Annotated in this window: 54 protein-coding genes and 2 tRNA genes (1 of these 56 cut by a window edge); 13 read left to right on the forward strand and 43 right to left on the reverse strand. The window is 63.2% G+C overall.

Annotated elements, in window-relative coordinates:
- Positions 1-161: 161 nt before the first annotated feature.
- From rplS to ABDB87_RS16030, 5 genes are all read right to left on the reverse strand, one after another.
- The gene (rplS, locus tag ABDB87_RS16010) at positions 162-527 is read right to left on the reverse strand and encodes a 50S ribosomal protein L19 (protein WP_345928890.1); all 366 of its coding nucleotides are present in this window, start codon (positions 525-527) and stop codon (positions 162-164) included.
- A gap of 77 nt (positions 528-604) precedes the next feature.
- Complete coding sequence (trmD, locus tag ABDB87_RS16015) at positions 605-1,381, reverse strand: tRNA (guanosine(37)-N1)-methyltransferase TrmD (protein WP_385917671.1); 777 nt, start codon at positions 1,379-1,381, stop codon at positions 605-607.
- Positions 1,381-1,890, reverse strand: coding sequence for a ribosome maturation factor RimM (rimM, locus tag ABDB87_RS16020; RefSeq protein ID WP_345929170.1), 510 nt, complete (start codon positions 1,888-1,890; stop codon positions 1,381-1,383). Before rimM ends, trmD begins: the two co-directional genes overlap by 1 nt.
- Before the next feature lie 13 nt (positions 1,891-1,903).
- Positions 1,904-2,155 carry a 30S ribosomal protein S16 gene (gene rpsP, locus ABDB87_RS16025; RefSeq protein ID WP_345928894.1) on the reverse strand — a complete coding sequence of 84 codons (252 nt, stop codon included), beginning with the start codon at positions 2,153-2,155 and terminating at the stop codon, positions 1,904-1,906.
- Between the two features lie 109 nt (positions 2,156-2,264).
- Positions 2,265-2,340 (reverse strand) — tRNA-Thr (locus tag ABDB87_RS16030).
- A gap of 147 nt (positions 2,341-2,487) precedes the next feature.
- On the opposite strand from ABDB87_RS16030, the gene ABDB87_RS16035 reads away from it, so the two are divergent.
- From ABDB87_RS16035 to ABDB87_RS16045, 3 genes are read left to right on the forward strand one after another with little or no spacing between them, the layout of a single operon-like run.
- Positions 2,488-4,047, forward strand: coding sequence for a hybrid sensor histidine kinase/response regulator (locus ABDB87_RS16035; protein WP_345928896.1), 1,560 nt, complete (start codon positions 2,488-2,490; stop codon positions 4,045-4,047).
- Positions 4,044-4,685, forward strand: coding sequence for a response regulator (locus ABDB87_RS16040; RefSeq protein ID WP_345928898.1), 642 nt, complete (start codon positions 4,044-4,046; stop codon positions 4,683-4,685). The genes ABDB87_RS16035 and ABDB87_RS16040 overlap by 4 nt, the downstream gene beginning before the upstream one ends.
- Positions 4,686-4,718: 33 nt before the next feature.
- The gene (locus ABDB87_RS16045) at positions 4,719-6,464 is read left to right on the forward strand and encodes a GGDEF domain-containing protein (protein WP_345928900.1); all 1,746 of its coding nucleotides are present in this window, start codon (positions 4,719-4,721) and stop codon (positions 6,462-6,464) included.
- Here ABDB87_RS16045 and ABDB87_RS16050 read toward each other — a convergent pair.
- From ABDB87_RS16050 to ABDB87_RS16065, 4 genes are read right to left on the reverse strand one after another with little or no spacing between them, the layout of a single operon-like run.
- The gene (locus tag ABDB87_RS16050; protein WP_345928902.1) at positions 6,461-6,766 is read right to left on the reverse strand and encodes a DUF167 domain-containing protein; all 306 of its coding nucleotides are present in this window, start codon (positions 6,764-6,766) and stop codon (positions 6,461-6,463) included. The two genes, ABDB87_RS16045 and ABDB87_RS16050, sit on opposite strands and share 4 nt — an antisense overlap.
- A gap of 5 nt (positions 6,767-6,771) precedes the next feature.
- Complete coding sequence (locus ABDB87_RS16055) at positions 6,772-7,305, reverse strand: YggT family protein (protein WP_345928904.1); 534 nt, start codon at positions 7,303-7,305, stop codon at positions 6,772-6,774.
- A gap of 10 nt (positions 7,306-7,315) precedes the next feature.
- Positions 7,316-8,128, reverse strand: coding sequence for a pyrroline-5-carboxylate reductase (gene proC / locus ABDB87_RS16060; protein ID WP_345928906.1), 813 nt, complete (start codon positions 8,126-8,128; stop codon positions 7,316-7,318).
- A 32-nt stretch (positions 8,129-8,160) separates the two neighbouring features.
- Positions 8,161-8,859 carry a YggS family pyridoxal phosphate-dependent enzyme gene (locus ABDB87_RS16065; protein ID WP_345928909.1) on the reverse strand — a complete coding sequence of 233 codons (699 nt, stop codon included), beginning with the start codon at positions 8,857-8,859 and terminating at the stop codon, positions 8,161-8,163.
- Positions 8,860-8,949: 90 nt separating this feature from the next.
- Between ABDB87_RS16065 and ABDB87_RS16070 the strand changes: the two genes are divergently transcribed.
- Positions 8,950-9,996 (forward strand): type IV pilus twitching motility protein PilT, encoded by a 1,047-nt coding sequence (locus tag ABDB87_RS16070; protein WP_345928911.1) that lies wholly within the window; start codon positions 8,950-8,952, stop codon positions 9,994-9,996.
- A gap of 53 nt (positions 9,997-10,049) precedes the next feature.
- The gene (locus ABDB87_RS16075) at positions 10,050-11,183 is read left to right on the forward strand and encodes a PilT/PilU family type 4a pilus ATPase (RefSeq protein ID WP_345928913.1); all 1,134 of its coding nucleotides are present in this window, start codon (positions 10,050-10,052) and stop codon (positions 11,181-11,183) included.
- Between the two features lie 244 nt (positions 11,184-11,427).
- On the opposite strand, the gene ABDB87_RS16080 is transcribed toward ABDB87_RS16075, so the two are convergent.
- From ABDB87_RS16080 to ABDB87_RS16090, 3 genes are read right to left on the reverse strand one after another with little or no spacing between them, the layout of a single operon-like run.
- Positions 11,428-12,570, reverse strand: coding sequence for a THUMP domain-containing class I SAM-dependent RNA methyltransferase (locus ABDB87_RS16080; RefSeq protein ID WP_345928915.1), 1,143 nt, complete (start codon positions 12,568-12,570; stop codon positions 11,428-11,430).
- Between the two features lie 5 nt (positions 12,571-12,575).
- Positions 12,576-13,013, reverse strand: coding sequence for a CopD family protein (locus tag ABDB87_RS16085; RefSeq protein ID WP_345928917.1), 438 nt, complete (start codon positions 13,011-13,013; stop codon positions 12,576-12,578).
- 1 nt (position 13,014) lies between these two features.
- On the reverse strand, positions 13,015-13,911 hold the full coding sequence (locus ABDB87_RS16090) for an NAD(P)H-binding protein (RefSeq protein ID WP_345928919.1): 897 nt from the start codon (positions 13,909-13,911) through the stop codon (positions 13,015-13,017).
- A gap of 119 nt (positions 13,912-14,030) precedes the next feature.
- Between ABDB87_RS16090 and ABDB87_RS16095 the strand changes: the two genes are divergently transcribed.
- Positions 14,031-15,065, forward strand: coding sequence for a CDP-6-deoxy-delta-3,4-glucoseen reductase (locus ABDB87_RS16095; protein WP_345928921.1), 1,035 nt, complete (start codon positions 14,031-14,033; stop codon positions 15,063-15,065).
- A gap of 42 nt (positions 15,066-15,107) precedes the next feature.
- On the forward strand, positions 15,108-16,247 hold the full coding sequence (locus tag ABDB87_RS16100) for an EAL and HDOD domain-containing protein (RefSeq protein ID WP_345928923.1): 1,140 nt from the start codon (positions 15,108-15,110) through the stop codon (positions 16,245-16,247).
- Between the two features lie 70 nt (positions 16,248-16,317).
- Here ABDB87_RS16100 and ABDB87_RS16105 read toward each other — a convergent pair whose 3' ends face one another.
- The 10 genes from ABDB87_RS16105 to ABDB87_RS16150 form a co-directional block, all read right to left on the reverse strand.
- Positions 16,318-17,760: a mannose-1-phosphate guanylyltransferase/mannose-6-phosphate isomerase gene (locus ABDB87_RS16105; protein WP_345928925.1), complete on the reverse strand. Its 1,443-nt coding sequence runs from the start codon at positions 17,758-17,760 to the stop codon at positions 16,318-16,320.
- Positions 17,761-17,799: 39 nt separating this feature from the next.
- Positions 17,800-18,816: a UDP-glucose 4-epimerase GalE gene (gene galE / locus ABDB87_RS16110; RefSeq protein ID WP_345928927.1), complete on the reverse strand. Its 1,017-nt coding sequence runs from the start codon at positions 18,814-18,816 to the stop codon at positions 17,800-17,802.
- A gap of 10 nt (positions 18,817-18,826) precedes the next feature.
- Entirely contained in the window at positions 18,827-19,375 is a 549-nt protein-coding gene (gene rfbC / locus ABDB87_RS16115) for a dTDP-4-dehydrorhamnose 3,5-epimerase (protein ID WP_345928929.1), read from the reverse strand.
- 23 nt (positions 19,376-19,398) lie between these two features.
- Complete coding sequence (locus ABDB87_RS16120) at positions 19,399-20,385, reverse strand: serine/threonine protein kinase (protein ID WP_345928931.1); 987 nt, start codon at positions 20,383-20,385, stop codon at positions 19,399-19,401.
- Positions 20,385-21,488 carry a nucleotidyltransferase family protein gene (locus ABDB87_RS16125; RefSeq protein WP_345928933.1) on the reverse strand — a complete coding sequence of 368 codons (1,104 nt, stop codon included), beginning with the start codon at positions 21,486-21,488 and terminating at the stop codon, positions 20,385-20,387. Before ABDB87_RS16125 ends, ABDB87_RS16120 begins: the two co-directional genes overlap by 1 nt.
- Before the next feature lie 80 nt (positions 21,489-21,568).
- The gene (rsmA, locus tag ABDB87_RS16130; protein WP_345928935.1) at positions 21,569-22,351 is read right to left on the reverse strand and encodes a 16S rRNA (adenine(1518)-N(6)/adenine(1519)-N(6))-dimethyltransferase RsmA; all 783 of its coding nucleotides are present in this window, start codon (positions 22,349-22,351) and stop codon (positions 21,569-21,571) included.
- Between the two features lie 16 nt (positions 22,352-22,367).
- Positions 22,368-23,267: a patatin-like phospholipase family protein gene (locus ABDB87_RS16135; protein ID WP_345928937.1), complete on the reverse strand. Its 900-nt coding sequence runs from the start codon at positions 23,265-23,267 to the stop codon at positions 22,368-22,370.
- A 7-nt stretch (positions 23,268-23,274) separates the two neighbouring features.
- Positions 23,275-24,267, reverse strand: coding sequence for a 4-hydroxythreonine-4-phosphate dehydrogenase PdxA (gene pdxA, locus ABDB87_RS16140; RefSeq protein ID WP_345928939.1), 993 nt, complete (start codon positions 24,265-24,267; stop codon positions 23,275-23,277).
- 14 nt (positions 24,268-24,281) lie between these two features.
- Complete coding sequence (locus tag ABDB87_RS16145) at positions 24,282-25,565, reverse strand: peptidylprolyl isomerase (protein WP_345928941.1); 1,284 nt, start codon at positions 25,563-25,565, stop codon at positions 24,282-24,284.
- Between the two features lie 38 nt (positions 25,566-25,603).
- The gene (locus tag ABDB87_RS16150; protein WP_345928942.1) at positions 25,604-28,066 is read right to left on the reverse strand and encodes an LPS-assembly protein LptD; all 2,463 of its coding nucleotides are present in this window, start codon (positions 28,064-28,066) and stop codon (positions 25,604-25,606) included.
- 110 nt (positions 28,067-28,176) lie between these two features.
- Between ABDB87_RS16150 and ABDB87_RS16155 the strand changes: the two genes are divergently transcribed.
- Both ABDB87_RS16155 and ABDB87_RS16160 read left to right on the forward strand, forming a co-directional pair.
- A complete protein-coding gene (locus tag ABDB87_RS16155) occupies positions 28,177-29,172 on the forward strand; it encodes an aminoglycoside phosphotransferase family protein (protein WP_345928943.1) in 996 nt (331 codons plus the stop codon).
- Positions 29,156-29,503, forward strand: a complete 348-nt coding sequence (locus ABDB87_RS16160) for a nucleotide pyrophosphohydrolase (protein WP_345928945.1) — start codon at positions 29,156-29,158, stop codon at positions 29,501-29,503. The genes ABDB87_RS16155 and ABDB87_RS16160 overlap by 17 nt, the downstream gene beginning before the upstream one ends.
- A gap of 37 nt (positions 29,504-29,540) precedes the next feature.
- Here ABDB87_RS16160 and rlmB read toward each other — a convergent pair whose 3' ends face one another.
- Positions 29,541-30,278, reverse strand: a complete 738-nt coding sequence (rlmB, locus tag ABDB87_RS16165; protein ID WP_345928947.1) for a 23S rRNA (guanosine(2251)-2'-O)-methyltransferase RlmB — start codon at positions 30,276-30,278, stop codon at positions 29,541-29,543.
- Complete coding sequence (rnr, locus tag ABDB87_RS16170; protein WP_345928949.1) at positions 30,271-32,979, reverse strand: ribonuclease R; 2,709 nt, start codon at positions 32,977-32,979, stop codon at positions 30,271-30,273. Before rnr ends, rlmB begins: the two co-directional genes overlap by 8 nt.
- 75 nt (positions 32,980-33,054) lie before the next feature.
- Between rnr and ABDB87_RS16175 the strand changes: the two genes are divergently transcribed.
- Positions 33,055-33,139, forward strand: a tRNA-Leu gene (locus ABDB87_RS16175).
- Positions 33,140-33,285: 146 nt separating this feature from the next.
- Here ABDB87_RS16175 and ABDB87_RS16180 read toward each other — a convergent pair.
- The 16 genes from ABDB87_RS16180 to ndk all read right to left on the reverse strand — a co-directional run bounded on the left by ABDB87_RS16180 (position 33,286) and on the right by ndk (position 48,751).
- Positions 33,286-34,596: an adenylosuccinate synthase gene (locus ABDB87_RS16180; protein ID WP_345928951.1), complete on the reverse strand. Its 1,311-nt coding sequence runs from the start codon at positions 34,594-34,596 to the stop codon at positions 33,286-33,288.
- 12 nt (positions 34,597-34,608) lie between these two features.
- On the reverse strand, positions 34,609-35,769 hold the full coding sequence (locus tag ABDB87_RS16185) for an ATP phosphoribosyltransferase regulatory subunit (RefSeq protein WP_345928953.1): 1,161 nt from the start codon (positions 35,767-35,769) through the stop codon (positions 34,609-34,611).
- A 7-nt stretch (positions 35,770-35,776) separates the two neighbouring features.
- Positions 35,777-35,962, reverse strand: a complete 186-nt coding sequence (locus ABDB87_RS16190; RefSeq protein ID WP_345928955.1) for a DUF2065 domain-containing protein — start codon at positions 35,960-35,962, stop codon at positions 35,777-35,779.
- Between the two features lies 1 nt (position 35,963).
- A complete protein-coding gene (gene hflC, locus ABDB87_RS16195; RefSeq protein WP_345928958.1) occupies positions 35,964-36,845 on the reverse strand; it encodes a protease modulator HflC in 882 nt (293 codons plus the stop codon).
- Positions 36,845-38,086, reverse strand: coding sequence for an FtsH protease activity modulator HflK (hflK, locus tag ABDB87_RS16200; protein ID WP_345928960.1), 1,242 nt, complete (start codon positions 38,084-38,086; stop codon positions 36,845-36,847). Before hflK ends, hflC begins: the two co-directional genes overlap by 1 nt.
- Positions 38,087-38,100: 14 nt before the next feature.
- Complete coding sequence (gene hflX, locus ABDB87_RS16205; protein ID WP_345928962.1) at positions 38,101-39,267, reverse strand: GTPase HflX; 1,167 nt, start codon at positions 39,265-39,267, stop codon at positions 38,101-38,103.
- A 106-nt stretch (positions 39,268-39,373) separates the two neighbouring features.
- On the reverse strand, positions 39,374-39,625 hold the full coding sequence (hfq, locus tag ABDB87_RS16210) for an RNA chaperone Hfq (RefSeq protein ID WP_345928964.1): 252 nt from the start codon (positions 39,623-39,625) through the stop codon (positions 39,374-39,376).
- A 94-nt stretch (positions 39,626-39,719) separates the two neighbouring features.
- The gene (gene der / locus ABDB87_RS16215) at positions 39,720-41,054 is read right to left on the reverse strand and encodes a ribosome biogenesis GTPase Der (RefSeq protein WP_345928966.1); all 1,335 of its coding nucleotides are present in this window, start codon (positions 41,052-41,054) and stop codon (positions 39,720-39,722) included.
- 20 nt (positions 41,055-41,074) lie between these two features.
- Positions 41,075-42,214, reverse strand: a complete 1,140-nt coding sequence (gene bamB, locus ABDB87_RS16220; protein ID WP_345928968.1) for an outer membrane protein assembly factor BamB — start codon at positions 42,212-42,214, stop codon at positions 41,075-41,077.
- Positions 42,211-42,858 carry a YfgM family protein gene (locus tag ABDB87_RS16225; RefSeq protein WP_345928970.1) on the reverse strand — a complete coding sequence of 216 codons (648 nt, stop codon included), beginning with the start codon at positions 42,856-42,858 and terminating at the stop codon, positions 42,211-42,213. The genes bamB and ABDB87_RS16225 overlap by 4 nt, the downstream gene beginning before the upstream one ends.
- A 34-nt stretch (positions 42,859-42,892) precedes the next feature.
- Entirely contained in the window at positions 42,893-44,182 is a 1,290-nt protein-coding gene (gene hisS, locus ABDB87_RS16230) for a histidine--tRNA ligase (protein WP_345928972.1), read from the reverse strand.
- 3 nt (positions 44,183-44,185) lie between these two features.
- Positions 44,186-45,430: a flavodoxin-dependent (E)-4-hydroxy-3-methylbut-2-enyl-diphosphate synthase gene (ispG, locus tag ABDB87_RS16235; protein ID WP_385917076.1), complete on the reverse strand. Its 1,245-nt coding sequence runs from the start codon at positions 45,428-45,430 to the stop codon at positions 44,186-44,188.
- Between the two features lie 10 nt (positions 45,431-45,440).
- The gene (locus ABDB87_RS16240; RefSeq protein WP_345928976.1) at positions 45,441-46,382 is read right to left on the reverse strand and encodes a helix-turn-helix domain-containing protein; all 942 of its coding nucleotides are present in this window, start codon (positions 46,380-46,382) and stop codon (positions 45,441-45,443) included.
- Positions 46,379-47,176 (reverse strand): type IV pilus biogenesis/stability protein PilW, encoded by a 798-nt coding sequence (gene pilW / locus ABDB87_RS16245; RefSeq protein WP_345928979.1) that lies wholly within the window; start codon positions 47,174-47,176, stop codon positions 46,379-46,381. The genes ABDB87_RS16240 and pilW overlap by 4 nt, the downstream gene beginning before the upstream one ends.
- Positions 47,177-47,187: 11 nt before the next feature.
- Positions 47,188-48,276 carry a dual-specificity RNA methyltransferase RlmN gene (gene rlmN, locus ABDB87_RS16250; RefSeq protein WP_345928981.1) on the reverse strand — a complete coding sequence of 363 codons (1,089 nt, stop codon included), beginning with the start codon at positions 48,274-48,276 and terminating at the stop codon, positions 47,188-47,190.
- Between the two features lie 49 nt (positions 48,277-48,325).
- On the reverse strand, positions 48,326-48,751 hold the full coding sequence (gene ndk, locus ABDB87_RS16255; RefSeq protein ID WP_345928983.1) for a nucleoside-diphosphate kinase: 426 nt from the start codon (positions 48,749-48,751) through the stop codon (positions 48,326-48,328).
- Positions 48,752-48,934: 183 nt separating this feature from the next.
- Here ndk and ABDB87_RS16260 point away from each other — a divergent pair, with 183 nt between their 5' ends.
- Positions 48,935-50,917 carry a sensor histidine kinase gene (locus ABDB87_RS16260; RefSeq protein ID WP_345928984.1) on the forward strand — a complete coding sequence of 661 codons (1,983 nt, stop codon included), beginning with the start codon at positions 48,935-48,937 and terminating at the stop codon, positions 50,915-50,917.
- 2 nt (positions 50,918-50,919) lie between these two features.
- Here ABDB87_RS16260 and tilS read toward each other — a convergent pair whose 3' ends face one another.
- From tilS to ABDB87_RS16275, 3 genes are all read right to left on the reverse strand, one after another.
- Positions 50,920-52,215, reverse strand: a complete 1,296-nt coding sequence (tilS, locus tag ABDB87_RS16265) for a tRNA lysidine(34) synthetase TilS (RefSeq protein WP_345928985.1) — start codon at positions 52,213-52,215, stop codon at positions 50,920-50,922.
- Between the two features lie 69 nt (positions 52,216-52,284).
- A complete protein-coding gene (locus ABDB87_RS16270; RefSeq protein ID WP_345928986.1) occupies positions 52,285-53,250 on the reverse strand; it encodes an acetyl-CoA carboxylase carboxyltransferase subunit alpha in 966 nt (321 codons plus the stop codon).
- Between the two features lie 123 nt (positions 53,251-53,373).
- A complete protein-coding gene (locus ABDB87_RS16275) occupies positions 53,374-54,810 on the reverse strand; it encodes a hypothetical protein (RefSeq protein ID WP_345928988.1) in 1,437 nt (478 codons plus the stop codon).
- A gap of 206 nt (positions 54,811-55,016) precedes the next feature.
- On the opposite strand from ABDB87_RS16275, the gene ABDB87_RS16280 reads away from it, so the two are divergent.
- Positions 55,017-55,811 carry a thymidylate synthase gene (locus ABDB87_RS16280; RefSeq protein ID WP_345928990.1) on the forward strand — a complete coding sequence of 265 codons (795 nt, stop codon included), beginning with the start codon at positions 55,017-55,019 and terminating at the stop codon, positions 55,809-55,811.
- A protein-coding gene (locus ABDB87_RS16285; protein ID WP_345928991.1) for a dihydrofolate reductase crosses the window boundary here: on the forward strand, positions 55,808-56,299 show its 5' portion. It continues 6 nt past the right edge of the window; 492 of the gene's 498 nt are visible here — the first part of the coding sequence; the start codon lies at positions 55,808-55,810; its stop codon lies off the right edge, out of view. Before ABDB87_RS16280 ends, ABDB87_RS16285 begins: the two co-directional genes overlap by 4 nt.

Raw genomic sequence — 56,299 nt, forward strand, 5'->3', positions numbered from 1 at the left:
CGAGCGCAGATCCCCTCGTGCCGTACGCATGACCAAAACCCACTACCCCATCAAGAAAAATGCCGCTCAGTCTTAACTGAGCGGCATTGCGTCAAAGCGGGGCCCTGTCACTATCGCCAGCTCCCACCCCCAAAACAGGCAGGCCGGAATGAATGCCTTCGTCAGGCCTTCTTGAAACTCAGCTTTTCCTTGATGCGTGCAGACTTGCCCGAACGCGAACGCAGGTAATACAGCTTGGCGCGACGCACATCACCACGACGCTTCAACTCGATGCTGGCAACCAGCGGCGAGTAGGTCTGGAATGTGCGCTCGACCCCCTCACCCGAGGAAATTTTGCGAACGATAAAAGAAGAGTTCAGGCCGCGATTGCGCTTGGCGATCACGACGCCTTCGTAAGCCTGCAGACGCTCACGGTTACCTTCCTTGACCTTCACCTGGACGATGACGGTATCACCAGGAGCAAACTCAGGGATAACCTTGCCGAGACGAGCAATTTCTTCTTGCTCGAGTTGTTGAATCAGGTTCATGCGTATCTCCATTCAAATATCAAAGGCCACATATCGGCCGCACGCGCAGAGCAGATCGCCACCTGATGCGCGCCTCTTCATTCCTCGCGAAAAGTCGCGAGTCTCGATTCCTGCCTGAACTCCTCAAGCAGCAATTTTTCTTCCTTGCTCAACACCCGTCCAGCCAAAAGATCCGGACGCTTCAGACTGGTCACTCCCAGCGCCTGCTTCAAGCGCCAGCGCCGGATGGCAGCATGATTACCCGAAAGAAGGACGGCGGGAACTTTTGCTCCGGCACGGTCCTCAGGCCTCGTATAGTGAGGATAGTCCAGCAACCCATCTACAAAAGAGTCCTCGACCGCAGAATCCGCGTCATTGAGGGCTCCTGGCAGCAGCCTGATGATGGCATCCATCATCAGCATTGCAGGAAGCTCTCCGCCAGAAACCACCAGATCCCCGACCGAAACCTCTTCATCGACGACTTCATCAAGCAGTCTCTGATCAACCCCCTCGTAGCGCCCACACAGCAACACGAGCGAAGGACATGCTGCCAGACGAACAACCGCTTCGTGATCGAGCGCCCGCCCCTGCGGCGACAGATAAATCACCCTGCTTGCCGGAGACTCGCGTCGAGCAGCACCAATCGCCCGGGACAAGGGATCTGCCAGCATGACCATTCCCGGACCGCCACCATAAGGACGATCATCCACCGACCGATGCAAATCCTCGGTAAAGTCCCTCGGATTCCAGCAGTGCAGAGACCACAAACCCCGCTCCGCAGCACGTCGCGATATTCCGAAATCACGCAAGGCCGCGAACATCTCGGGAAAAATCGTGATGACATCGAACCGCCGACAACCCTCAGGCGCTTCAATCACCAGTCTTGCTCCCAATCAACCCTTATCACCCCTAGGGAGAGATCAACCTCTTCCACATAGGCAGCAACAAAAGGGATCAAGCGCTCGGTCTCGCCATCCTGAATCTGGAGTACGGCATGCGCACCAGTCTCGATGAGCGCATCCACACGCCCCAAAGCCACACCGCCACGTCCGACGACCGCCAGCCCGACCAAATCGGTCCAGTAGTACTCATCCTTGGCCGTTTTCGGCAAGGCTTCACGAGGCGCCGCGAGGTACCAACCATCAACCGCCTCAGCGGCCGTCCGGTCAGAAATCTCCGAAAGGGCCAGCACGACACCCTTGCCATGAGGCCTTAATCCATTCGGACTGACGGCCCGCCAGTCTTCTGAAGACTGTGATTCGGGATTCCGCCCGATCCACCACTGCGGCATTCTGCGCCACGACAGCGGATCATCCCCGAGAGGCTGAACCTTCAGCCAGCCATGAATACCGAAAGGGGCGACAATGCGCCCCATCAAGATCATGGCCATCGAGCAATCAGGCTGCAGCCTTGGCGCCCTGCTTCACCAGACGGGCAACCGTCGGGGAAAGCTGCGCGCCGTTCTGTTGCCAATAAGCAAGGCGCTCGGCGTTCACGGACAGCGCAACTTCAGAACCGGAAGCAACCGGGTTGTAATAACCCACGCGCTCGATAAAGCGACCATCACGGCGGTTACGGGAATCGGCCGCAACGATGTTGAAGAACGGGCGCTTCTTAGCGCCGCCACGTGCAAGACGGATGACAACCATGTTCAGTATCCTGAAAAATCCGGTAGCAAATTACCGAAAACCGCGAATATTAGCCCAGCAAACGTCCTGGCACAAGAGCCAAGACCAGCAAGCGCAGTTCCGGAACGTTTGGTGCCGCTTATCTGAATCGAACAGATGACCTACCGCTTACAAGGCGGTTGCTCTACCAACTGAGCTAAAGCGGCATTCCGAGAGACTGACCGGGCAAATCGGGCATTTCAAACCCCCATCCCGCGATCAGGGCGCGCATTATACATCAGCTCCGAGGAACGACATCATTTCGGGCGTGTTATCGTGCGTCTGGTACGAATCCGCCTGCCATCGGAGACCCCATGCCCGTTGTACAGCGCCCTGCGTCACTGCAAGTCCTCCTTGTCGAGGACGACGAAAACGACGCTGCATTGCTTGAACACCATCTGACCAGAGAGGGCTATACCCTCGAAACCCGCCGTGTCTTCACCTTGCACGATCTGGATGCCGCGCTGCAGGAGAATCGCTGGGATGTCGTCATCTCCGACTATCTTCTGCCTGGCTTCACCGCTGCTGATGCACTGCACTCGGTCATCAGCCTCTGCGAGAACACGCCCTTCATTGTCGTCTCCGGCATGCTCGACGAAGAGACCGCCTGCCGGATGATGCAGGCCGGTGCCCAAGACTATCTGAGAAAGGATCGCCTGGATCGCCTGGCGCCGGTCATTGAGCGGGAGCGGCGCGAGGCCAGAATCCGCCAGGAACGTAGAGCTGCCCTGGAAGCGGTGAGTGCCAATGAGCTCCGCTTCCGCACGCTCTCCGCCAACATCCCCGGCGTACTCTTCCAGATGCGGCAGATCGGCCGCGGGGCGCCCAGCTTCCTGTTCGTGAGCGAAGCCAGCATGATGCTGATGGGCGTGCCGGCCGGAGAGCTCATGCGGAGACAGGACCCGGTACTGGACTTTGTTTTGCCCGACGACCGCAGCAGCCTCGAGTCCGCACTGCTTGACGCGGGCAGCCGTGGCGCCACCCTGAACTGGGAAGGTCGGATTCTTGCGTCTGGGGCGGACATCAAATGGGTCAACATGCGCTGCTCACCGCGAAGTCTGGACGAGGCCACGCTTCTGTGGGAAGGCGCGATGTGGAACATCACCCACAGCAAGGTCACGGAGGCCGAGCTCCGTGCTTCCCGTGCGCAACTGGCGGAACTCTCCGAGCACCTGCAGCGGGTCAAGGAAGAAGAGCGCGACCGCATTGCCCGCGATATCCATGACGTACTCGGCGGGACGCTCGTCGGCATCAAGATTTCGGCCAAGCTGCTCGCCGGCAAGCTGGGCAAGAACGAGCCCTTGCTGCTCGACCACATCGCAGACATCGAAACAATGCTCGACGACGCCATCAGCACCGCAGGCCGCGTCGCGCGCGAGTTGCGCCCGGGCATCCTGAAGGAGTTCGGCCTGGCAGCCGCCATTGAAAGCTACGCCGAAGACTACTCCCACCGCGTCGGCATCCCCTGCTCCGTCCTGTGCGCCGACTACGACATCGAAACCGGCGAAGACACCGCCCTGGCGCTCTTCCGCACCTATCAGGAAGCGCTGACGAACATCAGCAAGCACGCTGGCGCCAGCCATGTCGAAATCCGACTGATGCAGGAGGATGACGAGATCGTTCTGGAAATCAGCGACGACGGCCGCGGCCTGGCAGAGCAGGACCTGCGCAAGCCAAAGTCCTTCGGGCTGCGGAGCATACGGGAAAGACTCAACGGACTGGGAGGGCGTATGGAGTTGCAGAACCGCACGCCGCGTGGAACAACTGTCACGCTGCGAGCTCCTGCGCATCCCGCAGCATTGCAAGCCAAAGCCGAGCTCTCCCGTCTGCAGGCGGGGACAAACCGAAACCAGAATAACGGGCCAACGCAATGACCGACAAAATCCAGGTACTGATCGCAGACGACCACGCCATCATCCGGCAAGGGCTCAAGCAGATTCTCTCCGGCACCGAAGACCTTCAGGTCACGGGCGAGGCCGACGGCGGCGTGAAAGCGCTGCAACTGATCCGGGAGAACGACTATGACGTCGTTCTGATGGATGTCTCCATGCCGGACCGCAACGGGATCGACTCGCTCAAACTCATCAAGAAAGAGTTCCCAAAGCTGCCGGTACTCATGCTGAGCATGCATCCGGAAGAGCAATACGCGATCCGCGCCTTGCGGGCGGGCGCTGCGGGCTATCTCTCCAAGCAGGGAGCTCCGGAACAGCTCGTCGTCGCCATCCGGCAGGTCGCCTCCGGCAAGAAGTTCGTGAGCGCGGCGGTGGCTGAAGAACTGGCCAACTCGATCGGAGAGGATTTCGATCGCCCACCCCACGAAAAACTGTCGGACCGCGAATACCAGACGCTGTGCATGATCGCGTCGGGCAAGACACTGACCCAGATCGCCGAGCAGCTCAACCTGAGCGTCAAGACTGTCAGCGTCTATCGGGCTCGCCTGCTCGAAAAGATGAAGCTTCGCAACAATGCCGAGCTGACCCACTACGGCCTCAAGCACGGCCTCGTCGAATAGCGCCTCCACCCCTACCCCTCAGACAGCCTGAACATGGCAGAACCCACCAGTCCGTCAGAAATCGCGCGGGAAACCCTGAGGCGCCTCGCAATGCGCCGCATCCAGCCCACGCCGGAAAACTTCCGCGAGCTCTATCACGAAATCTCCGGCATCGCCGCGGAAGACCCGTTCCCCGAACGACAGCTGAAGCAGATTGCCACCGCCTTGCCGCGCGCCACCCCGGAGCAGCTGCGGATCGCGCGCCAGTTCGAAGCAGGCCTGACGGGTTGGAGCGACTTCCGCCAGCAACTCGTCGCCAGCCTTGGCGCCCGGGAAGAACTCCCCTGGAATGCGCTGATCAGGGACTTGCTCCAGCAGCTGGAAAGGCGCCAGCAAGGGCTCAACAGCGTCGTCAAGCAGGAAGCGCTATCCCGCGTGCTGGAAAGCAGCGTTGACCCCGAGCTTCTCCACACCCGACTGAGTGGCCTGATCAAGGGCTGGGCGCAGATTCCAGGCGCCATGAGTGCTCCGACCCCTCTTGACGACGAGGCCACGCCACCGGCGCAAGCGCCCACGGCCGCCGCAACAACGACGATCCCGACAGCAACGGACGCCTGGCGAAGTCTTCTGGCCGACACGCTGGACACGGCGATCGGCATGTTGCTCATCGACACGCCGGAGCTCGCAGGTGAAGCCAAGGCGCTGGGCAACATGCTGCGCAAGCCCGAGCCCGGCACCGAGCAGGCCTTCAGCGAACGCCTGAAACAGTTTTCCTACAAGGTCCAGTGGGTTGCGCAGGATCAGAGCTACATCCGCCAGGCCCTTCTGAACCTGCTTCAGCTCCTGATCGAAAACATCAGCGAACTGGTCGTGGAAGACAAGTACCTGCAGAACCAGATGTCGGTACTGCTCGAGCTTTTCCGCAAGCCGCTCGACAAGCATTCGCTCGAGGAGTTGGGCGAACGTCTGCGCGACGTGATTTTCAAGCAGGGCACCCTCAAACGCAGTCTGACCGACGCACAGGACAAGCTGCGCGAGATGCTCGAGCACTTCGTGCAGCGTCTGGGCGAGCTGGCTGACAGCACCAGCGACTACCACGCAAAGGTCAGCGTCTTTGCCGACCGGGTCGCATCCGCTTCAAGCCTGCCCGAGCTCTCCGGGCTCATTACTGAAATCGTCCGCGAAACACGCCAGATCGAATCGAAGGCACTCCACTCCCAGGAAGAACTGCAGAGCCTGCGCGCCGCGGTCGACCAGGCCAACCGTGAAATCGCACGCCTGGAAACCGAGCTTGAAACCGCCAGCGAACTCGTTCGTCACGATCCGCTGACCGGCGCACTCAATCGCAAGGGGCTTGACGAGATGATCGCGCGCGAACTGGCGCGCATGCAGCGACGCAAGACCCGTCTTTCCATCGCGCTGCTTGATGTCGATGATTTCAAGAAGCTCAACGATACCTTCGGCCACACCACCGGGGATGAAGCCCTCAAGCATCTGGCCCGGGTGATCCGCGAAAACATCCGGCCGCAGGACTCTTCCGGCCGCTATGGTGGCGAGGAATTCCTCATCCTGCTGCCGGACACCGGCCTCGAAGACGGCCTCTCCGCGCTGCGGCGCCTGCAGCGCGAGCTGACCCGCCGCTTCTTCCTGCATGACAACCAGAAGCTGCTGATCACCTTCAGTGCGGGCGTCGCAGAGGTCATGCCGGATGACCAGGAGGTCCAGCAAGTCATCGATCGGGCCGACAAAGCCATGTACCGGGCCAAGAAAGCCGGCAAGAACCGCGTAGAGGGCGGCTAGCGGGCGGCAGCCCGCAAACGGAGCAAGGCCGCGTCATCCAGCTGCTCGATCCGCAGGACTTTCTGCCGCGATGTCTCGCCGCTGAGCAGCGTCACCGCGCGCCGCGGTACACCGGTGAATTCCGCAATGAAGGCCAGCAGGCAGGCGTTTGCCTTGCCATCCACCGGCGGCGCGGCCAGCCTGACTTTCAATGCCTCGCCGTGCAGACCCGCAAAACCGGTCTGCCGCGCCCCCGGCTGCACATGCAGGCTCAGCGTCACGACGCCAGCGGCCTGCAGGCGGATTGCCGGCGAGTCGTCCATCCCGTTCAGGGTAGCCAGAACAGCAGAACCTGCAGGATCAGCAGCAGCACCAGAGGCGAGAGGTCGACATTCGCAATGGGCGGAACGACCCGGCGGATCGGCGCCAGGAAGGGGCGTGTGAAAGCATGGATCGGGCCGGCCAGCGGCGAATGTGGATTCACCCAGGACAGCACCGCCCCGATGATCACCACCCACATGAGCATCTGCAGAGCGGATTTCACCAGCCCGAGCAGCCCCAGCAACAGCGCGGCGGGCACAAGGTGCGCGGGGTTCGTCACCCCTGCCAAGAACTGCAGGATCAACACAACCGCCACCTGAATCAGCCAGGCAGGCAGCAAGGAGCAGAGATCAAGCCGACCGACGCCCGGCACGATCTTCTGGAACGGAATGACCGCCCAGTTGGTCGTGGCAAGCACGAACTGGCCGAGCTGGCCGACAAAGGAAATCCGCAGAAAGCGCATCACGGTGCGGATCAGCAGCAGCGCAGTGAAAAAGCTGGCGACGGCCTGCAGGATCAGGGCAAAGGTTCCACTCAGCATCGCGATCTCCTCAATCCTTGCCCAGCTGGTCGCCCAGCTCGGCACCACGTTTTGCCGCAGCGTCGAGCGCGCGTTCGATCAGCGGCAGAAATCCACCCTCGGCCATGCAGCCCAGCGCGGCTGCGGTTGTTCCGCCTTTGGAAGTCACCCGTTCGCGCAGGATCGCGGGCGACTCCGGGCTGGCGTCAGCCAGTGCGGAAGCCCCCACCAGCGTGCGAATGGCAAGCTTGCGCGCGACTTCCGCCGGCAGTCCGAGCTTCACGCCGCCCTGCTCGAGCGCCTCGATGAAATGGAAGACGTAGGCCGGCCCGCTGCCGGATACCGCCGTCACCGCATCGATCAGAGATTCATCGTCCACCCACACGCTCTCACCCACCGCCGCCAGGATCCGGCTGACCGTCTCGCGCTGCGCCGCGGACACCGCCGCGGCCGCAAACAGGCCGGTCATGCCCTGACCGATCAAGGCCGGGGTATTGGGCATGGCCCGCACCAGCAGGGCATGCCCGCCCAGCCAGCGTGAAAGATCCGCCAGGCGCAGGCCCGCGGCGATGCTGATCACCAGCTGCGCACCAAGCTGCCCTGCCACCGGGGCCAGTGCCTCGCGCATCTGCTGCGGTTTGACCGCCAGCACCAGAACGTCACAGGCCAGTGCAGTGGGGTCCAGTCCGGCCACGGCGCGTACGCCGAAGTCCTGAACGAGCCGCTCGCGCGCACTCTCGTAAATTTCCGCTACCTGGAGATCCCCCGCCTCAAAACCCTGCTTGAGGAGCCCGCCGATCAGGGCGGAAGCCATGTTGCCGCCGCCCAGGAATGTGATCTTCATGTTTGCCTTGATTGAAAGCGATTGATGGGATGTCAGACTGCCTGCCGCACTCGGGTACCGAAGATCGCCGAGCCGACGCGCACCATGGTCGAGCCCTCCTCGATGGCCAGCTCGAGGTCATCCGACATGCCCATCGACAGCATGTCGAGCGGCAGGCCGGTCATGGCGCGCAGGTCATCGCGCAGCTCGACCAGTTGCCGGAAGCGGCCACGCAGGCGCGCCTCGTCCGGCCCCGGCTCCGGAATGCACATCAGGCCCGCCAGTTCGATCCGCGGCAACGCGGCCACGGCCTGCGCCAGCGCGGGCAGCTCATCGGGCGCCACACCGCTCTTGCTCTCCTCGCCGCTGACGTTCACCTGCAGGCAGATCCGCAGTGGCGGCAGGTGCACGTCACGCTGTTCGGACAGGCGCTGAGCAATCTTCAGCCGGTCTACCGAGTGCACCCAGGCGAAATGGTTCGCGATGAGGCGGGTCTTGTTGCTCTGGATCGGCCCGATGAAATGCCACTCGATCGGAAGATCGCCCAGCTCGGCCATCTTGTCGATGGCTTCCTGGACATAATTTTCACCAAACGCGACCTGCCCGGCAGCATGCGCTTCGCGCACGGCCGCTGCGGGCCAGGTCTTGGAAACCGCAAGCAGCCGCACCGCATTGTGGTGCCGTCCGCATTTCCGCCCGGCGGCTTCGATGCGTGTGCTGACTGTGCGCAGGTTTTCAGCTATGCCGGGCATATAATCGATTCAACCTATCCGCCAGAATGGTCGAAAAGTATAACAGCCGCATCCCGCGGCCCCATCCCGAATCCGGAAAGCGAAGAACTCATGGAAATCACTGAACTGCTGGCCTTTTCCGTCAAGAACAAAGCGTCCGACCTTCACTTGTCCGCCGGCCTGCCGCCGATGATCCGCGTCAATGGTGACGTCCGCCGGATCAACCTGCCGCCGCTCGAGCACAAGGACGTGCACGCCATGGTGTATGACATCATGAATGACGGCCAGCGCAAGCAGTACGAGGAGTTCCTCGAATGCGACTTCTCTTTCGCCGTGCCCAACCTGGCGCGCTTCCGGGTCAATGCCTTCGTGCAGGAACGGGGCGCCGGCGCGGTCTTCCGGACCATTCCGTCCAAGGTGCTCTCGCTCGAAGACCTGAACTGCCCGAAAGTCTTCAAGGACATCTCCGAGCAACCGCGCGGCATCGTGCTCGTGACCGGTCCGACCGGCTCGGGCAAGTCGACCACGCTGGCGGCGATGATCGACTATATCAACGAGAACGAATACGGCCATATCCTCACGATCGAAGACCCGATCGAATTCGTGCACACGCCAAAGCGCTGCCTCATCAACCAGCGCGAAGTGCACCGCGACACCCACTCCTTCTCCAACGCGCTGCGCTCCGCGCTTCGTGAAGACCCGGACATCGTGCTGGTGGGCGAATTGCGCGACCTTGAAACCATCCGCCTCGCGATGACTGCGGCAGAAACCGGCCACCTGGTGTTCGGCACACTCCACACCTCGTCAGCCGCCAAGACCGTTGACCGCGTGGTCGACGTGTTCCCGGCCGAAGAAAAGGAAATGATCCGCGCGATGCTCTCGGAATCGCTGCGTGCGGTGATCTCGCAGACGCTGCTCAAGACCAAGGACGGTCAGGGGCGCGTCGCCGCACACGAAATCATGATCGGCACCCCCGCCATCCGTAACCTGATCCGGGAAAACAAGGTGGCGCAGATGTATTCCTCGATCCAGACGGGCCAGCAGTACGGCATGCAGACGCTCGACCAGAACCTTCAGGACCTGGTCCGCCGCAACATCGTATCGCCGGGCGAAGCACGCATTCGTGCAGCCAACAAGGATCTGTTCCCGGGCAACTGAGTTCAGCCCAACCACAACGCATGACGCCGGCCAGGCCGGCACAGGGAGACCGCATGGAACGCGATCAGGCGCTCAAGTTCGTTCAGGATCTGCTCAGGCTCATGGTGAGCAAGAAGGGCTCCGACCTTTTCATCACGGCCGGCTTTCCGCCCGCCATCAAGATCGACGGCAAGATCATCCCGCAGTCGAACCAGATCCTGTCGCCGCAGCACACCCAGGAAATCGCCCGGGCGGTGATGAACGACAAGCAGGCGGCGGAGTTCGAATCAACGAAGGAATGCAACTTCGCGATTTCGCCCTCCGGCATCGGCCGCTTCCGGATGAATGCCTTCGTGCAGCAGGGCCGCATCGGCATGGTGGCACGGACCATCGCAGCCCGCATTCCGACGCTCGACGAGCTGGGCCTGCCCCCGATCCTGCGGGACATCGCGATGTCCAAACGCGGTCTGGTGATTTTCGTCGGCGGTACCGGTACCGGTAAAACCACCTCGCTCGCGGCGCTGGTCGACTACCGCAACGAGCACACTTACGGCCACATCATTACCCTGGAAGACCCGATCGAGTACGTGCACAACCACAAGAACTGCGTGGTGACGCAACGCGAGGTCGGCCTCGACACCGAAACCTGGGAAGCCGGACTGAAAAACACGCTGCGGCAGGCGCCGGACGTGATCCTGATGGGCGAGATCCGCGACCGCGAGACCATGGACTACGGCATCGCCTTCGCCGAAACCGGCCACCTCTGTCTGGCCACGCTCCACGCCAACAGCGCCAACCAGGCCATTGACCGGATCATCAACTTCTTCCCGGAAGAGCGTCGGGCGCAACTGCTGATGGATCTGTCTCTGAACCTGCGCGGCATCGTCTCGCAGCGCCTGCTGCCGAAAAAGGAAAGCAAGGGGCGCGTGCCGGCCATCGAGGTGATGCTGAACTCACCGCTGATTGCCGATCTGATCTTCAAGGGCGAGGTGCACGAGCTGAAAGACGTAATGAAACGCTCCCGCGAAATCGGCATGCAGACTTTCGACCAGGCCCTGTTCGAACTCTACGAAGCCGGTCTCATCACCTTCGAAGACGCACTGCGCAATGCCGACTCGGTGAATGACCTGCGCCTGCAGATCAAGCTCAACAGCAAGCATTCCGACCGCGATCTGCTTGCAGGTGTCCAGAATCTCGACATCATCTAGAAATCACGAATCAATCTGCTGCGCGAACCGATCTCGCCGCTGCGCGACTCGCCGTACGCCAGTATGGCTGCGTTGCTCCCGGCGACCTCGGCCCGCTCGCGACGATTTCTTCGTCATTTCACGCTCAGGGAAAATGCCGTATCGTGTCTGGTGTGGCATTTTTCATGGACGACAGGCCGAAGCAGCCAGCCCCGCACCACGTTTCAAGCAGGCTCCTTGAAGAAGCCCGCCTCTCCAGGCAGCACTAGCCGCGGTTCTGCCCCGCCACGACCTTGAACTCGAACACCCGGCAATCGAGGTCGCCGTTCATGAGCGGAGTACGCTTGGTCGCCTTGAGGCCAATGCGCTTGGCCATTTCCAGATCGGCCGTCAGGAAGTAGCAGTTCCAGCCGGCATAGCCACGCTTGAGTGTGTCACCCAGTTTCGGATACCAGTCCTGCAGCTCGTCGCCCGACGAGAGACGGACACCGTAAGGCGGGTTGCTGACCATCACGCCCTCGTCATCCGGCGCTTCGAGATCAAGCACATCACAAACGAGCAACTCCACCTTGCCAGCCAGCCCGGCAGCCGCGAGGTTGGCCTCGGCATTGGCTAGCTGGCGCGGATCGATGTCGGAGCCGAAAATCGGCAACTCCGGCTCATCACGCTGCCGGCGCTCGGCCGCGCGACGGATTTCACGCCAGAGTTCGGCATCGAAATGACGGAATTTCTCGAAGGCAAAACTGCGCGCGAGACCCGGCGCGATATCCAGTGCCATCTGCGCCGCTTCGATGAGGAAGGTGCCGCTGCCGCACATCGGATCCAGCAGGGTCTGGCCTGGCTGCCAGCCGCTGATCTTCAGGATGCCGGCCGCAAGGTTTTCCTTGAGCGGCGCTTCGACCTTGGCACGCTTGAAGCCACGCTTGTAGAGCGGCTCGCCGGAGGTGTCCAGATAGAGCGTGCAGGTTTCTTCGGTCAGGAAGGCATGAATGCGCATGTCCGGCGACACGGTATCGACGTCCGGCCGGCCGCCGCGGATCTGGCGAAAGTGGTCGCAGATGCCGTCCTTGATGCGCAGGGTCACGAAGTTGAGGCTCTTCAACGGCGACTTGATCGAGGTGACATTGATCCGCATCGTGTTGATGGTGTCGAAGTGCCGTGCCCAGGTCACCGCGCTCGCCAGCCGGTAGATTTCTTCCTCGCTGCGGTAACGGGTAAAACCGACTTTCCACAGCAAACGGGTCGCGATCCGGCTCTCGAGGTTCGCACGGTAGGCATAGGCCCAGTCGCCTTCGCTGGACACACCGCCGTGCGTCACCTCGACATGGGTGGCGCCACAGGCACGCAGCTCTTCGGCAAGCAGGGCCTCGAGCCCGCGCGGACAGGGCGCAAAAAAGGTTTCGGACATGGCGTTCAGAAGGGGCGGACGATGACAAGGATGAGGATGCCCAGCAGAAACAGCACGGGCACTTCGTTGAACCAGCGGAACCACACATGGCTGCGCCGGTTCTGGCGCTCGCGGAACTGCCGCAGCAGCACACTGCAGTAGCCGTCATAGGCGGTCAGGCAGAGCACCAGCAGCAGCTTGGCGTGCAGCCAGGGCTGACTCCACCACATGCCCGGCCCGGCCAGCGTGAAGGTAATGGCGAGGCCAAAGATCCAGGTGCCCAGCATCAGCGGCATCATGAAACGCTTGAGACGCCGCGCCATGCCCAGCAGGCGTTCGTACTCGGCGCCGGCGGTATCGCTGACCTCGGCCAGATTCACATAGATCCGCGGCAGATAAAAAAGGCCGGCAAACCAGCTGATGACGAAAAAGACATGGATTGCCTTGAGCCAGGGATAGGCCATTTCAGTTTCCTTGTTGTTCCTTGCAACGCTGCGCCAGTGCGTGCTGCAAGCCTTCCAGCACATCGGGATGACGCGGCTGCCAGCGCAGTTCGCGCCGGATGCGCGCGTTGCTGAGCCTGCGGGATTCGCTCATGAAGCTCATGCTGAGCGCCGTGAGACGCCGTGCACACTCGGCGCGGCTCAAGCGCGGCGGGCGCGGCAGGCCAGCGAGGTCGGCCATTGCATCGTAATAGTCGCCCATCCGCAAGTCCGAATCATCGCAGGTGTTGAAAACACGCAGCCGCGGCCCGCGAAAGAGCGCCAGACAGGCCGCCCGGGCCAGATCGTCGGCATGAACGTGATTGGTGAAGACATCTTCCTCTGCCCGCAGCACCGGATCCCCGCGTTCCAGACGGGCCAGCGACAGGCGCTCTGCCGCGTAGATGCCGGGTGCCCGCAGGATGCGCAGCGCGCCGCCGCTCGCCAGGGCATGCGCCCGCAGCCGCGTTTCAGCCGCGAGACGACGCCGGCCCCGCGCACTCCGTGGCGCGGGCGCGCGATGCTCCTGGACCACGGCGCCGTCGCAGTGACCATACACGCCCGAAGTGCTGACATAGACCACACTGCGCAAGAAACGCCCGCCCCGCGTGAGCGCTGCCAGCAGACGCCGGATGCGCGGATCGTCCTCGCCGGCGTCAGGCGGCGGCGCGCAGATGAGCAGGTACTCGGCCAGCCCGGCGAGGCGCCGGAGTGACTCGCGCCGGTCCAGATCGCCGCGGATCACACGCGCCCCCAAACCCTGCCAGCGGCTTGCGGCCTCGTCACTGCGCACCAGGGCGCTCACCTCGAAATGCCGGCGCAGCCAGGGCATGGCGCGTGCGGCCACGTCGCCACTGCCAATGATCAGGAGTCGATTCATGGCGCGATTATCGCAAAGCCTGCACTTTCAGTGGCCCGGTTTGCCCTGCCCCGCGCTGTGCCGGCGCAGCGAGCCTGGGCGATAATGTGCGCCTTTCCGAAACTGCCGAACCTCCCCCCATGACTCACCGGATTTCCCTCCAGCCTGGCGGCCAGTCCTTCCCGGCCGACGCTGACACCACACTGCTGCATGCCGCACTGGACGCCGGCCTGATGGTGCCTTACGGCTGCCGTGACGGCGCCTGCGGCGCCTGCAAGGCCAGAGTGACGCAGGGTAGCGTTGACCACGGACACGCGCCCTTCACCACCTTGCCGGAAACCGAACGCGAAGCGGGCATGGCGCTGATGTGCTGCGCCCGCGCGAAGACAGACCTCGAAATGGAAGTGCGCGACGTACGCTCCATTCACGACATCCCGGTCCGCAAGCTGCCCTGCCGCGTACAGTCGCTCGACCGGCTTGCAGACGATGTGATGCGCCTGGTACTGCGCCTGCCACCCAGCGAGAATTTCAGCTTCCTGCCCGGCCAGTACATCGACTTTCTGCTGCCGGGCGGTGAGCGCCGCAGTTTCTCGGTGGCCAACACGCCCAACCCCGACAACCAGCTCGAGCTTCATGTCCGCCTGATCCCCGGCGGAAAATTCACGCCCCAGGTCTTCACGACCATGAAGCCGCGAGACATCCTGCGCATCGAAGGCCCGCTCGGCAGCTTCCATCTGAAGGACGCACCGGAGCCCGGCGTGGAGCATCCCCTGGTACTCCTCGCTGGCGGCACGGGGTTCGCGCCGCTCAAGGCCATCATCGAGGACCTGATCGCACGCGGCTCGCAACGCGACATCGCGCTCTACTGGGGCGCACGCGACCGGGCCGGTCTCTACCTGCACGAACTCGCAAGCAGCTGGGAAACAGCCCTGCCGGGACTGCGCTACATCCCGGTCATCTCGGACGAAACCGCGGCTGACTGGACAGGCCGGCGAGGTCTTGTTCATGAAGCCGTCATGACCGACCTGCCCGACCTTTCGCACCACCAGGTCTATGCCTGCGGCGCGCCGGGCATGATCGAGATTGCAAAAAAGGATTTCAGCGAACGCTGCCAGTTGCCGTTAACCCACTTCTACGCAGACGCTTTCACCTTTTCTGCCGACGCCCGGAACTGATCACGATGCCGGGCATGCGGCCCGGTCATCGGAGAATCCTTCATGAGTTCCAGCGTTCTGATTACGCGCGAACCCGTCGTCAATCAGCAGCGGGCGATCACCGCCAACCGCATCATCGTGCACGCTGCCAATATCCAGCAGGCCATCCAGGCGCTGGAAAACCTGCGGCCTCACTGGCCGACGGTACACCCGGTCTTCGTGAGCCTCGGGCGGCTCGTTCCCACCCCGGAACTCCTCGAATGGCCCTTGCCGGAGAATACGCTGGTCGAATTCCCCGCGCCGGCGCTGCAGTATCCGCAGATCCAGGACCTGATCCGTCGCTTCAACGAAGCCGGCACCCCGCTGGCCCTGTCCTGGTTCCAGCCCGGTGCGGCCTGGCCCGATGGCGTGGACTGCCGCTTCACCCTCGCTGACGTCAACAAGGTCGCGTCGCCCGACAGCACGCCGGGCCTGCCACTGGCCTGGGGCCTGCCCGACGTGCCGGCTTTCGCGCGCGCCGTGCAGCAGGGTTACACCGGCGCAGCGGGCTGGTTCTTCCTGCGGGGCGTGACGCCCGCCAAGGAACTTGCGCCGGCGCATGCCCAGATCGTGCATCTGCTCAATCTGGTCCGCAATGACGCCGACATCACCGAAATCGAAACGGCTCTCAAGCGTGACGTATCCCTGCCTTACAAGCTGCTGCGCTACATCAACTCGCCCGGCTTCGGACTGATGGTGGAGGTGCAGTCCTTCCGCCATGCCGTCACCATTCTCGGCCGCGAAAAACTCAACAAATGGCTGGGGCTGCTGCTGGTCTCCGCCAGTCGCGACCCTTCGGCGCCCGCGGTCATGCAGGCCGCGATCGCGCGCGCGCGGATGATGGAAATCCTCGGCGCCCAGTTTTTCGACAAGGTACATCTCGACAATCTGTTCCTGACCGGCGCCTTCTCCCTGCTCGACGTGCTGCTCGGCACACGGCTGGACACGGTGCTTGAGCAACTCTCGCTGCCACCGGATGTGCGCGACGCGCTGCTGGGGGCGGGCGGCGCTTACGCCCCGCTGCTCAAGCTCGCGATCTCCTCGGAATCCTTCCTGCCCGACCAGTTGCGCGCGCAAAGCGAAGCCCTCGGACTGACCATGTCGCAGGTTTCTGCCGCGCTGCTGCAAGGCGTCGCGTTCGCCGATGCCCTGAGTTTCGGCTGAACACCCGGTCACGCGAATGAAAAAGGCCACTCACCAGGAGTGGCCTTTCATTTTCAAGTAGTGCAGGGACTCAGACGGTGCGACCGTAGGTATCCTCAAAACGCACGATGTCGTCTTCGCCGAGATAGGAACCGGACTGCACCTCGATGATCTCGAGCGGCACCTTGCCCGGGTTGGCCAGACGGTGAGTCGTGCCCAGCGGGATGTAGGTGGACTGGTTTTCCGACAGCAGCAGCACCTTGTCGCCGTTCGTGACTTCCGCCGTTCCGCTCACCACGATCCAGTGTTCGGCGCGATGGTGGTGCATCTGCAGCGAAAGCTTGGCGCCCGGATTCACCACGATGCGCTTGACCTGGAAGCGGCCGCCCATGTCGATGCTGTCATACCAGCCCCACGGGCGATAGACCTTGCGATGGCTCGCCGCCAGCGTCTTGCCTTCCGCCTTGATGCGATTGACGATTTTCTTCACGTCCTGAGCGCGCCCCTTGTCAGCCACCATGATGGCGTCAGGCGTTTCGACCACGACCAGATCCTTTACGCCGACCGTTGCGACCAGGCGACTGTGGGAAAACACGAGGCAGGACTCGGTGTCCTCGAGCATCACTTCGCCGCGCGTCACGTTGCCACCGGCATCCTTGTCACTCACTTGCCACAGCGCATCCCATGCGCCCACATCGCTCCAGCCGGCATCCATCGGCACCACCACGGCCTCGCCCAATTCGGGATGCTCACCCAGCTTTTCCATGACTGCGTAGTCGATCGAGTCCGACGGGCAGGCACTGAAGGCGGTCTTGTCGACGCGCACGAAATCCGCGTCCCGCCCGGCCTTTTCGATGGCCACGGAGCAGGCCTGTGCAATGTCGGCGCGCAGACTTGAGAGGGCCTTCATCCAGACCGAAGCCTTCATCATGAAGATGCCGGCGTTCCACAGGTATTCGCCGCTGGCCACATAGGCTGCGGCACGCTCTGCGTCAGGCTTTTCGACAAAGGCAGACAGCTTGCGTGCCGTCTGCGCGCCCGCGCGCACTTCACCCGTGCGCAGATAACCGTAACCGGTTTCGGGACGGTCCGGCACGATACCGAAGGTCACCAGTGCGCCTTGCTCTGCCTGTTTCAGACCTTCGGCCAGCGCAGCCTGGAAAGCCGTCACATTGGTCACGATCTGGTCTGCGGGCATCACCAGCAGCACCGGATCGGCACCGTCCTGAGCGGCCACCAGCGCGGCCAGTTGCATGGCGGGTGCGGTATTGCGGCCCACGGGCTCGAGCACGATGCGATCGGTGTGCTGACCGATCTGGCGCATCTGCTCGGCGATGATGAAACGGTATTCCTCGTTGGTCACCACGATCGGACGGGCGATGTCCGCGCCGAAACCGTTGAGCCGAAGCGCGGTGATCTGGAGCAGGGATTCGTCGCCCGTCAGCGGCAGGAGCTGCTTCGGATAGGTTTCGCGCGATGCGGGCCAGAGACGTGTTCCAGAGCCCCCGGAAAGGATGACGGGTTGCAATGCCATGATCTGCTTCCTCTTTGTTTTATTGGATGAATGATTTGCTTACTGGTAACCGTCGGGATTGGCGCTTTGCCAGCGCCAGGAGTCCGCACACATTTCTGCCAGGCCGCGCTCGGCACGCCAGCCAAGCAATTCCGCGGCCAGCGCAGGGTCGGCATAGCATTGCGCCACGTCGCCGGCACGCCGGGCAACGATTTCGTAGGGCACGGGCTTGCCACTCGCGGCTTCAAACGCCCGCACGACGTCCAGCACCGAGTAGCCCTGCCCCGTGCCCAGATTGAGTTTCAGGACGCCCTTGTTGGCCGCCAGATAATCCAGCGCTCGCACATGGCCGATCGCGAGATCCACCACATGGATGTAGTCGCGCACGCCGGTGCCATCGGTCGTCGGGTAATCCCCGCCGAAAACCGACAGTTTCGCCCGCTTGCCGACCGCGACCTGCGAGACAAAGGGCATCAGATTGTTCGGAATACCGTTCGGATCCTCTCCGATCCGGCCTGAAGGATGGGCACCGACAGGATTGAAATAGCGCAGCAGCGCCACTCGCCACTCGGGGTCGGCTGCAGCAAGATCGCTCAGCACGAACTCCATCATCCATTTCGTACGGCCATAGGGATTGGTCGGGCCGGTCGGGAAATCCTCGCGGATCGGCACGCTGGCCGGATCGCCATAAACAGTGGCCGACGAACTGAACACCAGGGTCTTAACGCCTGCTTCACCCATGACTTCCGCCAGGGCAACCGTACCGGCGATGTTGTTGTCGTAGTACATCAGCGGCTTGGCCACCGACTCACCGACCGCCTTCAGTGCAGCGAAATGAATCACCGCCTCGATACGGTGCTGGGCAAACACCCGACGCAGTCCGTCTCGGTCGCACACATCGACCTCGTGCACCGCCACAAGTTTGCGCCCTGCCAGCGCCTCGACCCGCCTGAGCGACTCGGGCTTGCTGTTGCAGTAATTGTCGACCACGACAACGTCATGCCCGGCCTGAAGCAGTTCAACGCAGGTGTGAGAGCCGATATAGCCCGCACCACCGGTCACCAGCACACATGCCATTCGATTCTCCTCAGGCGTAGGTTTCGCACTGCACGAAGCGCTGACCGGCCCGGTCCTTGGCCGACAGTTGCGGTTCGATGCCTTCCAGCGGCCAGGAAATGCCCACGACCGGGTCATCCCAGGCCAGACAGCGCTCATGTTCGGGCGCGTAATAGTCGGTGGTCTTGTACAGGAAGTCAGCCGTCTCGGACAGCACCACGAATCCATGGGCAAAGCCTGCCGGCACCCAGAACTGCCGATTGTTTTCAGCGGACAGTTCCACACCTTGCCACTTTCCGAAAGTAGGCGAGTTGCGCCGCATATCGACAGCCACATCCCACACACGCCCGCTGACCACCCGGACCAGTTTGCCCTGCGGCTGCTTCATCTGATAGTGCATGCCACGAAGCACGCCGCGTGCCGAGCGGGAGTGATTGTCCTGCACGAAGTCCAGTTTCAGACCGGAGGCTTCACGAAAGACCTTCTCGTTGTAGCTCTCCATGAAAAAGCCTCGTGCGTCGCCCCAGACCTTGGGCTCGAGAATCAGCAGGCCGGGCAGTTCGCCCTGAATCACATTCATCGTATTGCTCCGTCAATCAGTGCTCAGAAATGCCAGGGCTCCGCCATGCGGGCGACCTGGTCACGCAAGTTACCGACATGCTCCTCCCACCAGCCGCGTGTATTGAACCAAGGGAAAGCTGCGGGAAAGGCGGGGTCGTCCCAGCGGCGTGCCAGCCAGCCCGCGTAGTGAATCATGCGCAAGCTCCGCAAGGCCTCGATCAGCCCCGCCTCGCGCGGATTGAACTCGGCAAAGTCCTCGTAGGCATCCACGAGCACACCGAGTTGTCTGCTCATCTCGGCGCGCTCGCCGCTGAGCAGCATCCAGAGATCCTGAACTGCCGGCCCGGTGCAGGCATCGTCGAAATCGACGAAATGTGGCCCGGCATCCGTCCACAGTACGTTGCCAGGATGACAGTCTCCATGCAGCGCGATGAGCCTGACACTGCCCGCCCGGTCATAGGATCGGCGCACGCCATCGAGTGCGGAAGCTACCGCCAGGGCATAGGCTTCACGCAAATCGGGCGGCAGGTGGGCGGAATCGAGCACAAAGGCGGAAGCCTGCTCACCCCAGGTATGGACGTCCAGCGTCAGGCGGTGGCGAAAAGTCATCGATTGACCCGCCGCATGAATCCGGCCAATGAAACGCCCGATCCAGGCAAGCACCGCGGGATCATCCAGCTCGGGTCCTCGACCGCCCCGACGCTCGAAAACGGCCAGCCGGAAACCCTCGCAATGCGCCAGGGTCGAACCATCCGGCAAAACGATGGGCGGTACAGCCGGAATCTCTGCTGCGGCCAGCGCGCGAGTGAAGGCATGCTCCTCAAGGATCGCTTCTTCGCTCCAGCGCCCCGGCCGGTAGAACTTGGCCACCACATAGCCGCCCGCATCCAGCCCGGCCTGGTACACGCGGTTTTCATAGCTGCCGAGCGCCAGCAGACGCCCGTCCGTGCGCAGGCCGGCGGCGTCGATGGCATCAAGGACGCGCTCCGGCCCCAGCGTCGCGAAGGGATGAAGGGTATCGACCTCCATCAGCCGCGCGCATCCCCCCAGCGCAGCATGGTGCGGTCATCGCCCACGTATACCGTGTGTCCGTTGCGGTCCACGCAATAGCGGGAAGAGACCACCATCTCGGCAAAGGTCATGCCGACGCCGATCCGGGTGTATTCGAAGAGCACGCTGCGGACAACGGTTGCCCCCGCACGGATATGGCTGCCGTGGCCGATCCAGGCCGGTCCGATGATGGTGGCGCCCGGTTCGATTTTCACGCTGGAGCCGATATAGACCGGGCCGACGATATTGACCGAGTCCCAGTCGATGTGGGTGTTGAGACCGACCCACACGCCCGGCCGGATCTGCTTGCCCGGCATGTCCATCTGAGCGACTTCGCCGCGCAGCACGCGCTGCAGCACCGCCCAGTAATCGGTGACACGGCCAATGTCGATCCAGTTGAAGAAGCGTTTCTGGGCGTAGAACGGCAGGTTCTGTGCCACGAGCGCCGGGAAGAGCTCGCTGCCGATGTCATACACCTTGCCGGAGGGCACCAGATCCAGTGCGGCGGGCTCGAAGATATAGATGCCGGTGGAGGCCAGCGTGCTCTTGGCTTCTTCGGGCGTCGGCTTCTCCTGGAAGGACTGGATGCGGCCTTCTTCGTCGGCCACCACGATGCCGTAGTTCTTCACCTCCGCCAACGGCACGTCGAGCGCGACCACGCTGGCGATCGCGCCCTTGCTGCGGTGCTCATGCAGTGCCGCACCAATGTCGAGATCAATCAGCGCATCCCCGCAAAGCACCAGGGTCGTCTGGTCGAAGAAACCGGAGTTGTCCTGGATGTGCTTCATGCCGCCGGCCGAACCGATCGGCTTGGGCAGGATGTCGCCGTGCTCGTAGGCGCCTTCATAGGAGTAGCCGATTTCCACGCCCCAGCGATGGCCATCGCCGAAATACTCCTCGATCTTCCGGTGCATGAATGCCACGTTGATCATGATTTCCTTCACGCCATAGCGCGCGAGGTGCTCGATGATGTATTCCAGAACCGGCTTGCCGAGGATCGGAATCATCGGCTTGGGGATGTCCTTCGTGAGCGGACGCACGCGGGTACCCTGCCCCGCAGCCAGAATCATTGCCTTGGCCATTCTCTTCTCCCTGAAAATCAAGCCGCCATTGTGGCGCAGTGATGTGACATCCCGCGCCCAATTGCGTCACAAGCGCTGCTTCAAACTCCGCGCTGACTGATGTGATCAGCCATGCGCACGTAATCCTGGACCGACAGCGTTTCGCCGCGCGCCTGCGGACTGATGGCGAGTGCCTCGAAATCGGCATCCGTCATCCATTCTCTCAGGGTATTCCTTAATGTTTTGCGGCGCTGCCCGAATGCGGCGGTCACGATCCTGCCAAACAGCGCTTCATCACGGCAGCAGCATTCGCTCATCGGCTTGGGCTGGAGGTAGACGATGGCAGAAGTGACCTTCGGCGCGGGACGGAAGGCGCCGGGCGGCACATCGAACAGATGGGCCATGTTGAAACGGTACTGCAGCATCACCGAGAGGCGTCCGTATTCCTCGCTGTCAGGCTCTGCCACCATGCGCTGGACGACCTCCTTCTGCAGCATGAAGGTCATGTCGCGCACGCGTTCGGCAAAGCTTGCGAAATGGAACAGCAGCGGTGTGGAGATGTTGTAGGGCAGGTTTCCGACCACACGCAGGGGTGCGGGCAGGCGCGCGAAGTCGAACTTGAGCGCATCTCCCTCGTGAATGGTGACCTGCTCGGGCGCATAGGTTTCCTTGAGCCGGGCAATCAGGTCGCGATCGATTTCCACCACGTCCAGATGGCCGCAGGCTGCCAGCAGCGGCACGGTCAGCGCGCCCAGGCCCGGACCGATCTCGACGATGTGCTGGGCAGGATCCGGCGCAATGGCCGTGATGATCTTGCGGATGATGTTGGGGTCGGACAGGAAATTCTGGCCGAAGCGCTTGCGCGCGGTATGACCTTGAGGCATGGCAACCTGCACGCGGTTATTGGCTGCGTGCAGCGATGAGTTCCTTGATTCGGGGGATGGCCGCGAAGCCCGCCTGCTCGCCGCGCAGGATGGCTTCATGGCGTTGCTGGAAATTGGCCGCTGGCAGGCCTTTCACATCAGGCCGGATCACCACGTCGGCATCGCGCATTTCGAAGCTGCCCAGCGTCACGCTCATGATGGAGATCGTGTCGAGCAGCAGGTCGATCCCGCCCTGATTGGATTTTCCGGTGGGCTGCTCGGAGATATCGACCGCGATGACGATGTCGGCACCCAGCTGACGTGCGGCGCGTACCGGCACCGGACTTGTCACGCCGCCATCGACATATTCCTTGCCGCGAATCACGACCGGCGAGAACACGCCCGGTACGGCAGAGGAAGCACGCACGGCAGTGCCCGGGTTGCCACTCACGAAAACCGTAGGCTGGCCTGCAGCGAGATCGGTCGCGACGACGGCGAGGCGCCGCTTGAGGCTTTCGATGGGCTTGTTGGCCAGTTGCTGATTGATGAATTTCTCGAGCGCCTCGCCCTTGAGCAGGCCGCGGCCGAACACGCTCCAGTCGGAAAAGGAGCTTTCCTCCATCTGGAATGCCATCTTCTGCAGTGCAAAGGCATCATTGCCCGCGGCATAAAGCGCACCGACCACGCTGCCCGCACTGGTGCCGACAATGATGTCCGGGCGAATCCCCTGGGTCTCGAGCGCCTTGATGACGCCGATGTGCGCGAAACCACGCGCCGCACCGCCCCCCAGAGCGAGCGCCACCTTGGGCGGCGCCTTGGCAACGACAGGAACAGGCACGGGCACCGGAGCGGGCGTGGGGGCAGAGACCGGTGCAATGTTGGTCGTGCAGGCGCACAGACCGAGAACGACGGCCAGCAGGCCGGTGGTTTTCTTCATGACAGACTCACTGACGCGCCCGGATCATGGCGAGGGCGCAATCGACCGCGGCAAACAGACTGCCCGGATCGGCCTTGCCGGTGCCGGCCAGGTCAAGCGCCGTGCCATGGTCGACCGAGGTACGGATAATGGGCAGGCCCAGGGTGACATTGATGCCGCCACCAAAGGTGGCAAACTTGAGCACCGGCAGCCCCTGGTCGTGATACATCGCCAGCACGGCATCCCCCCGCGCCAGCTGGTGAGGGGTGAAGAGCGTATCCGCCGGCAGCGGGCCGATCAGCTGCATGCCTGCCGCCCGGAGCTTCTCAAGCACCGGCTGGATCACGTCAATCTCTTCACGCCCCATATGCCCGCCCTCACCGGCATGAGGATTGAGCCCCGCCACCAGAATGCGCGGAGCCGGCAGACCGAACTTGTCCCGAAGATCATCATGCAGGATGTGCAGCACCGCCTCGAGCTCCTCGGGCGTCAGGGCGGCAGGCACCCCCTTGAGCGGCAGATGCGTGCTGGCCAGCGCGACCCTCATCCACTGACGCTCCGGACCATACTGCCCCGCCAGCATCATGACGACACGCCGGGTTGCAGTGCGCTCCGCGAGATATTCGGTATGCCCGGTAAAAGGAATCCCGGATTCGTTGATGACACTCTTCTGCACCGGAGCCGTCACCATTGCGGCGAACTCGCCGCTCAGGCAGCCATCGATGGCGAGATCCAGCGTGCGCAGCACATAGGCCGCGTTCTCGCACACCAGCTTGCCAGGCCGTGCGGGCGCGGGCAGATCGACATCCAGCACCTCGAGAACGCCCGGCGGTGTAACGGCGTCACGCCGGTAAGGCACGAAAGCAGCCTGCACTCCGGCCATCCGGGCGCGCTCGACCAGCAGCGCGTGATGGCCGATCAGGACAAAGCGGACCGGCCGGTTTGCCCTGCTCAGCGCTGCGCAGATCTCCGGGCCGACGCCGGCGGGCTCCCCCGTCGTAATCGCGATCGTGGCTTGCATCCGGATGCCTGGGCTTACTCGGGCTTGATTTCGACGTAGGCGGTATCGCGCAACTGGCGCAACCAGTCTTCATAGGCTTCGTCTGCCTTGCGCTCGCGCACGGCCTGACGCGCCGCCATCTTGCTCTGATCGGCGGTGACATCCAGTTTGCGACGTTCGACCACCTGGATCAGGTGCCAGCCGAACGGTGTCTGAACGACGCCACTCACTTCACCGGGCTTGAGTGCGTTCATCGCGCCTTCGAACTCAGGCACCGTATCGCCGGGCGATACCCAGCCCAGATCCCCCCCCTTGGTCGAGGTGATGTCGGACGAGTTCGAGCGCGCCAGCTCCTGGAAGTCCGCACCGTTCCGGATGCGCCCCAGCAAGTCTTCCAGCCGGCGCCTTGCCTGGGCTTCGTTGCTCACGTCCGCCGTGCGGATCAGGATGTGGCGGGCATGCGTCTGCTCGATCTCCACCTTTTTCGGGGCCTGATCCCGCTGATCGACGAGCTTGAAAACGTGCAGGCCGGAGGTCGTACGCAGCACACGGCTGACCTGCCCCTTCTTCATGCCGGCAAGCTGATCGGCAAACACGGAAGGGATGCGCTCGATCGGGCGCCAGTCCAGCGAACCGCCCTGCATGGCGTCCTGCGAAGAGGAGTAGCTGGCGGCGAGCTTGCCGAAGTCTTCGCCGGCATTGATCTGCTTCATGAGTGCGTCGGCACGGGCGCCCAGCGCCATCCACTGCTCGGGCGTCGCGCCATCCCTGGCGGCCAGGAAGATGTGCGAAATGAGGTATTCACGGCCGGCGGGGGATTCGTTGCCGGCCGTCATGGCGGCTTCGATTTCGGCATCGCTCACGCTCAGGCGGGGCTCGATTTCACGCTCGCGCAGGCGAACCATGATGATTTCGTTGCGGATGCTGTCCCGGAACTGCGCCCAGCTCATGCCTTCCTTTTCGACGAGCTTGGGCATTTCGGCCAGGGTCACGCGATTCTGTTCGGCAATGCGCTGGATCGCGCGATCCAGCGAGGCGTCGTCGACCGTCACGTTCATCTGCCTGGCGCGCTCGAGCTGGATGCGCTCAAGCACCATGCGCTCGAGCACTTGCTGGCGCAACTGGCTCGCCGGCGGCAGCGGCGTGCCCTGCCCGGCAAGCTGATGCTCCACCTGGGCGAGCCGGCTGCGCAGCTCGGAGGCCGTGATCACATCGTCATTGACGACCGCGGCCACCCGGTCAAGCTCTGCCGCATGCAGCTGGAAGCAGGCCGGCAATACAAGTGCGGTCATCAGGCCGCGAAACAGACTCTTCATCATCGTCGTCAAAAGCTTGCAGGTAGGGGAGAGGAACACCGTTAATCGTCGGAACCGCCGAACATCGGGTCGCCGACGGCCGGGTCGTTGATCTTGCCATATCCGCCCACGCTGCGCTTGAGCAGGTTCACCGGGCTTGATCCAACCGAAGCCAGGCCGTTGAACTCCAGCTGGATGAAGAACGAGTTGTTCCGCTTGGTGGTCGAGGTCACCAGGGTCTGCCAGGCTGTGCGCAGCACCCAGCAATCCCCCTGATATTCGAGACCGGCAATGACCTCGCTTGCGCGTTTTTCACGCAGATTGAGGTCATAGCGGCCGACGCCATACCAGTTCCCCCACAACGGCCATTGCGCGGAGAAGTCGATGTTGCGGGACTCGTCCCGCTTGTAGCGGTAGCTGACCGAGGCCACCTTGGCGTAAGCCGGCTGGTAACGGAACCCGGCAACTGCGCGCTGCCAGAGGCCGACACGCGGGTCGTACTGCAGAGCGGTTTCGGCCCACAGATTCTTCTGTACCCGCCCCGACACGCCCCCCAGGATATTGGCCACCCGCCCTTCGCGCGTGGTTTCGCCGGGCAGCGTCACGCGTTGATCCGAAAAATAGAAACGCTGCGCCAGGGCATAGCGCATCCACTCTTCGCCACTCTGCGCTTCGATCATGCGCGACTGCAAACCTGCAGTGAGCTGATTGGAATCCGAAATGCGGTCACTGCCGGAGTAGGCATTTTCCGAAAAGATCTGCGCGAAATTGAAATCCGCCTTGGCCGTGTCGAACACGGGGAAGGCGCTCTGGTCGCGATAGGCCGAGCGCGCGTAATAGAGCCGCGGCTCCAGGGTCTGGATCTGCGCGACGCCATTCGACTCCGTTTCACGCTCGAACACCACGCCGGAATCCAGCGTCAGGATCGGCACGCTGCGATTGAGCGAGGTATCGCCATTGCTCGCCGGCTCATCGAGCTGGTAGTGCGAAGCGTGCACCCCGACCTTCGGCGTCAGGAAAAACGCCGAGCTCTGCATCGGGTAGGAGATCTGGGGATAGGCCATGCTGCGCTGGCCATCGACCGCGCTCGCGCTCGCGAAGCTGGTGTATTCCATCGGCATCGTCATCGAGAGGCCGTGGAAATCCGCCTGGGTCGCCGTCAGGGACAACTGGGGACGACGACTGTAGGGCTCGGAACCGGACAGCACCTGATAGCGCTGCACCAGCACGCCGCCCGTCAGCCAGCTGCCGCTGTTGTAGTTCAGCGTTGCTTGCTGGTTCAGCGTGGATTGCGAGGTCGCCGCGATCTTGGAGCTCAGATCGGTAAAGTAGGTCTTGTCCGAAACCTGGGTCGCATCGACCGCGCCGCTCAGCCCGTAGCCGAAGTCCTGCTGATGCTTCCAGGCAACGACGGAACGGGAGCGCTGCTCGACCTTGTCCTCGGGCATGTATTCGCCGCGCAGGTTGCCATTGGACTTCGCATTCAGATAGCGGAACTCGCCCCCCAGCTGCACGCCACGCTCGCTCATCCAGCGCGGCGCCAGCGTCGCATCGTAATTCGGCGCGAGATTGAAGTAATAGGGCAGCGAGGCATCGATGCCATTATTGGTCGAGCTGCCAAGGGTCGGCGGCAGGAAGCCCGACTGCCGGCCACCGCTGAGCGGGAAGTCCACCCACGGCGTGTAGGCGATCGGCACATTCTTGAAAACGAGGGTGCTGTTCCAGGCCTCACCCTTGTCTCGATCGAAATCGAGATTCAGTTCGTTCATGCGCAGGTACCAGGAAGGATCCGGCGCCGGGCAGGTCGTGTAGGTCGCGTTGCTGAGCTGATACTGGTTCTCGCCTTCGAGCTTGAGCAGATCGGCTTCGCCGGAGCCTCGCACCATCCGGGTCAGCGCCTTGGCATTGGGATCGACGCTGCGGCCCTGCCCGCTCAGCTGCCCCGAGACCTTGCGCTCGCGCTGCAGCACATAGTTGGGCGTTTCGACCTCGCCATACAGGGTATCGAGATTCACCCGCGCCTTCGGCCCTTCGATCTGGTCGCCACCGCGAACCAGCTTGACCGAACCCTCTGCCGTCACTTCATTGGCGATCTGGTCGTAGAACAGCTTGTCGCTGGTCAGCGTCATGTCGCCACGATCCAGACGCACATTTTCCTGCGCGACCATATTGACCTGGTCGCGACCGTCGATGCGACGCGCCTCGATCCGGGTGGCGCGCGGGTCGAGTTTTTCCTTCGCCTCCGGAGCAGCAGCCAGTGCGGGTGCGGGTGCGCTGAGCGGCGCGCGGCGAGTGTCGGCAGGTCGGACGGTTTTCGGCGCTTTCCCCGTGTCGTCCGGCGTTGCACGAGGCGCCGAAGCGGCCGCCTCCGGCACCGACGCCTTGTCGCCCAGCAGACGCGGATCCACAGTCAGGGATTGGCCCTGCGCCACGATCGGAAGAGCGGCCATCACGGCCAGAGCCAACTGCCGGCGACGAGTCGCCCGGACGGGCGGCTCCTGATGCATGACACGGATTCGGTTCATGAAAACCTTGCGCAGGAGAGGTGATCGGGAAGGCAACAAGCCATGCCTGCCGCGTTTGGTAAGATTGGCCGGCATTTTACATGAGCGCAACACCTCTACCGGAGCACACCTTGGATCGCCTGCAACAAATTCATGCCTGGCTTGAGCAAACCCTGGGCGGCACACCCTACGAGCTGTCGGTAGCGTCCGCCGACGCAAGCTTCCGCCGCTACTTTCGCGTAACCCTCGCAGAGGGCGACCAGCGCATCGTCATGGACGCCCCGCCCAGCCATGAAGACTGCCGTCCTTTCCTGCATGTCGCAGGGCTTTTCGAGGCAGCGGGCGTGCACGTCCCGCATGTTTTCGCGCAGGACCTGGAACAGGGCTTCCTGCTCCTCTCCGACCTTGGCAACACCACCTACCTCTCGGCGCTCACTCCTGAAAACGCCAGCGAACTCTATGCCGATGCGCTGGGCGCACTGGCCGCCATCCAGCGCGCGAGTCAGCCGGGCAAGCTGCCCGACTACGACCGAGCCCTGCTGCTGCGCGAACTCATGCTGTTTCCCGAGTGGTATGTCTCCCGTCACAAGGGCGTCAGCCTCTCCGAGCAGGAAACGCAATCGCTGATGGCGGTGTTCGAGCAGATCCTGGCGGTAAATCTTGCCGAGCCGAAGGTCTATGTGCATCGCGACTTCCACTGCCGCAACCTGATGCTCAGCACCCCGAACCCCGGCGTGCTCGATTTCCAGGACGCGGTGTACGGCCCGATCACCTATGACCTGGTTTCGCTCTTCAAGGACGCCTACATCCACTGGGAAGAAGAGCAGACGCTCGACTGGCTGGTTCGCTACTGGGAGATCGCACGCAAGCTCGGCCTGCCGGTCAGACCCGACTTCTCGGACTTTCATCGCGACTACGAGTTCATGGGCGCCCAGCGCCACATCAAGGTGCTCGGCATCTTTGCGCGCCTGTGCCACCGTGACGGCAAGGAGGGCTACCTCAAGGACATGCCGCTGGTCATGCACTATCTGAAGGCCACCTGCCGCCGCTATCGCGAACTCAAACCCCTGCTGCAACTGCTTGAGCGGCTCGAACCCGAGGAGGTCCAGGTTGGCTACACATTCTGAGAACCCGCTGATCGACACCGCCCGGCTGGAGGCCGTGCTGACGGAGTTCGCGCGCGCAAGGGACTGGGACAGCTTTCACAATCCGCGCAACCTGCTCCTCGCGCTGACCGGAGAAGTGGGCGAGCTGGCCGAGATTTTCCAGTGGAAAACCGACGCGGAAGCCGAGGCGATCATGGCAACCCCCGAAGCCGAGCATGTTCGGCAGGAAGTGGCTGACGTCTTTCTCTACCTGATGCGGATAGCCATGGTGCTGGGCATTGATCTCGACGCCGCCGTGCGCAACAAGATTGAAATGAACGCCCGCAAATACCCGCCAAAACAACGGGACTGAGGCAAGTACGGGCGCCTCCCCGGCGCCCGGCCAGTGCTCAGGCTCGCCGCTGCCGGCGGGCCTCGAAGAGGCAGATGCCCGAGGCGACGGACACGTTAAGGCTCTCGACCGAGCCCAGCATGGGAATCCTTGCCAGCTCGTCACAGGTGTCCCGGGTCAGCCGGCGCAGGCCATCGCCCTCAGCCCCGAGGACCCAGGCCACCGGGCCTTTCTGGTCGATTTCATAGACGTCTTTCGTGGCCTCTCCCGCCGCACCGATGCACCACACACCCGCATCCTTCAACTCCCGCAGCGTGCGCGCAAGATTGGTCACGACAATATAGGGCACCGTATCTGCCGCGCCGCTCGCCACTTTTACCGCCGTGGCGTTGAGCCCCACAGCACGGTCCTTGGGCGCGATCACCGCATGAACGCCGGCAGCGTCCGCCACCCGCAGGCAGGCGCCGAGATTGTGCGGATCGGTGATGCCATCGAGCACCAGGAACAGGGCGTTTTCCGTCAGATCCTCCAGGATATCGCCCAGATGCAGCACCTTGTGGCGCGGATCGATTCGCGCCACCACGCCCTGGTGGCGATGGGTCCCCGCCATGCCGTCAAGCCGGGCGGAGTCGGTCGGAATGATCCGCAACCCCGCGGCTTCGGCCTTTGCCAGCAGTTCGCGCGCCCGGGCATCACCACGCTGAGCGGCGACATGCAACTCCAGAATGGCATCCGGATCGTGGCGCAGCTTGGCCGATACAGCGTGAAACCCATGAATGAAACGCGAATCAGCCACGACGGCTTCCTTTCTTCCTTGCGGTTGCGGGCGCACTTGCACCCGATGGTTTGCGAGCCCGTGACACGGGTGCATCTTCTGGTTTGGTGTGACGGCCGGTGCCTCCCAGGAGCGCGGCCTTCACCGTATCGCTGCCGCGAGGCGGCACCCCCGCCAGCTCACGCCAGCTGACCGGCTCGTCGTCTTCCACGACCGGCGCGGAGGCCTTCTTGCGCGACGCAGGCTTGCTCTCCGCGACCGGTACCGGCGACGCCTCCGGAGCAGGCTTTGCCGGCGCTGCGCGACGCGTGCGGGGCGCCTTTACTGCCGGCGGAGCCTCTTCCGGCAGGATGTCGATATGACGTTCGCGTGCCGTCTTGCCAAGCCGCGCCGTCGGCCGGGCTACGCCCTCGACCAGGCGGAAATCGATCTTGCGCGACTCCAGATCTACCCGGACCAGCTCCACGCTCACCCGGTCGGACAGCCTGAACTGCTGGCCACTGCGCTCGCCGACCAGTGCATGTCGCGCTTCGTCGTAATGGAAATAATCCGCGCCCAGATCCGAGATGTGCACCAGCCCTTCAACGAAGAGCTCATCGAGGGTCACGAAGATACCAAAGGAGGTCACGGCCGTGACGACCCCGCTGTATTTTTCGCCGATCCGGTCCTGCATGTAGAAACACTTGAGCCAGGTTTCCACATCACGACTGGCCTCATCGGCGCGCCGCTCGGTCTGCGAGCAATGCACACCGACGTCTTCCCAGATTCCGTTCTTCTCCACCGAAGCGCGCCTCTTCTCCGCCTCTCTCGCTGCGCGTGCGAACGCCTCGTCCGGCTGCTTGCTTCCCTTCTTGCGCCGGGTGTCCTTGAGCAGCTCGACAGGCCCGGTGGCGGGCATGTACTTCACGCCCTGCAGCACCGCCTTGATGGCGCGGTGCACCAGCAGATCCGGATAGCGCCTGATGGGCGAAGTGAAGTGGGTATAGGCCTCATAGGCCAGGCCGAAATGGCCGACGTTTTCCGGTGAATAGACGGCCTGCTGCATCGACCGCAGCATCACCGTCTGAATGAGTTGTGCATCCGGCCGATCCTTGATGCGCTCGACCAGCTTCGCAAAATCCGCCGCCTTCGGAGTGTCTCCGCCCCCCAGCGAAAGTCCGAATTCGGCAAGGAACTGCCGCAGCTTTTCGAGCTTCTCGGCCGCCGGCCCCTCGTGCACCCGGTACAGCGCGGGTTGCTTGTGCTTCTGCAGGAACTCCGATGCGCAGACATTCGCGGCCAGCATGCATTCCTCGATCAGGCGATGAGCATCGTTACGAGACTCCGGCACGATCCGCTCGATCTTGCCGCCGGCATCGAAGATCATTTTCGTCTCGACCGTTTCGAACTCGATCGCGCCGCGCCTGGCCCTCGCCTTGAGCAGGATCCGGAACAGCGTATCCAGCGCCTCGAGATGCGGCAGCAAGGGGGCATGCGTTTCGCGCAGCGCCTCGTCACGCACGCCCTCCGCGTCGCCATACAGCATCGCGGCAACCTTGTTGTAGGTCAGGCGGGCATGGGAATACATCACGGCCGGGTAGAACCGGTAAGCCTTGATCGCTCCGCTGACGTTGATCGACATGTCGCAGACCATGCACAGGCGCTCGACCTCCGGATTGATCGAACAAAGACCGTTGGAAATCTTTTCCGGCAGCATCGGAATCACGCGACGCGGAAAATAAACCGAGTTCCCCCGGTTGAGCGCCTCGGCATCCAGCGCGGAGCCCGATGTCACATAGTGGCTGACATCGGCAATCGCCACGATCAGGCGATACCCCCTGCCCTGCTTTTCGCAATAGACCGCGTCATCGAAGTCCTTCGCGGTCTCACCATCGATCGTCACCAGCGGCAGATGGCGGATGTCTTCGCGCACACCGCCCTCCCATTGCCAGTCCTTCTTGCGCACGGCCGTTGGCAGCTTCTTCGCCTCGGCCTTCGCTGCCTCGGGGAATTCGAAAGGCAGATCGTGCTTGCGCAGGGCAATTTCGATTTCCATGCCGTCGTCGGCGTAATTGCCCAGCGTCTCGACAATCTGGCCGATCGGCTGACTGTACTGACTCGGCTGCTGCAGCAACTCCACCGTGACCACCTGGCCTGCGGCAGGCTTGTGGCGCCCGCCCGGCGCCAGCAGGATAGCCTGGCTGATGCGCCGGTTTTCCGGCAACACCGACGCCACGCCGGCCTCGACGACTACGCGACCGATGACACGCGAGTTGGCCCGCTCCAGCACCTCGATGATCCTGGCTTCACGCCGGCCGCGCTGATCCACGCCGACCGCACGCCCAAGCACGCGGTCGCCATGCAGCACCTCGCGCATCGCACGCGGCCCGAGAAAGAGGTCTTCGCCACCGTCCTCCGGCACCAGAAAGCCGAAACCGTCCGGATGCCCTTCCACCTTGCCGCGAATCAGATCCGCCTTGTCCGGCAGGATGTAGCTCCCGCGCCGGTTGCGCATCAACTGCCCGGCGCGCTCCATGGCCCCCAGGCGTCGCTCGAAATGCGGCATTTCCTCTTCGGTAATCTCGAGCTCGACCGCCAGTTCGGAGATCGCAAGCGGACAGGCCGCCAACTCCAGTATCTGCTGGATGTACTCGCGGGAAGGCAAGGGGGATTCGTACTTCTCCGCCTCGCGTTCGTAAAAGGGATCTGCGCGGCGGATCTTGGAAATTCTGGTTTTCTTCATTTTGTTCTTGTTCTCCTGTTGACTCTTTGAAATTGTGCCTTATAATTCTGTTCTTCGCTGCTGCTGCAGCGAATTGCCCAGGTGGCGAAATTGGTAGACGCGCTAGTTTCAGGTACTAGTGCCGCAAGGTGTGGAGGTTCGAGTCCTCTCCTGGGCACCAGATTCGCAGGAAAAGCCAGCTCATCGAGCTGGCTTTTTTCTTTTCCGTTGCCGCCAGACAACTGTTCGGTCCGCACGAAAAACGGAATGCACGCCGGCGAGCCGGCCAAAACAGAAGGCCGGCAAACGCCGGCCTTCTTGCACGGATCAGACAGCAAACGGATGTTGCCTCAGAATGGTTTCATCGCGTTCCGGGCCCGTCGACACAATCGCGATCGGCACACCACACACCTCTTCCAGCCGCTTCAGATAATTGCGCGCCTCGACCGGCAAGGCATCCCACTGCTTGACCCGGAAGGTGGTGCCCTTCCAGCCCGGCATGGTTTCGAAAATCGGCTCACACGCTGCCACATCATCTGCACCGATCGGAAGCAATTCGATCTTCTTGCCGTGAAGCATGTAACCGGTACAGATTTTCAGCTCGTCCAGACCATCCAGCACGTCAAGCTTGGTAATGCAGAGGCCGGTCAAACCGTTGATGCGAGCCGAGCGACGCAGTGCTGCCGCATCGAACCAGCCGCAGCGGCGCTTGCGCCCGGTAACGGTGCCGAATTCACGCCCCACCGTGGACATCTGCTCGCCGGGCGTACCCTTGGTCTCGATATCCAGTTCGCTCGGGAAGGGGCCGCCGCCGACGCGTGTGCAGTAGGCTTTGGTGATACCCAGCACGTAGTGCAGCATGCCCGGACCGACGCCCGAGCCGGCCGCAGCCTGTCCCGAGACACAGTTCGACGAGGTCACGAAAGGATAGGTGCCGTGATCAATGTCCAGCAGCGTGCCTTGCGCGCCCTCGAAAAGCAGGTTCTGACCGGCAGCATTGGCGGCATACAGATCATCGGAGATGTCCGAGACCATCGGACGGATCGCCTCGGCATCCTTCATCGCCTGATCGAACACGGTCTGGAAGTCGACCGCCTCGGCGCCCAGATACTGCGTCAGCACGAAATTGTGATAGTCGAGCACCTCGCGCAGCTTGATCGCGAAACGCTCGGGATTGAAGAGGTCATAGACGCGCAGCGCGCGGCGCGCGACCTTGTCGGCATAGGTCGGGCCGATCCCCTTGCCGGTGGTGCCGATCTTGTCGCAAGCAGCCTTGCGAGCCTCGCGCGCACGATCGATGGCCGAGTGATAGGCAAGGATCAACGGGCAGCCAGGGCTCAGCTTGAGGCGTGAGCGGACTTCGATGCCATCCTTCTCCAGCACGGCAATTTCCGAGAGCAGATGGTGGATGTCGAGCACCACGCCATTACCGATGTAGCACTGCACGCCCTCGCGAACGATGCCCGAAGGCACCAGATTGAGCTTGTACTCCTTCTCGCCAATCACGAGCGTGTGGCCGGCATTGTGGCCGCCCTGGAAACGCACCACGCCCTGAGCATGATCCGTCAGCCAATCGACGATCTTGCCCTTGCCTTCGTCGCCCCACTGCGTGCCGACGACCACCACATTCTTTGCCATTTTGAATCTTCCTCAGTCTTCCAGAGCGACGACGCGCCATGCGCCATCCTTCAACACGATACGACGGTCGCAACCGGCTTCGCGCCAGTCTCCCGCATGCCCGGGCAGTTCCGGCATCACCACTTCACCGGCAGCGCGCAACTGCGTCACCAGCGTTTCAAGATCCGCCGAGGCCTCCAGCGGCGAGAGAATCGCACCCGGAATCGCGGCATCCGGCCCCAACGCAGCCAGCTCCCGCAGATCAAGGCTGAAGCCGGTGGCCGGACGCGGACGACCGAACGCGCGGCCGACTTCGTTGTAGCGCCCGCCCAGCGCGATGGCGGTGGGCGAAGCGCCGCAGTAGGCGGCAAACATCAAGCCCGTGTGGTAGTGATAGCCACGCAGATCTGCCAGATCAAAGCTCAGGCTGCGCTCGCCAAAATGCCTGGCAAGGTGCAGGAGTTCGTCCAGTGCCGAATGTACGCCGGGCAGGTCGGGCAAGACATCGCGTGCCCGGACCAGAACGTTGGCATCACCGTAGAGCCCCGGCAGCGCGAGCAACCCGGAGCGTGCGGGCTCGGCAATATTGGCGACGAAGTCACGCAGCGCAGGCACGTCCTTGCCCTGCAGGATGTTGAACAGCGTCTCCTCCGACTCGGGCGTGAGCTCGGCAAGACGGCTCAGCGCGCGGAAGAGCCCGATATGCCCGACATCGATCCGGACAGCGTCCGCACCGCTGAGCGTCAGCGTGCGCGACAGCAGGCGCAGAACTTCCACATCCGCTTCGATACCGGCGTGACCATACAGCTCGGCACCGATCTGGAGCGGCTCGCGCGAGGCGGTCATCGTGCGGGGCAGCACATGCACCACCGGACCGCAATAACACAGCCGCGTCACACCGCTGCGATTGAGCAGGTGCGCATCGATACGGGTAACCTGAGGTGTCGTGTCAGCACGCAGGGCCATCGAGCGCCCGGTCAGCTGATCCACGAACTTGAACATGGCGTCAGCCATCTTCTGCCCGGTTCCGGAGACGAGCGAATCGACGAATTCAGCCATCGGCGGAATCACGTACTGATAGCCGTGAAGGCGAAACTCGTCGAGCAGCACGCGACGCAAGCGCTCGATCCGCTGCGCCTCATGCGGCAGCACGTCTTCGAAATATTCGGGCAGCGCCCAGCGCGGTAAAGCCATGAGATTCTTAACGGACAAAAGTGAAGAGCAGCACGCCGGCCAGGATCGACAGCAGACCCGCAAAGCGGATCTGCCCGTCGGCCCAGCCGGTCATGCGCTGGAAGGTGGCGCGCCAGGCTGCCGGCACGCACAGGGGAGCAAGGCCTTCGATCACCAGCATCAAAGCCAGTGCGGCCATCAGGTCACGCAGCATCTTACTTGCCGGAATCCTTGCCGCCGCTCTTCATGTACTTGAAGAAGTCGGACGAAGGATCGACGACCAGCATGTCGTTCTTGTTCCGGAAAGACTGTTTGTAGGCATCCATGCTGCGCCAGAAGCGATAGAACTCGGGGCTGCGCCCGAAGGCTTCCGCATAGACCGCGGCGGCTTTTGCGTCCCCCTCCCCCTTGAGGATCTGGGCATCGCGATAGGCTTCCGCCACCACCACCTCACGCCGGCGATCGGCATCTGCCTTGATCTGCTCTGCTTCAGCAGCGCCGGTCGAACGCAGCTCATTGGCCACACGCTTGCGCTCGGCCTCCATGCGTCGATAGACCGACTCGCTCACATCATTGGGCAGCTCGACACGCTTGACGCGCACGTCAACGATCTCGACGCCGTACTGGATCGACTCTGCAGCGGCCTTGCCCTTGACCACCGCCATGAGCTTGTGGCGCTCGCCGGAGATCACGTCATGCACCTGGCGCTTGCCGAACTCCTCACGCAGAACGGCATTGATGGTCTGCTCGAGACGCAGCCGCGCACGTGTTTCCTCGACGCCGAAAGCGCGATAGAACACCGAAGGATCCTTGATGCGCCATTTCACGAAAGAATCGACCAGCACATTCTTCTTTTCGGCGGTCTGGAACAGCTCGGACTCGGTCGTATCAAGCGTGAGGATGCGGCGATCGAAGAACTTCACGTCCTGCACCAGGGGCAGCTTGAACTTCAGTCCGGGCTCCACTTCGAAGCGCTTGATTTCCCCAAGCTGGAACACCAGCGCGTAGTTGCGCTGATCCAGCGTGAAGACGGACATGGACAGAAGCGCAGCCGCCAGCAGCAGCGCCCCCAGAATCACGGGAAGACGGGCGTTCATCAGCGATCTCCCCTTTCACGCGAGCGAAGCGACTCACGGCGGACTTCCGTTTCGGCACGCACCTGCGGCAGGTCGGCAGCCGGGCGAGAGTTTGCCGCAGCTGCCGGAGCAGCGGCGTCGGCAGACGGCGCGCTGACCTGCATCAGCTTGTCCAGCGGAAGGTAGAGCAGATTGCCGTTGCCCTTGGCATCGACGAGGATCTTGGTGGTGTTGCTGTAGACCTGCTGCATCGCGTCGATATACATCCGGTTGCGTGTCACTTCGGGGGCCTTGGAGTATTCGGCAAAGACCTGCTTGAACCGGCTGGCATCACCTTCCGCCTGGGCAACCACGCGTGAAGCGTAGCCCTTTGCCTCTTCACGCAGCCGGGCTGCCGAGCCCTCCGCCTTGGGCACCACGTCATTGAAATAGGCCTGACCTTCGTTCTTCAGGCGCTCGCGATCCTGGCCGGCCTTGACCGCATCATTGAAAGCTTCCTGAACCTGCTCGGGCGGCTGGGCATTCTGCATGGTGACCTTGGACACCTGGATCCCGCTGCTCTTGTAGGTGCCCAGATGATAGTCGTCCAGCATGCGCTGGATCAGCAGCTGAGCTTCCTTCGCGATGGCCTCGCGCCCTTCATAGAGCACAAAATCCATCTTGCTCTTGCCGACGATTTCCCGCATGGCGGACTCGGCAGCCTGACGGACAGTCTGGTCGCCATCCTTGTTGGTGAAGAGGAAGGCCGCCGGATCGCTGAGGGTGTACTGCACGGCAAACTGGATGTTGATGATGTTCTCGTCATCCGTCAGCATCAGTGACTCATGCAGGTTCTTGGCCCTGTCGCTCGCCCGGAAACCGATTTCGACGGTCCGCACGCGCGTGGCGTTAACGAGCTCCACACTCTCTATCGGATAGGGAAAATGCCAGCGCAGACCTTCGTTGGTCACTTCCTGCAGCTTGCCGAAACGCAGCACGACGCCACGCTGACTCGCATCCACCGTGTAGAAGCCGCTGCCCAGCCAGAGCGCCAGCGCCGCGAGAATCACCAGGCCGACGCCCCCACCCATTTGCCGGGCGGACACCGGGGACGGAGGTGGCGGCGCATCGCCGGAACCGCCACCGCCCTTGCGACCGAACATGCCACCGAGGCGGCTGTTGAAGTCACGCCAGATGTCTTCGAGATCAGGCGGCCCCTGATCGGCATTGCGCTTTCCGTCCTCGGGCTTCTGGCTGCCCCAGCGAGGATCGTTGATTGACATGATGAGTCCGGTAATCATGAGCTTTTCTGGTCTGAACTTTCCGTTGGAAAAACTGGCTCTGCCTGATCGGCCTCACCAGCAACCTCTATCGGGAACAACCGGGACGCCAGGGCTTCACGCAGCAAACCCAGCCCGTCACCCGTCCGAGCGCTGAGCAAAATGCGCGAAATTTTACCATAGCCATCCTCTTCGACTCCCGGGACACCCTGAGTCAGATCCATCTTGTTCCACACCTGGATCTGCGGAACATCCCCTGCACCGATTTCCTGCAACACGCCATTGACGACATCGATCTGCGCTTCGCGATCCGGCGAAGAAGCATCCACGACATGCAGCAGGATGTCTGCACGGGAAGTTTCCTCCAGCGTCGCATGAAACGCAGCGACCACCGAGTGCGGCAGGTCGCGGATGAAGCCGACGGTGTCAGAGAGCACCATGTTGCGCTGAGCCTCGCTGAGGTACACCCTGCGCGACGTGGTGTCGAGCGTGGCAAACAACTGGTCGGCCGCGTAGGCGCCCGCCTTGGTCAGGGCGTTGAACAAGGTGGATTTTCCTGCATTGGTATATCCGACCAGTGAGACCACCGGAATCTCGCTGCGTTCCCTCGAACGCCTGCGGACCTTGCGCTGCTTTTCCAGCTGGCGCAAGCGGTCTTTCAGCAGGGCCACCCGCTTGCCCAGCAGACGACGATCGGTTTCAAGCTGCTTTTCACCCGGGCCGCGCAGACCGATCCCGCCCTTCTGGCGCTCAAGGTGGGTCCAGCCCCTTACCAGGCGCGTAGCAAGGTGCTCAAGCTGAGCCAACTCCACCTGCAGCTTGCCCTCATGGCTTTGCGCGCGCAGCGCGAAAATATCGAGGATGAGCGTCGTGCGGTCGATCACTCGCCGCTGCAGCACACGCTCCAGATTGCGCTGCTGACCGGCCGAAAGCTCGTGATTGAAGATGACGATGTCGGCGGCAACAGCTTGTGCGGCAGCCAGAATCTCGTCGACCTTGCCGGAGCCCGCAAAGAGCGCTGGATCCGGTGCGCGACGGCGCCCCTGTACAAGCGCCAGGGTTTCAGCCCCTGCAGAGCCCGCCAGCATCTGCAATTCGGCCAGCTGCTCGCTGACCCCGCCCTCGCCAAAGTCAAGCTGGACAAGTACGGCACGATTACCTTCGGATTCGGGGCGATCAAACATGAGGTCGACAGAACAGGACCTGCCCGCAGCCACACGCTGAGGACAGATCCGGATTCAGATGAAAGCAGGAGCCGGTAACCGAGGATGGGGTTACCGGGAGCACGGCTCAGTCCTTGGCGGGCGCTTCACCGGCGGGTTCGTGCGGAATGCTCACGGCGCGTGCGGGAACGACCGTGGAAATGGCGTGCTTGTAGACCATCTGGGTCACGGTGTTCTTGAGCAGCACGACGTACTGGTCAAAAGACTCGACATGCCCCTGCAACTTGATGCCATTCACCAGGTAGATGGATACGGGGATGTGCTCCCTGCGCAGCGTATTGAGAAAGGGGTCTTGCAGCATCTGGCCTTTGTTGCTCATGGTTTGTGGCCCTCGTCAGTATTGTTATTGGAAAACGTGTTCAGTGAAACATGGGCGGGCAGCCAGCAGGCACTGCCCAAAGGGGGAAAGGGTATCAGGGATAGTCCTTGTCCGCATAGGGGTTCCGGGCGGAGCGGAACTCGATCCGCAGCGGCGTGCCCTGCAGTTTGAATGTTTCCACGAAACTGCGCTCGAGATAGCGGCGATAGGCATCGGGAATGTGATCCAGCGCATTGCCGTGTATCACCACAACAGGCGGATTCTGGCCGCCCTGGTGCGCGTAGCGCATCTTTGGCCGGAACACGCCCTGACGAGGCGGCTGCTGTTTGGTGATGGCCGTCTGCAGCGCCCGCGTGAGCTTGGGCGTAGCGAGCTTGACCATGGCAGCCGCATACGCGAGATCGACCGACTTCAGCAGCGGGCCGATACCGGTGGATTCGAGCGCCGAGATGTAGTGATGCCGCGCGAAATCCAGGAAATAGAGCTTGCGCGCGATTTCCGCCTTGACGCGTTCGCGCCGGTAATCATCAACGCAATCCCACTTGTTGATCGCCAGCACCAGGGCACGCCCGGCTTCGAGCACGAAGCCCGCAATGTGTGCATCCTGATCGGAAATATCCTGGCTGGCATCAAGCACCAGCACAGCAACATTGGCCTCTTCCACCGCTTGCAGCGTCTTGATGACCGAGAACTTCTCGATCGCCTCGAACACCTTGCCACGCCGGCGAAGTCCTGCGGTATCGATGAGCGTGTAGGCTCGGCCGTTGCGCTCGAACGGCACCTCGATGGCGTCTCGGGTCGTACCCGGCATGTCAAAGGCGATGACGCGGTCTTCGCCCAGCAGTGCATTGATGAGCGTCGACTTGCCCACATTGGGGCGACCGACAATCGCAACGCGCGGCCCCTTCTCGTCGGCATCCTGATCTTCCGGATCCTCCGGAAAACGCTCCATGACAAGATCGATCAGCTGCCGGACGCCTTCGCCATGCGCGGACGAAATCACGTAGGGCGTGCCGAAACCCAGCTCATGGAATTCGGCGCTGAAAGTGTCGCGATTCGCGCCCTCGCCCTTGTTCACGGCCAGATAGACCGGCCTGCCGGAGCGCCGCAGCGTATCGGCAATCTGCTTGTCATGGGGCGTCAGTCCGACACGGCCGTCGACGAGGAACAGCAGGGCGTCGCCTTCGGCGATCGCCGATTCGGCCTGCCGGGCCATTTCGGCCACGATGCCATCCTTGGCCAGCGGTTCGAAGCCGCCGGTATCCACCACCAGGTAGGAGCGCGACCCGACCCGCCCAAGACCATAGTGACGGTCACGCGTCAGGCCCGGCATGTCCGCCACGAGCGCATCGCGCGTGCGGGTCAGCCGATTGAAAAGCGTGGATTTGCCGACATTGGGTCGGCCCACGAGTACCAGCGTAGGTTTCACGAAAACTCCGGCCCTGCTGCTCAGCGACGCAGAGTCAGGGCATAAACATCACCGTCTGCCGACTGCACGGCAAACGCATTGTTGGGCAGCGCCAGCAGCGGCGCACGCACGCCCGACGAATCCACCCGCATATTGGCCAGAAAACTGCCGTCCTTGCGATCCAGCGCGTGCAGGTAGCCCATGCCGTCTGCCACGATCACTGCGTCCCCCGCAACCAGCGGCCGGCCGACACGGCGGCGCGCCAGCTTGTCCTGCTTCCAGGCCGTCGCGCCGGTTGAAGCATCCAGCGCATAGACAGAGCCATCGGTATCGGTGACATACACCGCCGCTGCATCAGCCGAGATGCCGACGGCAGAGGAAATGTCGCGCGCCCAGCGTTGGCCGCCGGTGGCTGCGTCAACGCAAGCGACACGCCCCTGGAACGCGGCAACGCACACGGCATCCCCACGCACAACCGGCTCACCCACGATGTCGGTCAGACGTTCGATTTCATTCGAGCCCTTCGGCTGGGCAATGGTCGACTCCCAGCGCTGAACGCCGCCCGCTGCGGTCAGCGCAACCAGCTTGCCTCCCGGGAAGCCGGCAAACACCAGGCCACCCGCTGCGCCCATGCCGGAGTGACTGCGCAAGGCAAGAGGGGCCTGCGCGCGCTGATAGACCCACTTGCGCGCGCCGTCGGTCAGACCATAGGCAACCAGCTGGCTGTCGCCAACCCGGACCACGACCAGATCATCCGTCAACAGCGGAGCGGAGAGCACGACACCGCCAAGGGTCACGTTCCACAGGCTCTTTCCGTCAGCGGCGTCATAGGCTCTGAGCACGCCGTCACTGCTGGCGACAATCACATGTCGGGCATTGGTCGAAACGCCACTGCTCAGCGCAGCCTCCGCACGCACTTTCCAGACCTGACGGCCGGCGGCGTCGAAGCGTGCGATATCGCCCTTCTGCCCCGCCGCATAGACGCTGCCGCCATTAAATGCGGGCGCCAGGAGCGACTCGCCGAGCGAGGACAGGCTGTCCTTCCACAAGGTGCTCAGTTCAGCCGTCGGCTTGAAAACCGGCAGGGGCGCGGGCGTCAGGTCAGGCTTGGAAGACTTGGAGGAGCACGCGGCGAGTGCCACGAGCAAGGCCGAAGCCAGCAGGATCCGGCGATTCATCATGCGCCTCCCAGAGCGTCAAGCTTGGTCTGCAGCATGCCGCGGAAGGCAGGATTCCGGGTGTCACTGGCCTTGGCTGCGTCGAGCGCCAGCCTGTAGGCAGCGCGGGCGTCATCCTTCTTGCCCTGGGCAAACAGGATGTCACCCCGCAGATCAGCGTAGCGCGCGGCAAACCCTGCATCCGGGGCAGCCTGCAGCGTGGCCAGCGCGGCATCGAATTCCTTGGCATCCAGTTGCAGCGCAGCCAGACGCAAACGCGCAAGATCGATGAGCAGCGGATCTGCCTTGCTCGCAACCAGCCATTCATAACGGCCGCGCGCGGCCTTGCTGTCACCCGCTTCGATCGCTGTCTGGGCGGCCTGCATCACCCCCAGGGCCGCAGCCGTCGTGGAGGCGTGTTTCTTGATCAGTTCGTCAGCCAGCACGGCGACCTTGCCACCATCCTTTGCCTCGGCAGCCTGAGCCAGCGCGCCGTAAATCGCGCCCGCCTCGACCGCCTGCTTGTTGTCGTACCAGCGCCAGCCCTGCACGCCGGCGACGGCAACGGCAACCGCCAGGACAATACCGCCGACGATGTTGCCGTTCTTTTCCCACCAGGCCTTGATGGCCGAGAGCTGTTCCTGTTCTTCGAGGTCGTACGCTGCCATGTGCTTGTTCTTTCGTCAGTGATTCAAATGATTCTCAGCCGGCCTGCTCATCGGTGCCGTAAAGGTGGTCCGCCAGCAAACCTACCAGCTCTTCCGGTGTCACGGCAATCTGCTCGCCGCCGTCGCGAAGGGGCTTGAGCGAAACCTTGCCGGCCGCAGCTTCGTCATCGCCCACGATGACGGCATATGCTGCGCCCGAGGCGTCAGCCTTTTTCATCTGCGACTTGAAGCTGCCACCACCGCAATGGAAGACGGCGGAAAAGCCGGCGCTGCGGATCTCTTCACCCACGCGGAAAGCAAAGGGCTGCGCCTTGTCACCCTGGTGCACGAGGTAGACGTCCGGACTGGAAAGACGCCCGGTATCGAGCCCTTCCTGCCACATCAGCATCACGCGCTCCATGCCCATCGCGAAACCGCACGCCGGAGCCGCCTTGCCCCCGAGCTGCTCGATCAGACCGTCGTACCGGCCGCCGGCACAGAAGGTGGCCTGCGCCCCCAGACGGGTCGTCGTCCATTCGAACACGGTGCGGTTGTAGTAGTCCAGCCCGCGCACCAGGCGCGGATTGATACGGTACGGCACAGCCGCCTCGCGAAGCAGCGCCTGGACTGCCTCGAAGTGTTTCAGCGACTCTTCGCCGAGGTACTCCAGCAGTCGGGGCGCACCTTCGACGATTTCCTGCAGCGCAGGATTCTTGGTGTCGAGCACGCGCAGGGGATTGGTGTGAAGACGGCGCCTGCCATCCTCGTCAAGCTGATCCTGATAGCGCTCCAGATAGGCGATCAGCGCCTGCCGGTGCTCGGCCCGCTCCGAAGCATCGCCGAGGGAATTGAGTTCGAGCGACACATCCTCGAGCCCGAGGTCGTCCCACAGACGACGGCACATCACGATGTGTTCGGCATCCACATCCGGGCCGGCGAAGCCGAGCGCCTCGACACCGACCTGATGGAACTGCCGGTAGCGCCCCTTCTGGGGGCGCTCGTGGCGGAACATCGGCCCGCTGTAATACAGGCGCTGAGGGTTCTGGAAGATCAGGTTGTGCTCGATCACCGAGCGCACGCAGGAGGCCGTGCCCTCCGGGCGCATCGTGAGCTGCTCGCCGTTGAGGCGATCTTCGAAGGAATACATTTCCTTCTCGACAATATCGGTGTGTTCGCCCACGCCGCGCGAAAACAGCTTGGTGTACTCAACGATGGGGGTACGGATCGGCCGGTAGCCATAGCTCTTGAGCCAGTCACGCACGATTTCTTCAAAGGCTTCCCAGCGCTCCGCCTCGTCGGGGAGCAGGTCGTTCATGCCCCGGACGCCTTGCAGTTTGTTGCTCATCGATCAGATCTTCTTGGTGTATTTGGTGGCCACGTAATCATCGAGGATCGCGCGGAATTCGGCGGCGATGTTGTCGCCACGCAGGGTCATGGCTTTCTGGCCGTCGATGAAGACCGGCGCCGCAGGCGTCTCACCCGTGCCCGGCAGGGAGATGCCGATGTTGGCATGCTTGCTCTCGCCCGGGCCATTGACCACGCAGCCCATCACGGCCAGGGTGAGGTTTTCCACGCCATCATACTGCTCGCGCCAGACGGGCATTTGCTCGCGCACATAGCTTTGCACGCTTTGAGCCAGTTCCTGGAAGAAGGTGCTGGTGGTGCGACCGCAGCCTGGGCAGGCCGTCACCATCGGCGTAAAGGCGCGCAAACCCATGCTCTGCAGGATTTCCTGCGCCACGATGACTTCCTGGGTGCGCGAGGCGCCGGGCTCCGGCGTCAGTGACACGCGGATGGTGTCGCCGATGCCCTCCTGCAGCAGCACGCCCAGTGCCGCCGTGGAGGACACGATGCCCTTGCTGCCCATCCCCGCTTCGGTGAGCCCGAGGTGCAGCGGATAGTCGCTGCGGCGGGCAAGCTCGCGGTAGGTCGCAATGAGATCCTGAACGCTGGAGACCTTGCACGAGAGGATGATCCGGTCGCCGGGCAGGCCCACATCTTCTGCCGCACGGGCCGATTCGAGTGCCGAAACGATCAGCGCTTCGCGCATCACCGCACTGACATCCCAAGGCTCGGCGCGCTGCGCATTGAGGTCCATCATCCGTGCCAGCACGGACTGATCCAGACTGCCCCAGTTCACGCCGATACGCACCGGCTTGTCGTACCGGCAGGCCAGCTCGACGATCTGCGCGAACTGCGCATCGCGCTTCTGCCCCTGCCCCACATTGCCGGGATTGATCCGGTATTTGGCGAGGAGTTGCGCGCACTCGGGATTGTCGGTCAGCAGCTTGTGGCCGTTGTAGTGGAAGTCACCAATGATCGGCACTTCCATGTTCATCTTCGCCAGCTGCTCGACGATCTTCGGCACGGCCTTGGCCGACTCGTCGTTATTGACCGTGATCCGCACCAGCTCCGAACCGGCGCGCGCCAGTTGCGCGATCTGGATCGCGGTAGCGACATGATCGGCCGTATCGGTGTTGGTCATCGACTGCACGACGATCGGCGCGCCCGAGCCAACCGAGACACGCCCGATCCGAACCTGACGTGTCAGCTTGCGAGGCTGCGCGCTCGCCGGGGAAGTTTCCTGCTTCATGTTCATCCTGTTACTTCACGCTGATCCGTGCCACATCACCCCGCGTCACGGACTTGAGGTCCACCGGCACGCCCTTCCAGCTCAGCCGGACCTGCGGTGCATTGCCGATCACCATGTCGAAAGGCGGCGTACCCTGAATCTCCTGCGTACTGCCTGCGGTATTCAGACGGGCAAAGACGGTCTTGCCACTGCCATCCTTCACTTCGACCCAGGAATCTCCGTCGAAATTGAACAACAGTCGCGGCAAGCCGCTTGCCTCCTCCGCAGTGACCGGCGCGGGTGCGGGGGCTGCCGATGAAGCCGCTGCTGCCGCGGGCGCAGAAGCGACCGCCGCCGGCGCAGACGCCGCAACCTCCGCAGGCGCACTGACGGCAGGCGCTGCCGCGCTCATCGCCGGCGCGGGGGCGGATTCGGCCACCGCAGCCGGCTGGACGACGGAAACAGCACTCGCCGCAGCAGGCGCCTCGGCGGCGGCCAGCACCTGGCTGGCCGACTCGAGCAGACGCTGGTCCTCGCGCGCTTCGAACCAGCCGTAATGCCAGCCCGAGCCCAGAATGATCAGCAACAGGAGGACCAGAAACACGGCCGGCAACGCCGAGAAGCGCCGCGCGCCCTGCATCGGCATCTGACCCAGACCGGAACCGATGGCCCGCTCGGAGGCCTCGTCGATGACGAAGCGGTCGCCTTGCGGCGCTTCCGTCAGGAACAGGGCCGGATCGAGATCCAGAAAGCGCGCATAGTTCCTGACGAAGCCGCGGGCAAAGGTCTGCCCCGGCAACACGCTCAGATCACCGCGTTCAATCGCTTCGATCTGCCGTACGGTCAGCTTCAGGTGCGCCGATACCTGGCCCAGCGACAAGCCGCGTGCTTCCCGGGCCTGCCGAAGCAGATCCCATACATTGTCTTCGTCATCCTGCCCGGGTTCGAGCATGTCCGGATTCACGTCGCTCACTCGAATTTCCCTTGCAGGTAGGCCTGGTATTCGGAGGACTCGGGGAACTCCTTGCGCAGCCGGGATCCGAGGTCATTCACATTCGCTTCGTTCCCCAGCCGCCGCTCGATCCGTGCTGCCAGCCACAATACCGAGGCATCGCTCACCCGCATGACCTTGAGGGCCTGGTCGATCCACTTCTTGGCCCCCAGGTTCTTGCCCATCCGGTAACTGATCTGCGCCAGATTGATGGCGGCGCGTGCATTGCCTTCATCGGCCTGCATCGCCCGCAGGAAGCGCGCTTCTGCGCCGGCATCATCCTTCATGCGCAGCAGGCACAGCCCCGCGTTGGTCCAGGCCCGTGTCGGGCGAGCATAGTAAGGATTGCGAGCGGCCTGCTCGATACGCGGCAAGCCCTCCGCCTCCTTGCCCTGCGAGCAGAGATACCATCCGTAGGCATTGTTGACTTCCGGGTCGCCGGGTGCGAGTCGATAGGCCTGTTCGAATGCAGGGCCTGCGTACTGGTATTGCTCCTGCTCGGCATAGATCAGAGCCATCAGCATATGGGCGGGCGCGTAAGTGGCGTCCGACGCGATGGCGGCGCGCGCTTCATCCAGCGCCACGCCGTTCCGGCCGCTCTGCATGTAGGCAGAGCCCAGCTCCACGTGAACCCGTGCGGCACGCTGCCCGGCCGTGGTGGCAGGCAACTCTGCCACCGAGCGCTGCGGCTCGGCCGGCATCACGCTGCCGGTTCCGGGATTGACGCAAGCGGCCAGCAGGGCGCTGGCCATCAGGAGGACTGCGAGCCTCGACATTTTTCCGGTCATCAACGTACCTCTTTGAGTGTTAGGACGCGCTTGCCCGTGCGCCTCGTTTTGTCCTGAACCTGACCAGCCAGCTGGCCGCAGGCCGCATCGACGTCATCCCCGCGGGTCTTGCGCGTGGTCGTCACGATACCGGCGTCATTGAGCAGTTGCGAAAAACGCCTGACAACCGGGCCGGAAGAGCGACGGAATCCGGAATCCGGGAAGGGATTGAACGGGATGAGGTTGAACTTGCAGGGTACTTCACGGGCAATGTCGATGAGCTGCCGCAGATGTTCATCGCCATCATTGATGCCTTCGAGCATGATGTATTCGAAGGTCACGAAGTCGCGCGGCGCGCGGTCGAGATAGCGGTTGCAGGCAGCAAGGAGTTCCTTGAGCGGGTATTTCCGGTTGATCGGCACGAGGCGGTCGCGCAGCGCGTCGTTGGGCGCATGCAGGGACACTGCCAGCGCTACCGGACACTCCTCGCGCAGGCGATCCATGGCCGGCACGATGCCCGAGGTGGAGACCGTCACCCGGCGACGCGAGAGCCCGTAGGCATGATCGTCCAGCATCAGCCTGAGCGCGGACACCACATTGTCGAAATTCGCCAGCGGCTCGCCCATGCCCATCATCACCACATTGCTGATGATGCGCTCGCCGTTGGGCTCGGCACCGAGCAGGCGATTCGCCAGCCAGAGCTGACCGATGATTTCGGCAGCCGTGAGGTTGCGATTGAAGCCCTGTTTGCCGGTCGAGCAGAACGCGCAGTCGAGCGCACAGCCAGCCTGCGAGGAAACACACAGCGTGCCGCGCGTGGCCTCGGGGATATAGACCGTCTCGACCGCATTGCCGTTGCCGACATCCATGAGCCACTTCCGGGTGCCGTCGGACGAGACGTTGTCACGCACCGGCACGGGCGGCTGCACACAGGCGATGTCCTTGAGCTGGGCGCGCAGGCTCTTGGCCACATCGGTCATCGCATCGAAGTCGGTTTCGCCGAAACGATGCACCCAGCGCAGAATCTGGCGGGCACGGAAAGGCTTCTCGCCGCGTTCGGCGAACCAGGCGATCAGGCTGTCTGCATCGAAATCGAGAAGGTTCTGCATGGGTCTTGAATCCGGTCCGGCGCGACGAAGGCGCCGGACCTGTTGATGCTTATCGGCTGTAAACGTTCATTCCGGGGAAGAAGAAAGCCACTTCCACCGCAGCGGTTTCCGGCGCGTCGGAACCGTGCACCGCGTTTGCATCGATCGAGTCCGCAAAGTCGGCGCGGATCGTGCCGGGCGCAGCCTTCTTCGGATCGGTCGCGCCCATCAGCTCACGATTCTTTGCAATGGCGCCTTCACCTTCGAGCACCTGGATCATCACCGGGCCCGAAATCATGAAATTCACCAGATCCTTGTAGAAGGGGCGTTCCTTGTGCACAGCATAGAACTGTCCGGCTTCCAGCGCGGACAGCTGCACCAGCTTGGCCGCGACGACCTTCAGCCCTGCATCCTCGAAGCGCTGGTAGATCTTGCCGATCACGTTCTTCGCGACAGCATCGGGCTTGATGATGGACAGGGTACGTTCAATTGCCATGTTTCTCTCCGTGGTTCTGGGGCACGAGGCCTAAGTTGTTGTTGTCAAAACCGCTTATTTTATCAGCAGACGCCCCGCCCTGCCCGGGCTAATTGAACCCGGACGCAACACACCGGCGCGCACTCACCCCCGCCGGAGAGTGCGCGCCGGGCCCAGGCCCCGGCCGCACGCTAACATCACGGCATGAACTCCGACGAGCTCCCCTCAGGCGCGGCACAAGGCGCCCGCACCGGCATCTGGTTCTGGCGCCTGCCTGCCCTCGCCATCGCAGCCCTAGTTGCGGTCATCTCGCTGTTCCTGTGGTTCGGGCTGCGTCAGGAGCATGAAGAACGCCGCGCAGCCCTGGTCAGCGACACGCTGTGGATGGAGCAGAACCTGCGCTACCACTTCGAGAGCACCGTCGACCAGCTCGCCCGGATCGGCAACGAGTTCGGCGTTGGGGGCGAACTGCACTCGGAAGCCGCCCAGGACAAGGTGCGCGAACTGCTCCAGGGCGACTCCGGCCTCTTTGCCATCCTCTGGCTCAACTCCGACGGACAGATGCTGAGCACCCTGCCGGCCAGTGCGGCCCCGGTCCAGCTGAGCCGGGAGCACCCGGTCGCCATCGGGCGGGCACGCACGCTTAACCGCCCGTCCTATGCCCACCCCTACAAGCAGGACGACGGCCTGTGGATGCTCGAGGTCGTACTGCCGGTCTTCGGCGCGAACGACTTCAACGGCTATGCCGTCGGCGTATTCTCGCTCTCCCGCGTACTGGAAAAACACGTTCCCTGGTGGTTTGCCGAACGCTACCGGATCACGTTCAGCGACGATTTCGACAACGAACTGGCCACCACCACCCGCGCGGAGTCACCAGGCGACAGCCAGAGTTTCGGCGTGAGCTTCGACCAGATGGGCGGACTGGGCATCCGGGTCGAATCCTACCGGGCCACCACCCGGCTCATGCCCTCCATCGTCGTAGGTGTGCTGCTGGCTTTCACGCTGATCCTGACCTGGAGCCTGTGGACGCTGCGAAACCGCATGCTCCGGCTGCAGGAAACCGAAACCGCCTTGCGGCGCGAGCACGCCTTCCGCCTCGCACTCGAACGCTCGACCCTGGTCGGCATGCGTGCCCGCAACCTGGCGGGGCGCATCACCCATGTCAACGCCGCGTTCTGCCGCATGGTCGGCTGGCCGACCGAAGCGCTCGTCGGCCGGGCAGAGCCGATGCCGTTCTGGCCCGAAGGCGAGGAGGAACCCCGCCTCCCGGTCGCCGACGTGGCAGGCGGCACCACACCCAGCCCACACACCTACGAGGCGCGCTTCGTTCATCGTGACGGCAGACTCCTGGATCTGATGATTTACGAAGCCCCGCTGATCGACGCGAACGGCGTCCACACTGGCTGGGTCGGCTCGATGCTCGACATCACCGAGCGCAAGCGCGCCGAAGCCCTGGCACGCGACCAGCAGGAACAGCTCGAATCCACCGCCCGACTCGTCACCATGGGCGAAATGGCCTCCACCCTGGCCCACGAACTCAATCAACCCCTCTCCGCCATCGCCAGCTACAGCGCCGGCTGCCTCAACGCGCTCAAGGCCGGGCGCTATGACGAACGGCAATTCACCGACATTCTCGGCAAGATCAACCATCAGGCCCAGCGCGCCGGCAAGATCATCCATCGCATTTACGGTTTCGTACGCCGCAGCGAGTCCCGACGCGACAAGATGAACGCCAACGCAGCCGTGCTGGAGGCCACCGGACTGCTGGAAGCAGAGTCCCTGCGCCGCAAGGTGCGCATGCAGATCGAGTTGGCCATGGACCTGCCTGCGGTCTACGGGGATCGGGTCATGATCGAGCAGGTCATGGTCAATCTGATCCGCAACGGCATGGACGCGATGCGCGAAACGCCCGAAGACCAACGCGTGCTGAGCATTCACAGCCGGAGCATCCAGGGCGGCATCCGGATTGCAGTAGAAGACCGGGGCAGCGGCATCCGGCCCGAAATCGCGGACCGCCTCTTCGACTCCTTCTTCACGACCAAGCCCGAAGGCATGGGCATGGGGCTCAAGATCTGCCGCTCGATAGCCGAGCAGCACAATGGCCGCCTCTGGTTCGAAGCCGCCCCGGCAGGCGGCACCTGCTTCTTCCTGCAACTGCCGACCGGCAAGCCGGAAGACGGGCAGTAAGCTCAGGCGCGGGCAAGGCCGTCCGGACCGGTCCAGAAAATCCGCAGCCCGGGCAGGGGACTCTCGGCCCCCACGCCCCCCACCCAGACCAGCTCGCCATCCCGCCACAGCAAGGGGAGTTCATCACGCCACCAGGCCGGAATTCCGGCCTCCTGGCACAGATGGCGCACGCTGCGTCGCGGCCGCCCCGGCCCGAGGCTCAGACGCTCGCCCCCCGCCCGCAAACGGAACTCGAAAAGTGCGGCCGGGCGCACAATGCCCTCGCCCGCAAGATCCGGCTCGAAGCAAAGCACGCCGGCGCCCCAGGAGAGAACCGCCTCGCCGCGCCACACACAAGGCACGGGAAGCGCCCGCGACTCAGCCTCGAACCAGAGACGATCCTGCGAGGCACAGCAGATCTTGTCAGCCAGCCGCTCCCGCACAGCGCCTTCTGCCGCAAGTGCCTCGCACAGCCGGACGGTCCGCGCAGCGTCCGGCGCCATCAGCCCGGAATGTCGCAGCGCTGCCCGCAAGGCGTTGCGCTGACGCGCCGCACTGAGCGCCCTGAAGCGTACACGCGACCCGGCTTGCGGCGCCCCGACCCAAGCCCAGTCCTGGGCCCCGACCTCGTCCAGCAAATCGGAAGCCTCGGAGAAATGGGCGGCGGCACGCGCCAGATTGCGGCTCGTCGCCGGAAAACGGTTTTCGAGCGCCGGAAGAATTCCGTGCCTCAGGAAATTCCGGAAAAAACGCTCATCCGCATTGCTCTCGTCCTCGATCCAGCAAAGCGAGTGCGCTTCCGCCCAGGACAACAGATCAGACCGCGCCCAATCCAGCAGCGGGCGCCACAGCCTTCGCCCCGGCTCCTGCTGCCGCATGGCGGCAGCGCCAGCCACACCCGTCCCGCGGATCAGGCGATGCAGCAGGGTTTCGGCCTGATCATCGGCATGATGTGCGAGCACGATCCAGTCTGCCGGCTCGCGGGCGAACTCTGCATGCCGCGCCGCGCGGGCGGCCGCCTCCAGTCCCTTGCCCCCCTCCTGCTCGACCTTGACGCGCGCCACGCGCAAGGGAACATCGAGCTCGCGACACATCCGGACGCAGTGCGCCGCCCAGTCATCCGCCCGAGGGCTCAGGCCGTGATGCACATGCAGCGCAGACAGATCGAAATGGACCCGGCTACGCAGCGAGGCCAGCGCATGCAGCAGAACGGTCGAGTCGAGCCCTCCGCTGCAGGCAACACAGAGATGCAGACGCCCGCCCGCCGGCCAGGCGGCCAGCAGGGCATCGGACAAATCGGGAGGTTTCGGCTGGGACATGCCGGAATTGTACGCAGCTGCAGGCGCTGCGCAGCCCCGTGGCGGGCGCCCCCTGCCACGGGCGGGAGATCAGAGAGACACTTCCTTGAACTTGCCGTAGGCCTGCAGTCGCTCGTAGCGACGCTCGACCAGCTCCTGCGCAGACAGGTCGGCCAGCGGCTTGAGCGCATCCTGCAGCGCGCGCTTGAGGGAGACCGACATGGCACGGTAGTCACGATGGGCGCCCCCCACCGGTTCATTCACCACCTTGTCGATGAGGCCCAGTGACTTCAGGCGCGACGCGGTAATACCCATGATTTCGGCTGCTTCGGAGGCCTTGTCGGCGCTTTTCCAGAGAATCGAGGCGCAGCCTTCCGGAGAAATCACGGAATAGGTCGAGAACTGCAACATGTTTACCTGATCGGCAACCGCGATCGCGAGCGCACCACCGGAGCCGCCCTCACCGATCACCGTCGTGATGATGGGCACCTTGAGTTCGGCCATGACATACAGGTTGTGGCCAATGGCCTCGGACTGACCACGCTCTTCGGCATCAATCCCGGGATAGGCGCCGGGCGTGTCGACGAACGTGAAGACCGGAATGCCGAACTTCTCGGCCAGCTTCATCATGCGCAGGGCCTTGCGGTAGCCCTCGGGCCGCGGCATGCCGAAATTGCGCAGGATCTTTTCCTTGGTGTCGCGCCCCTTCTGATGCCCGATCACCATGCAGCTCTGCCCGTTGAAGCGCGCGAGGCCACCCACGATGGCCTTGTCGTCCGCAAAAGAGCGATCCCCATGCAGCTCTTCGAAATCGGTGAACATGTGTTCGACATAATCGAAGGTATAGGGACGCTGCGGGTGGCGTGCGACCTGGGCAATCTGCCAGGGCGTGAGCTTGGCGTAGATGTCCTTGATCAGGGACTGACGCTTGACCTCCAGCCGGGAGATCTCCTCCGAGATATCGACAGCGGAGTCATCCTGAACAAAACGAAGCTCTTCGATCTTGGACTCAAGATCGGCGATCGGCTGCTCAAAGTCGAGAAAGGTGGTTTTCACGAACAATGGTCTGAAACAAAAAGGTTGGCTATTGTACCCGATCGGGCGCAGCCTGCAGGCTCTCGAATAGTGTCGGGAGATCAACGACTTGCAAAGAAAAGCCCATCCGCAACCGTATGGCGCTCACCCCGGCAGATAGCTGCGAAGGACATGGTCGCCGCCGGGTTCGGCCGTCGTCAGCGCCTGGAGCACGCCCATCCCCGGATGATCGATCAGCCGCAGGACACTCTGGTTCGCCATGTCGGACGGCAGGATCAATCGCACCGGCACACCGCTCTGCAGCGGATCGATCGCCAGCGCATGCAGCGCCTGGCCACCCGCCACGACGGTCAGCAACTGCGCCTCCCGCCCCAGAAACTCACATCCCAGCAGAAGGCGCGCGCCCTCCTGCCGCATCCAGCGCCGCACGACTCCGATTCGCGGCAAATCGTCATCCGACAGACGCAGACTCAGCAAGGCGCCCACTTCATGCCCGCCCTTGCCCCCATCAACAAGCTCGATCCCGACACCTGCACTGCTCACGTCGCGGAGCACGCAGCCGGGATCCGGCTCGAAAGCGCCCAGCGAGGCGCCGGTATGCAGCCCCTGCACGACCGCCGAAAAACCCCACACAACCTCGACCGGCCCGGAGAGCGCCTGCCGGGCCTGATTGCGCACCGGCGCATCGGCAGACCATTGACGGATCATGTAACTCAGCACCGCGGCAAGCTGTACCGTCCCCCCCGCCGGCACGAGCTCCGGCGGCACACGCCCGCGGATGGCCAGGTCCAGCAGGCGCTGCAGGGCGGGCACCGCCGCCGCGGCCGAAAAGAAGAGCACCCCTTTGCCGGGCATGTCGGCTTCAAGCATGCGGGCGGGCGGCAGGCCCGCAGCCGGATCGATCCAGAGCTGACTCGAGATGCCGCGTACCCGACCGAACTCCAGCTGGGCCAGCGCCTGACGGCAAAGCCGCAGCGCCAGCTCGACCGACGCGGCATCAAGCTGCTGCAGGGCAAGTGTGTGCTGGGCCAGCAGTGCCAGATATTCGCGCTCGACGCAGGTCTCGGTATCGCGGTCGGCCCTGACCCGGACACCGAGGACGTCTGCCTGCCTGTCACGCGCGCTCAGATAGACCTGGTTCAGCCTTTGCCAGCACGCGCCATCCAGCGGCTCGCCGGCAAATGCTGCCCAGCGGGCGCAGTGCTGACCGGCGCGCAGTGCCCGGACGGCAAGCGCGGCAATCACCCCAGACTCTGCCGCGCCGGGCGGTGAAGCAAGGCGGGACAGGAGCAGATCGTAGGCTTCGAGCAGCGTCTGCCAGAAATCCGGAACATGCCTCAGGAGACCTTCCCGGCTGACTGTGACGGCCTGCGTAACGAAACTCGTGGCGCACGCACGCGAAGGCGCCTGGCAGGCATCATCCAGCGCAGACAGGAGGCGCAGGCGCTCAAGCGCAGAAGGCTCGTGCCGGGCCGCCAGCGACTCGATGCAGCGCACGGCCTCGCGCAAATGCTCGGACGGAGCCTCCGGCCCAGTGGCCTCCGCAGCAGCGAAGTCCGCAGGCAAGGTGTCACGAATCACTCCAGACTCCGGGTCAGCGCCAAGCACTTCGCAACTCCGCAAAAAAATGTCAGGGATTGCAAAGTCTAATCGAGACCCGCAGGGCTCCGTTTGCGTCCGGACAGATGGCGATGAGGACCTCGTGCGACGCGTCTGCCTGCGTCAGGCCGATAGCGATCGGCCCGGTAGCTAGTAGAATCGGGAAGATTATTGTGGGACACGGACCGATGCACCAATACCAGCAACTCATGCGCCATGTGCTTGAGCACGGGCACGAAAAAACCGACCGGACCGGAACGGGCACCCGCTCGGTTTTCGGCTGGCAGATGCGCTTCAACCTGGCCGACGGCTTCCCGCTGGTCACCACCAAGAAGCTGCATCTGCGCTCGATCATCCACGAACTGCTCTGGTTCCTGCAGGGCGACACCAACATCCGTTACCTGAAAGACAACAATGTGTCGATCTGGGATGAGTGGGCGGACGAAAACGGCGACCTGGGCCCGGTCTACGGCAAGCAGTGGCGTCGCTGGGAAACCGCTGACGGCCGGACGATCGATCAGATCTCACAGCTCGTGGAGGGTCTGAAGCGGAACCCTGACTCGAGGCGGCACCTCGTCTCCGCCTGGAATCCGGGAGAGATCGAAGGCATGGCGCTCCCGCCCTGTCATGCGCTGTTCCAGTTCTATGTGGCCGACGGCAAGCTCTCCTGCCAGCTCTACCAGCGCAGTGCCGACATTTTTCTGGGCGTGCCCTTCAACATTGCCAGCTACGCGCTGCTCACCCACATGATCGCGCAGGTCTGCGCTTACCAGCCGGGGGACTTCGTCCATACCCTGGGTGACGCCCACCTGTACCTGAATCACCTTGAGCAAGCCCGACTGCAGCTCTCGCGCGAACCACGACCGCTGCCGCGCCTCGTGATGAATCCGGAAGTGAAAGACCTGTTCGCCTTTCGCTTCGAAGATTTTTCCATCGAAGGCTACGATCCGCATCCGCACATTGCCGGCAAGGTTGCGGTATGAGCCGCAGGCCTAAAATTGCCCTGATCGTTGCGCGCGCACGCAATGGCGTGATCGGCCGCGACAACACCCTGCCCTGGCGCCTGCGTGCCGACCTGCAGCACTTCAAGCAATGCACGCAAGGCTGCCCGCTCATCATGGGGCGCAAGACCTGGGAATCGCTGCCCGGCGTCCTTCCCGGCCGGCCTCATATTGTCATCAGTCGCCAGAGCGGATATTCGGCACCAGGCGCTCGCGTCGTCAGCTCGCTGGCGGACGCCCTTGCTGTCTGCGCGGATGCCGAGCGTGCATTCGTGATCGGTGGCGCCCAGATCTACGCCGAAGCCCTGGATGTAGCCGATGTGCTTTGGATCAGCGAAATCGATGCAGACATCGAAGGCGACACCCGCTTCCCGGCATTTGACTCTGGTGCCTTCTCCGAGATTTCGCGCAGCCGTGTTGCGGCGGATGAGTCCAACCAGTATTCCTTCGACATCGTCGAGCTGCGCCGG

It is taken from the genome of Uliginosibacterium paludis (assembly GCF_039631355.1).
Classification (GTDB): Bacteria; Pseudomonadota; Gammaproteobacteria; order Burkholderiales; family Rhodocyclaceae; genus Uliginosibacterium; species Uliginosibacterium paludis.

Bases quoted from the DNA above. Each gene is read 5' to 3' on its own strand.
- rplS (WP_345928890.1), bottom strand. From the start codon at position 527: ATGAACCTGATTCAACAACTCGAGCAAGAAGAAATTGCTCGTCTCGGC.
- rimM (WP_345929170.1), bottom strand. From the start codon at position 1,890: ATGATCTTGATGGGGCGCATTGTCGCCCCTTTCGGTATTCATGGCTGG.
- rpsP (WP_345928894.1), bottom strand. From the start codon at position 2,155: ATGGTTGTCATCCGTCTTGCACGTGGCGGCGCTAAGAAGCGCCCGTTC.
- ABDB87_RS16035 (WP_345928896.1), top strand. From the start codon at position 2,488: ATGCCCGTTGTACAGCGCCCTGCGTCACTGCAAGTCCTCCTTGTCGAG.
- ABDB87_RS16040 (WP_345928898.1), top strand. From the start codon at position 4,044: ATGACCGACAAAATCCAGGTACTGATCGCAGACGACCACGCCATCATC.
- ABDB87_RS16045 (WP_345928900.1), top strand. From the start codon at position 4,719: ATGGCAGAACCCACCAGTCCGTCAGAAATCGCGCGGGAAACCCTGAGG.
- ABDB87_RS16050 (WP_345928902.1), bottom strand. From the start codon at position 6,766: ATGGACGACTCGCCGGCAATCCGCCTGCAGGCCGCTGGCGTCGTGACG.
- ABDB87_RS16055 (WP_345928904.1), bottom strand. From the start codon at position 7,305: ATGCTGAGTGGAACCTTTGCCCTGATCCTGCAGGCCGTCGCCAGCTTT.
- proC (WP_345928906.1), bottom strand. From the start codon at position 8,128: ATGAAGATCACATTCCTGGGCGGCGGCAACATGGCTTCCGCCCTGATC.
- ABDB87_RS16065 (WP_345928909.1), bottom strand. From the start codon at position 8,859: ATGCCCGGCATAGCTGAAAACCTGCGCACAGTCAGCACACGCATCGAA.
- ABDB87_RS16070 (WP_345928911.1), top strand. From the start codon at position 8,950: ATGGAAATCACTGAACTGCTGGCCTTTTCCGTCAAGAACAAAGCGTCC.
- ABDB87_RS16075 (WP_345928913.1), top strand. From the start codon at position 10,050: ATGGAACGCGATCAGGCGCTCAAGTTCGTTCAGGATCTGCTCAGGCTC.
- ABDB87_RS16080 (WP_345928915.1), bottom strand. From the start codon at position 12,570: ATGTCCGAAACCTTTTTTGCGCCCTGTCCGCGCGGGCTCGAGGCCCTG.
- ABDB87_RS16085 (WP_345928917.1), bottom strand. From the start codon at position 13,013: ATGGCCTATCCCTGGCTCAAGGCAATCCATGTCTTTTTCGTCATCAGC.
- ABDB87_RS16090 (WP_345928919.1), bottom strand. From the start codon at position 13,911: ATGAATCGACTCCTGATCATTGGCAGTGGCGACGTGGCCGCACGCGCC.
- ABDB87_RS16095 (WP_345928921.1), top strand. From the start codon at position 14,031: ATGACTCACCGGATTTCCCTCCAGCCTGGCGGCCAGTCCTTCCCGGCC.
- ABDB87_RS16100 (WP_345928923.1), top strand. From the start codon at position 15,108: ATGAGTTCCAGCGTTCTGATTACGCGCGAACCCGTCGTCAATCAGCAG.
- ABDB87_RS16105 (WP_345928925.1), bottom strand. From the start codon at position 17,760: ATGGCATTGCAACCCGTCATCCTTTCCGGGGGCTCTGGAACACGTCTC.
- galE (WP_345928927.1), bottom strand. From the start codon at position 18,816: ATGGCATGTGTGCTGGTGACCGGTGGTGCGGGCTATATCGGCTCTCAC.
- rfbC (WP_345928929.1), bottom strand. From the start codon at position 19,375: ATGAATGTGATTCAGGGCGAACTGCCCGGCCTGCTGATTCTCGAGCCC.
- ABDB87_RS16120 (WP_345928931.1), bottom strand. From the start codon at position 20,385: ATGGAGGTCGATACCCTTCATCCCTTCGCGACGCTGGGGCCGGAGCGC.
- ABDB87_RS16125 (WP_345928933.1), bottom strand. From the start codon at position 21,488: ATGGCCAAGGCAATGATTCTGGCTGCGGGGCAGGGTACCCGCGTGCGT.
- rsmA (WP_345928935.1), bottom strand. From the start codon at position 22,351: ATGCCTCAAGGTCATACCGCGCGCAAGCGCTTCGGCCAGAATTTCCTG.
- ABDB87_RS16135 (WP_345928937.1), bottom strand. From the start codon at position 23,267: ATGAAGAAAACCACCGGCCTGCTGGCCGTCGTTCTCGGTCTGTGCGCC.
- pdxA (WP_345928939.1), bottom strand. From the start codon at position 24,267: ATGCAAGCCACGATCGCGATTACGACGGGGGAGCCCGCCGGCGTCGGC.
- ABDB87_RS16145 (WP_345928941.1), bottom strand. From the start codon at position 25,565: ATGATGAAGAGTCTGTTTCGCGGCCTGATGACCGCACTTGTATTGCCG.
- ABDB87_RS16150 (WP_345928942.1), bottom strand. From the start codon at position 28,066: ATGAACCGAATCCGTGTCATGCATCAGGAGCCGCCCGTCCGGGCGACT.
- rnr (WP_345928949.1), bottom strand. From the start codon at position 32,979: ATGAAGAAAACCAGAATTTCCAAGATCCGCCGCGCAGATCCCTTTTAC.
- ABDB87_RS16180 (WP_345928951.1), bottom strand. From the start codon at position 34,596: ATGGCAAAGAATGTGGTGGTCGTCGGCACGCAGTGGGGCGACGAAGGC.
- ABDB87_RS16185 (WP_345928953.1), bottom strand. From the start codon at position 35,769: ATGGCTTTACCGCGCTGGGCGCTGCCCGAATATTTCGAAGACGTGCTG.
- ABDB87_RS16190 (WP_345928955.1), bottom strand. From the start codon at position 35,962: ATGCTGCGTGACCTGATGGCCGCACTGGCTTTGATGCTGGTGATCGAA.
- hflC (WP_345928958.1), bottom strand. From the start codon at position 36,845: ATGAACGCCCGTCTTCCCGTGATTCTGGGGGCGCTGCTGCTGGCGGCT.
- hflK (WP_345928960.1), bottom strand. From the start codon at position 38,086: ATGTCAATCAACGATCCTCGCTGGGGCAGCCAGAAGCCCGAGGACGGA.
- hflX (WP_345928962.1), bottom strand. From the start codon at position 39,267: ATGTTTGATCGCCCCGAATCCGAAGGTAATCGTGCCGTACTTGTCCAG.
- hfq (WP_345928964.1), bottom strand. From the start codon at position 39,625: ATGAGCAACAAAGGCCAGATGCTGCAAGACCCCTTTCTCAATACGCTG.
- bamB (WP_345928968.1), bottom strand. From the start codon at position 42,214: ATGATGAATCGCCGGATCCTGCTGGCTTCGGCCTTGCTCGTGGCACTC.
- ABDB87_RS16225 (WP_345928970.1), bottom strand. From the start codon at position 42,858: ATGGCAGCGTACGACCTCGAAGAACAGGAACAGCTCTCGGCCATCAAG.
- hisS (WP_345928972.1), bottom strand. From the start codon at position 44,182: ATGAGCAACAAACTGCAAGGCGTCCGGGGCATGAACGACCTGCTCCCC.
- ispG (WP_385917076.1), bottom strand. From the start codon at position 45,430: ATGAAGCAGGAAACTTCCCCGGCGAGCGCGCAGCCTCGCAAGCTGACA.
- pilW (WP_345928979.1), bottom strand. From the start codon at position 47,176: ATGTCGAGGCTCGCAGTCCTCCTGATGGCCAGCGCCCTGCTGGCCGCT.
- rlmN (WP_345928981.1), bottom strand. From the start codon at position 48,276: ATGCAGAACCTTCTCGATTTCGATGCAGACAGCCTGATCGCCTGGTTC.
- ndk (WP_345928983.1), bottom strand. From the start codon at position 48,751: ATGGCAATTGAACGTACCCTGTCCATCATCAAGCCCGATGCTGTCGCG.
- ABDB87_RS16260 (WP_345928984.1), top strand. From the start codon at position 48,935: ATGAACTCCGACGAGCTCCCCTCAGGCGCGGCACAAGGCGCCCGCACC.
- tilS (WP_345928985.1), bottom strand. From the start codon at position 52,215: ATGTCCCAGCCGAAACCTCCCGATTTGTCCGATGCCCTGCTGGCCGCC.
- ABDB87_RS16280 (WP_345928990.1), top strand. From the start codon at position 55,017: ATGCACCAATACCAGCAACTCATGCGCCATGTGCTTGAGCACGGGCAC.